General features: G+C 44.8%; 51 protein-coding genes (2 of these 51 cut by a window edge). 35 read left to right on the top strand and 16 right to left on the bottom strand.

Annotated elements, in window-relative coordinates; translation table 11 throughout:
• Window positions 1-531 carry the 3' portion of a sulfite exporter TauE/SafE family protein gene (locus BUC05_RS06380; RefSeq protein ID WP_011248901.1) on the top strand. It extends 273 nt beyond the left edge of the window, so only the last 531 of its 804 coding nucleotides appear in the window; the start codon falls outside the window, past its left edge; it ends in the stop codon at window positions 529-531.
• Between the two features lie 135 nt (window positions 532-666).
• On the opposite strand, the gene BUC05_RS06385 is transcribed toward BUC05_RS06380, so the two are convergent.
• Window positions 667-852: a hypothetical protein gene (locus BUC05_RS06385; protein ID WP_035205729.1), complete on the bottom strand. Its 186-nt coding sequence runs from the start codon at window positions 850-852 to the stop codon at window positions 667-669.
• 520 nt (window positions 853-1,372) lie between these two features.
• Between BUC05_RS06385 and BUC05_RS06390 the strand changes: the two genes are divergently transcribed.
• Genes BUC05_RS06390 through BUC05_RS06410 form a run of 5 tightly spaced genes read left to right on the top strand, consistent with a single transcriptional unit; the run spans window position 1,373 to window position 6,942 of the window.
• A complete protein-coding gene (locus tag BUC05_RS06390; RefSeq protein ID WP_011248900.1) occupies window positions 1,373-3,034 on the top strand; it encodes an ABC transporter substrate-binding protein in 1,662 nt (553 codons plus the stop codon).
• A 54-nt stretch (window positions 3,035-3,088) separates the two neighbouring features.
• Window positions 3,089-4,045: an ABC transporter permease gene (locus tag BUC05_RS06395; protein WP_011248899.1), complete on the top strand. Its 957-nt coding sequence runs from the start codon at window positions 3,089-3,091 to the stop codon at window positions 4,043-4,045.
• 13 nt (window positions 4,046-4,058) lie between these two features.
• The gene (gene opp4C, locus BUC05_RS06400; protein ID WP_011248898.1) at window positions 4,059-4,988 is read left to right on the top strand and encodes an oligopeptide ABC transporter permease; all 930 of its coding nucleotides are present in this window, start codon (window positions 4,059-4,061) and stop codon (window positions 4,986-4,988) included.
• Window positions 4,989-4,993: 5 nt separating this feature from the next.
• Window positions 4,994-5,974: an ABC transporter ATP-binding protein gene (locus BUC05_RS06405; RefSeq protein ID WP_011248897.1), complete on the top strand. Its 981-nt coding sequence runs from the start codon at window positions 4,994-4,996 to the stop codon at window positions 5,972-5,974.
• Complete coding sequence (locus BUC05_RS06410; protein WP_011248896.1) at window positions 5,971-6,942, top strand: ABC transporter ATP-binding protein; 972 nt, start codon at window positions 5,971-5,973, stop codon at window positions 6,940-6,942. Before BUC05_RS06405 ends, BUC05_RS06410 begins: the two co-directional genes overlap by 4 nt.
• Window positions 6,943-7,006: 64 nt before the next feature.
• Here the strand turns inward: BUC05_RS06410 and BUC05_RS06415 are convergent, their stop codons facing one another.
• Both BUC05_RS06415 and BUC05_RS06420 read right to left on the bottom strand, forming a co-directional pair.
• Window positions 7,007-8,818, bottom strand: a complete 1,812-nt coding sequence (locus BUC05_RS06415) for a hypothetical protein (RefSeq protein WP_011248895.1) — start codon at window positions 8,816-8,818, stop codon at window positions 7,007-7,009.
• On the bottom strand, window positions 8,815-10,920 hold the full coding sequence (locus BUC05_RS06420; protein ID WP_050749008.1) for an efflux RND transporter permease subunit: 2,106 nt from the start codon (window positions 10,918-10,920) through the stop codon (window positions 8,815-8,817). Before BUC05_RS06420 ends, BUC05_RS06415 begins: the two co-directional genes overlap by 4 nt.
• Before the next feature lie 108 nt (window positions 10,921-11,028).
• Between BUC05_RS06420 and BUC05_RS06425 the strand changes: the two genes are divergently transcribed.
• From BUC05_RS06425 to BUC05_RS06440, 4 genes are all read left to right on the top strand, one after another.
• Window positions 11,029-11,610, top strand: a complete 582-nt coding sequence (locus tag BUC05_RS06425; RefSeq protein WP_011248893.1) for a TetR/AcrR family transcriptional regulator — start codon at window positions 11,029-11,031, stop codon at window positions 11,608-11,610.
• A 161-nt stretch (window positions 11,611-11,771) separates the two neighbouring features.
• Window positions 11,772-13,565, top strand: coding sequence for a sensor histidine kinase (locus tag BUC05_RS06430; protein WP_073304366.1), 1,794 nt, complete (start codon window positions 11,772-11,774; stop codon window positions 13,563-13,565).
• The gene (locus BUC05_RS06435) at window positions 13,531-14,265 is read left to right on the top strand and encodes a LytR/AlgR family response regulator transcription factor (protein ID WP_035205736.1); all 735 of its coding nucleotides are present in this window, start codon (window positions 13,531-13,533) and stop codon (window positions 14,263-14,265) included. The genes BUC05_RS06430 and BUC05_RS06435 overlap by 35 nt, the downstream gene beginning before the upstream one ends.
• Before the next feature lie 146 nt (window positions 14,266-14,411).
• Window positions 14,412-15,869 carry a carbon starvation CstA family protein gene (locus BUC05_RS06440; RefSeq protein ID WP_011248890.1) on the top strand — a complete coding sequence of 486 codons (1,458 nt, stop codon included), beginning with the start codon at window positions 14,412-14,414 and terminating at the stop codon, window positions 15,867-15,869.
• A 76-nt stretch (window positions 15,870-15,945) separates the two neighbouring features.
• Here BUC05_RS06440 and BUC05_RS06445 read toward each other — a convergent pair whose 3' ends face one another.
• Window positions 15,946-16,407 (bottom strand): hypothetical protein, encoded by a 462-nt coding sequence (locus BUC05_RS06445; protein WP_011248889.1) that lies wholly within the window; start codon window positions 16,405-16,407, stop codon window positions 15,946-15,948.
• A 252-nt stretch (window positions 16,408-16,659) separates the two neighbouring features.
• On the opposite strand from BUC05_RS06445, the gene BUC05_RS06450 reads away from it, so the two are divergent.
• Complete coding sequence (locus BUC05_RS06450) at window positions 16,660-17,283, top strand: CGNR zinc finger domain-containing protein (protein ID WP_035205737.1); 624 nt, start codon at window positions 16,660-16,662, stop codon at window positions 17,281-17,283.
• Window positions 17,284-17,366: 83 nt separating this feature from the next.
• Window positions 17,367-17,795 (top strand): DUF1801 domain-containing protein, encoded by a 429-nt coding sequence (locus BUC05_RS06455; RefSeq protein WP_011248887.1) that lies wholly within the window; start codon window positions 17,367-17,369, stop codon window positions 17,793-17,795.
• Window positions 17,796-17,901: 106 nt separating this feature from the next.
• On the opposite strand, the gene BUC05_RS06460 is transcribed toward BUC05_RS06455, so the two are convergent.
• The 6 genes from BUC05_RS06460 to BUC05_RS06485 form a co-directional block, all read right to left on the bottom strand.
• Window positions 17,902-18,930, bottom strand: a complete 1,029-nt coding sequence (locus tag BUC05_RS06460) for a DUF4179 domain-containing protein (RefSeq protein WP_073304367.1) — start codon at window positions 18,928-18,930, stop codon at window positions 17,902-17,904.
• Window positions 18,914-19,453 carry a sigma-70 family RNA polymerase sigma factor gene (locus BUC05_RS06465; protein WP_011248885.1) on the bottom strand — a complete coding sequence of 180 codons (540 nt, stop codon included), beginning with the start codon at window positions 19,451-19,453 and terminating at the stop codon, window positions 18,914-18,916. The genes BUC05_RS06460 and BUC05_RS06465 overlap by 17 nt, the downstream gene beginning before the upstream one ends.
• A 406-nt stretch (window positions 19,454-19,859) precedes the next feature.
• Window positions 19,860-20,906: an LLM class flavin-dependent oxidoreductase gene (locus tag BUC05_RS06470; protein WP_073304368.1), complete on the bottom strand. Its 1,047-nt coding sequence runs from the start codon at window positions 20,904-20,906 to the stop codon at window positions 19,860-19,862.
• Window positions 20,907-20,936: 30 nt separating this feature from the next.
• Window positions 20,937-21,980, bottom strand: a complete 1,044-nt coding sequence (locus BUC05_RS06475) for an LLM class flavin-dependent oxidoreductase (protein ID WP_244153288.1) — start codon at window positions 21,978-21,980, stop codon at window positions 20,937-20,939.
• A 2-nt stretch (window positions 21,981-21,982) separates the two neighbouring features.
• Window positions 21,983-23,413, bottom strand: a complete 1,431-nt coding sequence (locus tag BUC05_RS06480) for a 4-hydroxyphenylacetate 3-hydroxylase family protein (RefSeq protein WP_073304370.1) — start codon at window positions 23,411-23,413, stop codon at window positions 21,983-21,985.
• The gene (locus BUC05_RS06485; RefSeq protein ID WP_073304371.1) at window positions 23,379-24,872 is read right to left on the bottom strand and encodes a 4-hydroxyphenylacetate 3-hydroxylase family protein; all 1,494 of its coding nucleotides are present in this window, start codon (window positions 24,870-24,872) and stop codon (window positions 23,379-23,381) included. The genes BUC05_RS06480 and BUC05_RS06485 overlap by 35 nt, the downstream gene beginning before the upstream one ends.
• 318 nt (window positions 24,873-25,190) lie before the next feature.
• On the opposite strand from BUC05_RS06485, the gene BUC05_RS06490 reads away from it, so the two are divergent.
• The 4 genes from BUC05_RS06490 to BUC05_RS06505 all read left to right on the top strand — a co-directional run bounded on the left by BUC05_RS06490 (window position 25,191) and on the right by BUC05_RS06505 (window position 27,848).
• Complete coding sequence (locus BUC05_RS06490) at window positions 25,191-26,033, top strand: MetQ/NlpA family ABC transporter substrate-binding protein (protein ID WP_073304372.1); 843 nt, start codon at window positions 25,191-25,193, stop codon at window positions 26,031-26,033.
• Between the two features lie 29 nt (window positions 26,034-26,062).
• Window positions 26,063-26,821, top strand: coding sequence for a methionine ABC transporter ATP-binding protein (locus BUC05_RS06495; RefSeq protein ID WP_073304374.1), 759 nt, complete (start codon window positions 26,063-26,065; stop codon window positions 26,819-26,821).
• The gene (locus BUC05_RS06500) at window positions 26,814-27,476 is read left to right on the top strand and encodes a methionine ABC transporter permease (RefSeq protein WP_073304376.1); all 663 of its coding nucleotides are present in this window, start codon (window positions 26,814-26,816) and stop codon (window positions 27,474-27,476) included. The genes BUC05_RS06495 and BUC05_RS06500 overlap by 8 nt, the downstream gene beginning before the upstream one ends.
• A 96-nt stretch (window positions 27,477-27,572) precedes the next feature.
• Window positions 27,573-27,848, top strand: coding sequence for a DUF3986 family protein (locus tag BUC05_RS06505; protein WP_073304377.1), 276 nt, complete (start codon window positions 27,573-27,575; stop codon window positions 27,846-27,848).
• A gap of 195 nt (window positions 27,849-28,043) precedes the next feature.
• Here BUC05_RS06505 and BUC05_RS06510 read toward each other — a convergent pair whose 3' ends face one another.
• From BUC05_RS06510 to allD, 3 genes are all read right to left on the bottom strand, one after another.
• Window positions 28,044-28,544 carry a GNAT family N-acetyltransferase gene (locus BUC05_RS06510; RefSeq protein WP_035205739.1) on the bottom strand — a complete coding sequence of 167 codons (501 nt, stop codon included), beginning with the start codon at window positions 28,542-28,544 and terminating at the stop codon, window positions 28,044-28,046.
• 129 nt (window positions 28,545-28,673) lie between these two features.
• Window positions 28,674-30,683 (bottom strand): methyl-accepting chemotaxis protein, encoded by a 2,010-nt coding sequence (locus BUC05_RS06515; RefSeq protein ID WP_063608899.1) that lies wholly within the window; start codon window positions 30,681-30,683, stop codon window positions 28,674-28,676.
• 348 nt (window positions 30,684-31,031) lie between these two features.
• Window positions 31,032-32,069 carry an ureidoglycolate dehydrogenase gene (gene allD / locus BUC05_RS06520; RefSeq protein WP_073304378.1) on the bottom strand — a complete coding sequence of 346 codons (1,038 nt, stop codon included), beginning with the start codon at window positions 32,067-32,069 and terminating at the stop codon, window positions 31,032-31,034.
• A gap of 109 nt (window positions 32,070-32,178) precedes the next feature.
• Here allD and BUC05_RS06525 point away from each other — a divergent pair, with 109 nt between their 5' ends.
• From BUC05_RS06525 to BUC05_RS06540, 4 genes are all read left to right on the top strand, one after another.
• Window positions 32,179-32,859: a GntR family transcriptional regulator gene (locus tag BUC05_RS06525; RefSeq protein WP_073304380.1), complete on the top strand. Its 681-nt coding sequence runs from the start codon at window positions 32,179-32,181 to the stop codon at window positions 32,857-32,859.
• 123 nt (window positions 32,860-32,982) lie between these two features.
• Window positions 32,983-33,993, top strand: a complete 1,011-nt coding sequence (locus tag BUC05_RS06530) for a TRAP transporter substrate-binding protein (protein WP_073304382.1) — start codon at window positions 32,983-32,985, stop codon at window positions 33,991-33,993.
• A complete protein-coding gene (locus BUC05_RS06535) occupies window positions 33,990-34,469 on the top strand; it encodes a TRAP transporter small permease (RefSeq protein WP_011248879.1) in 480 nt (159 codons plus the stop codon). Before BUC05_RS06530 ends, BUC05_RS06535 begins: the two co-directional genes overlap by 4 nt.
• A complete protein-coding gene (locus BUC05_RS06540) occupies window positions 34,466-35,740 on the top strand; it encodes a TRAP transporter large permease (RefSeq protein ID WP_035205744.1) in 1,275 nt (424 codons plus the stop codon). Before BUC05_RS06535 ends, BUC05_RS06540 begins: the two co-directional genes overlap by 4 nt.
• A 79-nt stretch (window positions 35,741-35,819) precedes the next feature.
• Here the strand turns inward: BUC05_RS06540 and BUC05_RS06545 are convergent, their stop codons facing one another.
• A complete protein-coding gene (locus tag BUC05_RS06545; protein ID WP_073304384.1) occupies window positions 35,820-36,911 on the bottom strand; it encodes a citrate synthase/methylcitrate synthase in 1,092 nt (363 codons plus the stop codon).
• A gap of 111 nt (window positions 36,912-37,022) precedes the next feature.
• On the opposite strand from BUC05_RS06545, the gene BUC05_RS06550 reads away from it, so the two are divergent.
• The 8 genes from BUC05_RS06550 (at window position 37,023) to lhgO (ending at window position 46,695) form a co-directional block, all read left to right on the top strand.
• Window positions 37,023-37,898 (top strand): LysR family transcriptional regulator, encoded by an 876-nt coding sequence (locus BUC05_RS06550; protein WP_011248876.1) that lies wholly within the window; start codon window positions 37,023-37,025, stop codon window positions 37,896-37,898.
• Between the two features lie 180 nt (window positions 37,899-38,078).
• Window positions 38,079-39,068 (top strand): TAXI family TRAP transporter solute-binding subunit, encoded by a 990-nt coding sequence (locus BUC05_RS06555; RefSeq protein ID WP_073304386.1) that lies wholly within the window; start codon window positions 38,079-38,081, stop codon window positions 39,066-39,068.
• Between the two features lie 50 nt (window positions 39,069-39,118).
• Window positions 39,119-41,098 carry a TRAP transporter permease gene (locus BUC05_RS06560; protein WP_011248874.1) on the top strand — a complete coding sequence of 660 codons (1,980 nt, stop codon included), beginning with the start codon at window positions 39,119-39,121 and terminating at the stop codon, window positions 41,096-41,098.
• A gap of 189 nt (window positions 41,099-41,287) precedes the next feature.
• Window positions 41,288-41,998 (top strand): FadR/GntR family transcriptional regulator, encoded by a 711-nt coding sequence (locus BUC05_RS06565; RefSeq protein WP_011248873.1) that lies wholly within the window; start codon window positions 41,288-41,290, stop codon window positions 41,996-41,998.
• 86 nt (window positions 41,999-42,084) lie between these two features.
• Window positions 42,085-42,810 (top strand): FadR/GntR family transcriptional regulator, encoded by a 726-nt coding sequence (locus BUC05_RS06570; RefSeq protein ID WP_063608905.1) that lies wholly within the window; start codon window positions 42,085-42,087, stop codon window positions 42,808-42,810.
• On the top strand, window positions 42,806-44,212 hold the full coding sequence (locus BUC05_RS06575) for an FAD-binding oxidoreductase (protein WP_073304616.1): 1,407 nt from the start codon (window positions 42,806-42,808) through the stop codon (window positions 44,210-44,212). The genes BUC05_RS06570 and BUC05_RS06575 overlap by 5 nt, the downstream gene beginning before the upstream one ends.
• Window positions 44,205-45,512 carry a (Fe-S)-binding protein gene (locus BUC05_RS06580; protein WP_073304388.1) on the top strand — a complete coding sequence of 436 codons (1,308 nt, stop codon included), beginning with the start codon at window positions 44,205-44,207 and terminating at the stop codon, window positions 45,510-45,512. Before BUC05_RS06575 ends, BUC05_RS06580 begins: the two co-directional genes overlap by 8 nt.
• Entirely contained in the window at window positions 45,505-46,695 is a 1,191-nt protein-coding gene (gene lhgO, locus BUC05_RS06585) for an L-2-hydroxyglutarate oxidase (protein ID WP_073304390.1), read from the top strand. Before BUC05_RS06580 ends, lhgO begins: the two co-directional genes overlap by 8 nt.
• Before the next feature lie 56 nt (window positions 46,696-46,751).
• On the opposite strand, the gene BUC05_RS06590 is transcribed toward lhgO, so the two are convergent.
• Window positions 46,752-48,368, bottom strand: coding sequence for a PucR family transcriptional regulator (locus tag BUC05_RS06590; RefSeq protein ID WP_073304392.1), 1,617 nt, complete (start codon window positions 48,366-48,368; stop codon window positions 46,752-46,754).
• Window positions 48,369-48,765: 397 nt separating this feature from the next.
• Here BUC05_RS06590 and codB point away from each other — a divergent pair, with 397 nt between their 5' ends.
• The 3 genes from codB (at window position 48,766) to BUC05_RS21885 (ending at window position 51,805) form a co-directional block, all read left to right on the top strand.
• Window positions 48,766-50,022, top strand: coding sequence for a cytosine permease (gene codB, locus BUC05_RS06600; protein ID WP_011248867.1), 1,257 nt, complete (start codon window positions 48,766-48,768; stop codon window positions 50,020-50,022).
• Window positions 50,022-51,284 (top strand): cytosine deaminase, encoded by a 1,263-nt coding sequence (locus BUC05_RS06605; RefSeq protein WP_073304394.1) that lies wholly within the window; start codon window positions 50,022-50,024, stop codon window positions 51,282-51,284. Before codB ends, BUC05_RS06605 begins: the two co-directional genes overlap by 1 nt.
• 386 nt (window positions 51,285-51,670) lie before the next feature.
• Entirely contained in the window at window positions 51,671-51,805 is a 135-nt protein-coding gene (locus tag BUC05_RS21885; RefSeq protein WP_257006649.1) for a hypothetical protein, read from the top strand.
• Between the two features lie 128 nt (window positions 51,806-51,933).
• Here the strand turns inward: BUC05_RS21885 and BUC05_RS06610 are convergent, their stop codons facing one another.
• Window positions 51,934-53,703: a glycoside hydrolase family 13 protein gene (locus tag BUC05_RS06610; RefSeq protein ID WP_073304396.1), complete on the bottom strand. Its 1,770-nt coding sequence runs from the start codon at window positions 53,701-53,703 to the stop codon at window positions 51,934-51,936.
• 293 nt (window positions 53,704-53,996) lie between these two features.
• On the opposite strand from BUC05_RS06610, the gene BUC05_RS06615 reads away from it, so the two are divergent.
• The 4 genes from BUC05_RS06615 to BUC05_RS06630 all read left to right on the top strand — a co-directional run.
• Window positions 53,997-55,286, top strand: coding sequence for a sugar ABC transporter substrate-binding protein (locus tag BUC05_RS06615; protein WP_073304398.1), 1,290 nt, complete (start codon window positions 53,997-53,999; stop codon window positions 55,284-55,286).
• A 59-nt stretch (window positions 55,287-55,345) separates the two neighbouring features.
• Window positions 55,346-56,638 (top strand): carbohydrate ABC transporter permease, encoded by a 1,293-nt coding sequence (locus BUC05_RS06620; RefSeq protein ID WP_011248863.1) that lies wholly within the window; start codon window positions 55,346-55,348, stop codon window positions 56,636-56,638.
• Window positions 56,638-57,480, top strand: coding sequence for a sugar ABC transporter permease (locus BUC05_RS06625; protein ID WP_073304400.1), 843 nt, complete (start codon window positions 56,638-56,640; stop codon window positions 57,478-57,480). Before BUC05_RS06620 ends, BUC05_RS06625 begins: the two co-directional genes overlap by 1 nt.
• Before the next feature lie 143 nt (window positions 57,481-57,623).
• On the top strand, window positions 57,624-57,671 hold the start of the coding sequence (locus BUC05_RS06630) for a LacI family DNA-binding transcriptional regulator (protein WP_073304402.1). 990 nt of this gene lie beyond the right edge of the window; only the first 48 of its 1,038 coding nucleotides appear in the window; the start codon lies at window positions 57,624-57,626; the stop codon falls past the right edge of the window.

A 57,671-nucleotide genomic window follows, 5' to 3' on the forward strand; every position in this document is an offset into this window, starting at 1 on the left:
TCTTTAATAGGAGGAGTTAGTGCGGTCTATATCAACAGCGATATTCTAAAGTTTGCCTTTATCGGTTTATTGTTGTACGTCATTGTAAGCAATCTATTAAAGAAAACATTTACTAACCATGTGGAGGACCAAGATTTTCGGATGCCGAGCCGGAAATCAAGGGGGCCGGTAGGGGTTGGCATCGGGTTGATTTCAACGATGTTAGGTGTCGGCGGCAGTGTGATGACGATTCCTTATTTCAGAAAGCAAGGGATGCGGATGTTGAATGCGGTCGCCCTTGCGACGCCGCTCGGCTTGCCGATTGCGATTGTGGGGGCATTCACTTTTTTAGTCACAGGTTTGCAAATAGAGGACATGCCTGGCTCCACGCTTGGGTTTATCTTTATTCCGGCTCTGTGTGGATTTACACTCGGTGGGTTTATTGGCGTACCACTGGGGCGGTCGTGGGCGCAAAAAATCCCCGATGCCGTCTATTCCAAAGTGTATTTAATCTTGCTGGTCATTGTTGTCATCATGATGATGTTAGAATAAGCGTAAACGTGCCGCCTTTAAGAAAGGATTGATTCTTAAAGGCGGTTTGTCTATATATAAAGAATGGTAGGAGCATAAAGGGGGGGAATAGGCGATACATAGGATGTTTTGCTTGAGCGCGGTTTCATTTATCGTCTAAATAACAAAAGCAATAATCACGACGACAATGACGGAAATCGGCACTATTAAAAAATAGAGCCATGTAAAGGTTTTTAAGCTTTTTTCGCTGCTGTAGGAAGAATCGGTCGATTTCATAGCGAATAACGATACAATTAAACCAATTAAACAAATCAATCCAATAATGATATAGAGCGCAATCATGTTGATCTCCTCGTTTCAGTAAACATTCCATAGTGGCTAACAATTTTACCGTACCATATTAAAGAACCGTTTGGAATAACGCCGCTGTTTTTGTTTATGTAGAACGGCTTAAACCGATCTTCTCCTTTGGCCGCTTAGTCGTTTTAGCAAGCGTCCTCCTTCAATGATTATCACGCCATTCTCTAAAGGAAATGGTCCTATCCTCTTCTCCATCGGCATAAACATAGTTTTAAGGGGGATTCCTATCTCGGTTTTACAAGGTGATCGTTCGTGTTTACACGGTGAGAAGAAGGGTGCATGAAAATTTAATTGAATTTTCTTTTTATTAGTAAGGGGGATAAGGAGGAGTAATTCTTATAAAGTTGGGTTGACTTATATGAATTATATGGTTTAATAAGTCTTAGTTTATGTTGTAAAAAATGAATGGAGTTGTGAAGGAGGAGTTAGATTGGTTTTAAGACAAAAATGGCTCTACCCTGGTTTTCTTACAGTGGCATTGTTAGGCGCTTGCAATACGGAGATGGGCGCGGATGATTCAACCCGTTCTGTAGAGGAGAACGGCGAAAACGAAGAGGAACCAACGGTTGTAGAAGATGTAAAGGTAAAAGCGGCTGATCCATCCTCCTCACCTGCATTAGCAAGCAATCGAGGGAATACGGTTGTTGTTGGTTTACAGGAGCCTGGAGGCATCTTTACGCCTCATTTTAATACAAGTGGCTATGATGGAAATGTGCAAGCTGTCATGTTTCCGCCCCTTGTTGACATAAATGAAAAGGGGGAGCCATTCGGGCGGCTTGCAGAGGATTGGGACATCTCGGAAGATGAATTAACGTATACATATTATTTACGGGATGACCTGAAATTTGATGACGGCTCTCCTCTTACTGCCAATGATGTAGCTTTTACGGTAACGCTTTTGTTTGATCCGGATTATCCAGGAACGACAGATTTGACAGAAACCAACTTGGTTGGCGGCCTCGATTATAAGGAAGGCGATGCTGACAGCATTGCGGGCATTCATGTAATTGACGATCAAACGATTGAATTTCAGCTAGAAGAACCAAATGCGCGAGCGTTGACTCTGCTTGGCGGCACTGTGCTTAGTGAAAACTATTACGGAGAGAAATACGAAAAAGGCGACTTGGATTATATGAGTGACTATCATTTAAAGCCACTTGGGGCAGGCCCTTTTAAATTTGAGGCGTACCATCCTGGAGAAGAGATTCGGTTCTCGGCCAATGAGCATTATTATAATGGCAAGCCAGAGGTCGATACATTTGTGTACCGAACGACGGAAGGGGATTCGCAACAGTTTTTCCAAACTGGGGAATTGGATTACAGCGGTTTTGTCGCTACGAAAGATAATTTTGAACTGCTGGAGTCAATGGAGTTTGCCAATATTGATCTGTATACTTCGTCGAATTACAGTTATATCGCCTTTAACCATGAGTCCGAGGTGTTTAAAGATCCGAATGTTCGGATTGCTTTTAATTTGGGGCTAGATCGGCAAGCGTACATTGACGCTCGGTTTCAAGGATACGCACAGCTAGCCAATGTCCCCGTGTCGCCTATTTCGTGGGCCTATACAGACGAAATCGAGGCGTTTCCATATGACCCTGAAGAAGCGAAGCGGCTTCTAGACGAGGCTGGATGGAAGGAAGGGCCTGACGGCATTAGAGAAAAAGACGGGCAGAAGTTAACCGTCTACTTCTTTACAACGGATGGCAGTGGCAGCAATGATATTTTTGTAACGCTCGCGCAAGAAAACTATAAAGACATTGGTGTCGATTTTCAAATTGAACAAATGGATTTTAATGCGTTGCTGGCACGTGTCGACAACGGCGATCATGATCTCGTGTCTTTCTCGACCACGATGCAGCCAGACCCGCATATCGGCGTGCAAGCCTTTCATTCAAGCCATACTGGCAATACATTTAAAGGGTACAAAAATGAGGAAGTCGATCGTTTAATTGAAGCCTCCGTAGCTGTAAGTGATCTTGATGCTAGGGCGGAAGCCTACCATGAGCTTTATGAAAAGTTAAAAGAAGATCCGCCAATCATTCTTCTCAATTACAACAAATCGCTTGCGGCAACCAATGCACGTGTAGAAGGATTTGAACCGAATGGGTTTCGAGGCATTAGCTTAAGTTTAGAAAACTTGCGGGTGGTGGACACACCTTAAAAAGAGGGGTGTCTATCCCCCTCTTTTTAACGTTTCTGACAAGGAGGGGTGGCATTGGGGAATTATTTTATCAAACGGCTATTGTACTTAATCCCAACGTTGATTGGGGCATCGATTTTGATCTTTTTTTTATACTCGATGATCCCTGGCAATTTTATTGACTCCGATCCAAATTTAACTGCTGAACGAAAAGCAGAGTTATATGCGCTGTATGGGTTTGACCAACCGACAATCGTTCGTTATTTTGTGTGGATTGGAAACCTGTTGAAAGGGGATCTAGGCTATTCGCTTCAATTCCAGCGCCCTGTCAGTGAGGTGCTTGGCCATTACATATGGAGCTCTTTTATCGTCGCCGGGGCGTCGCTCATTCTTACATGGGGCATCGCTTTAATGGTTGGCGTTGTTTCTGCGACCAAACAGTACTCTTTCTATGATGCGGCCGTTACTGTTCTTGTCTTTGCGGCGATGGCCACGCCGTCCTTTTTTCTCGGCTTGATTGTGATCAAAATTTTCGCAGTTGACTTTGGCTGGTTTCCTGCCGGTGGGATGACAACATCCGGTGTTGAGTACAGTGGATTTGCTTATATGAAAGACGTATTAGAACATATGATATTGCCGGTTCTTGTGCTCACGATGCTTGGAATTGGCGGGTTAACGCGGTACTTTCGCACCAATATGCTAGAGGTGATTAAGCAGGATTTCATTCGTACAGCCCGTGCGAAAGGGTTAAGAGAAAAAGTGGTTGTTTACAAACATGCATTAAGAAATGCGTTGCTTCCTGCGATCACATTGTTTGCGTTTGAGTTGCCAGCGCTTTTTAGCGGCGCCATTATTACAGAACAAATTTTCAACTGGCCAGGGATAGGGGCGATTTACATGCAAGCTTTTTCCGTCAGGGATTATCCGCTCTTAATGGGATTTACGATGTTTATCGCTGTCCTGACGGTGATTAGCAATTTAATCGCCGATTTGCTTTATGGAGTCGCCGATCCCCGCGTCCGTGTTAAGTAGGAAGGAGGACAGCATGGAACAGCAACCAAATATTCGCTCAGCGACTCCTTTTCCTACAGGCAGGGGCCAGAGGTCGTCGCTATGGAAAGAAGTGGGCAGGCGCTTTATTAAGAAGAAAATGGCGTTGTTTGGCTTAATAGTCCTAATCATTGTTTTTTTATTTAGCTTTGTCGGCCCGTTTTTTTCTCCTTATACGACAGTTGGGACGAATACGCAGGCGATTCATCAGGCCCCTAGCCTTTCTCATTGGGTAGGAACGGACCATTTAGGCCGCGATGTGCTGACGCGTTTAATGTTGGCTGGGCGCATTTCGCTGACAGTCGGGCTTGGCGCCATGGCACTGGCTGTGACGATTGGCGGTATTCTCGGGATTTTGGCTGGTTATTACAGAGGGATTGTCGATCAAATCATTATGAGACTAGCCGATGTGTTAATGACATTGCCTGGCTTGCCGTTGTTGTTTATTATGGCGGCTGTGATGTCGGAGTGGCGTGTGCCGGCGGAACAACGGCTCTATATCGTCATGGTCATGTTAAGCCTCGTAAATTGGCCAGGCTTGGCACGTCTCGTGCGAAGCCAAGTACTCAGCTTAAGGGAACGGGAATTCATGCAAGCGACAGACGCGCTAGGTTTAAGAGACAGACGGAAAGTGTTTAACCACTTGCTGCCGAATGTAGTGCCTTTATTAATCGTAACGGCGACGTTAAGTGTAGGCGGAGCGATCTTGAGTGAATCTGTGCTTAGTTTTTTCGGTTTAGGTGTAGTTCCACCTACGGCTTCATGGGGGAACATGATTAACACAGCGAATACGCTAATCGATTTTACAAACAGGCCTTGGCTTTGGGTTCCTCCTGGGTTAGCTATTTTCATCACAGTCATAGCTGTAAACCTCCTAGGCGACGGGCTTCGTGATGCGATTGATCCTAATATGAAAAGCAGGTGAGCGATATGGGTAAGCCAATACTGCAAGTAAGCAATTTGCGCACGTGTTTTCAAACAGACGAAGGCAGTGTAAAAGCCGTTGATGATATAAGTTTTTCAGTAAAGCAAGGAGAAACGGTTTGCCTTGTAGGTGAATCAGGCTGTGGGAAGAGTGTGACAGCGATGTCGATTATGGGATTGCTGCAAGGGCAAGCCTCTGTAACAGGGAGGATGGAGTTAGCTGGAAATGAATTAACAACGTTGTCTAAGGGCGAGATGAGGCGGTTGCGTGGCAACGAATTGGCCATGATCTTCCAAGAACCGATGACTTCGTTAAATCCTGTCTTGACGATTGGTGAACAAATGATTGAAGTTTTATTAGAACATAAACCGATCTCAAAGAAACAAGCGAGGATGAAGGCACTTGAACTCATTAAGCGAGTCGGGATTGGGCGAGAAGAGCAAGTGTTAAAATCGTATCCACATCAAATGAGCGGCGGCATGCTGCAACGAATCATGATTGCGATTGCCCTCGCTTGTGAGCCAAAAATGCTGATTGCCGATGAACCAACGACGGCACTCGATGTTACGATCCAAGCGCAAATTCTTGAATTGTTAAAACAACTGAAAGACAGTCAAGGGATGTCGATGTTGTTAATTACTCACGATTTAGGGGTTGTCGCGGAAGTTGCTGACTATGTCGTTGTGATGTATGCAGGTAAAATCATCGAACAAGGATCGGTGCACGAGATTTTCTTTAACCCGAAGCACCCTTATACGAAAGGGTTGCTCCAAGCAAAGCCTGTCATCGGGCAAAGGAAAAAGAAACTTTATACCATCCCAGGGCAAGTTCCGCCTTTAATTGATTTGAAACCGTCTTGCTACTTTGCTGATCGTTGCAGTCATTGCATGGACATATGCCTCGATCAAGCACCTTCCCTCATTAATGATGGCGATGAGGAAGGCCATCGCGTAGCTTGCTGGTTATACGAGAAGGTGGCGCAATGACAAACAAACCAGTCGTCATGGAAGTGAATCATTTAAAAAAGTACTATGAGACAAAAGCTTCTTTTTTTAATCGCCAATCAGAGCTCGTAAAAGCTGTCGATGATGTTAGTTTCGTCATACATGAAGGGGAAACGTTTGGTTTAGTCGGTGAATCAGGGAGCGGCAAGAGCACCATTGGGAAATCGATTCTTAACTTGCAGCCGTTATCTGCAGGGGAAGTCGTTTATCGGGGAAAAAATCTCCATCGTTTAAGCAAAGCAGAAATGAGAAAGGTAAGGCCCCGTATTCAGTTTGTGTTTCAAGATCCATTCAGTTCGTTAAATCCCCGTTTACGGATTGGCGATGCTTTAGCAGAACCGTTATTGGACCACGGCCTCGCGACGAAAAAAACGGTCAGGCAAAAAGTATTGGAAACGATGGAGCTTTGTGGGCTGCCGTCTTACCATGTGAATAAATTTCCACATGAATTTAGTGGCGGGCAACGCCAGCGGATTGGCATCGCCCGTGCAGTCATTATGGAGCCTGATTTTATTGTAGCCGATGAACCAGTTTCAGCATTAGACGTATCGATTCAAGCACAAATCATTAATTTGTTTAATGAGCTTCAAGAAAAGAAAAAGTTGGCCTTTTTATTCATCTCCCATGATTTAAGCGTTGTCGAACATTTATGTGCGCGTATTGGTGTGCTCTACTTAGGGACAATGATGGAGCTAGCCGACAGAGACCGGTTATACGAAAACCCATTGCATCCATACACAAAGGCATTGTTATCGGCTTTGCCTGTCCCTGACCCTACACACAAAAAAGAGAGAATTCTTTTAAAAGGCGACATCCCAAATCCAGCATCACCGCCAACTGGGTGCAAATTTCATACGAGGTGCCCTCTCGCAAAAGATCGTTGTCAGAAGGAAGTGCCCGCTTTTAGGGAAGCAGAGCAAGGGCATTTCGTTGCTTGCCATTTCGTTTAAATAGTGAACAAAGAAACACCGGCCAGCCCTTTTGTACATAAGGCTGGCCGGTGTTCGTTGTCTTTTAGTCCCCTAAGCCAAACAGCTGCAAAAAGCGTTGCCATAAGCTCACGTTTTCTTCGGTGTTGTCTTCTTCCGTTTGCGTTTCCTCCGGCAATGTTAGGCGCTCTGTTTGAAAGACGAATTGGACGTTTTCAATGACGTCGTTGTTTTCTGGCGAGACGAAGGAAACCGGTTCGAAATCGGATTTGTCATACTGGGAAAGCATGTCATCAATTTCGGCTTGCATTTGTTCTGGCACGTCTGCTGTTGCTTCCTCTAGCTCTTTTGCGCCATTGTGGATGTCCTCCATGCCAGATGACAACTCAGTCGACCCTTCTGCCGTTTCGCCAATGCCCTCGTGAATGTGGGCATACGAGTCGTTTAATTGGGAAACGCCGCCGGTATAGTCGGCCAACCCTTCGTGAAACTGGCTATATTGGCTGGCTACTTCGTCGATGCCTTCACTTAATTGGGCAAAGCCTTCGCCGATGTCAATCGTCCCCAACGCTTCCTGGAGCGAGCTGGCGAGCTCATCGATTCCAGCAGCGATGTCCTCTAAGCCCGCTTTGCTTTCTTCTAAAACAGGCTGGACGGCGTCAAGGCCTTCTTTTACAGCTGCATAGGTGCCTTTTATTTCTTGCCCCGCTTGATAGTAAGCAACTAATTGGGCGAGTGTGTCTGAGTTAGGGTTGCCTTCGTACAGCGTTTGGATGTCTTCTTCTGTTAAATCGCTCTCAGGGATGGACTCCACCGCTGCTTTCAAGGCGCCATAGGCTTCGCCGTAATGGGTGCTTAGCTCTTCTAAACCGGCCGCAGCTTCACTCATGCCTGCTGACAGTTCGTCAAAGGCGGCAAATAACGTGTCATCTAATGCAACATCTGCTTCTGGCGCGCTTGCTTCGCTTAAAGAGCTGCTCAGTTCATATAAACCGGCTTCAATCTCGCTCGAAGCTTGGACAAGCTCGTCGCCAGAAAGGGCTAATTCTTCGCTGCCCGCTTGGTAATCGCTTGAACCGTCCTCCAATTGGCTGAGGCCAACTGCAAGTTCATCCATCCCTTTCTTGATTTCGCCCATCCCTGTTGCCAGCTCGCCAATCGCGCCAGTCAACGTGCCCATTTCCTCTTCTAGTTCCCCTGTGTCAGGGGCTTCGACTGCCATAGAAGCGGGCAATGCCGATATTTCGATGCCAGTAAACTCAAATTGCTCGACATCAGCAGAGAGGTGGAAGGAGGCGCTTTCTTCAGGCATGACTGTAAAAGCTGCTTGTTTGTCTTTGCCTACATTGGCAATCGTGGCGTCTGGCGCTTCTATGTTGTGAAACACATCGCTTTGCAGGGGCACGGACAGTTGCAGCAAATAATTCTCAAAAAAGGTCGTGTCCGCTTTTTCGTTCTGTTTGACCTCGATGGCGATTTCAACCAATCCGCTTTCCCCGATCAACTCTTGCGGGTTGATGGATTGGCCGTCCAATGAGTAGGAAATGTCAAATGTCCAAGGCAGCTCCGTGTCGGCTGGCAAATTGCCTTGGTAATAAAACATGCCTGCAGGAGCAGTTACTTGCCAGCCATCCTCGGATTGCTCAATTGGGGACAAGTCGGTTAAGTTAATGACTTGTTCGTAAGCGCCAAAATCGCTGATGTCTCCTTCCGTAGCGACATCAAAGCCATTTACTACATAAATGTCCTTTAAGGAGCCGTTAGCAAGCAAGTTGGCGTAAACGACTTCGTCTTTGGCAGCCACTTCCCCGTGTCCGTTTGCCTCTGCTTGAAAAGAAATCGAAGGGATGCAGAGTACAGCGATCGTACACGCAGTTGCCATTTTTCGTAACGTCATAATGAGTCCTCCTCCTTGTAAAAGTTGGCCCGATGCGTTGTTTTCTCGATCAAGCGGTCGGCGATCAAAAGGAACGCCGGAAGGAATAATATGACCAATAGGAAGGCGAGGGCAGCCCCCCTGCCGAGCAATAATCCAATCGATGAGACAGTGGGATTGCTTGACGTAAACCATAAAATGAACCCAACACTTGATAAAATCGCCGCAGAAACAGCAATTGGAAACAATTTTTCATCAAGCGCCCGCTTCATTGCTGCAAAGGACGGCATCATCTGGCGGTGATGTTTATACGTTTCCATCAGCAAAATCGCATAATCGATCGTTGCGGCTAACTGGACGGTACTGACGATCAAATAGCCGACAAACACGAGTGGCTCGTTTGTAAAATAAGGCACCGACAGGTTGAGCCAGACAGCCGCCTGAATGGTGAGCAACAATATAATCGGTATCGAAATCGACCGGAACATAAACATAAGAACAACGGCAATCGTGGTGATCGTCACGATGTTAACGAGCTGGTTGTCTTTGCTGATTGTTTGTTTCATATCATACAGCGTCGCGCTTTCCCCTAATGTATAAAACGCATCGCCGTAATAGTTTTGCGCGATTTCACGTATCTGTTCCACGAGCGCAAATGGGAGATCCCCCTCGACGCCGGCAGATGTATAGACGGTAATGCGGCTGTAGTTTTCCGAATGGAAATCGCTCGTCAATTCATCATCGAGAAAATCAGAAGGGATCGCTGCCCCGACCATGTTGGCATAGGCAAGCACGGACTCGACAGAGGGAATCTGTTCCAACTCTTGGACAAGCTTTTCTTCTTTAGCGATGTCGTCATTAGGGACGAGCAAGACAATCGGCGTTGATTGCCCGAACGTTTCCTCGACTTGTTTCGCATCGGCGCCAGCGCGTGTCTGTTCAGGCAAGTCCCCAAGCCCATAAAGAAAGGTGGTGCTGCTTTGCGCCAAAAAACTTGGAACGAGCAGCAGGAGGACAAGGACGAGAGTGGGAATCCGCAGCTTAAGCAGCTTGGCCCCGCTGCCTTTGAAGCTCGGCACCAAGCTTCGATGCGTCGTTTTTTCGATCCATTTGTAACAAGTCAGCGTCAACGCAGGCAAAAACACGACGACTGATATAAAGCTGAACACAATTCCTTTGACGAGGTTAAACCCTAAATCGACGCCAATTCCAAAGTCCATTAGCATGAGCGACATGAATCCAAAAAATGTCGTTAAGGCACTGACAAAGATAACCGGAAACGATTTGCGCATCGCTTTTGCCATCGCTTCTTTCGGCGATTGATGTTGGTCCAGCTCGTCTGAAAAGGTATGTAAAAGGAATATGGCATAATCAAGGGAAACAGCGAGCTGTAAAATAGGCGCCACTGCTTGTGTCACGAATGAAACTTCCCCTAAAAAAATGTTCGTTCCTAAATTGATGAGGACGGAAACGCCGATCGCCGTTAGGAAAAACAATGGCTCGACCCATGACTTGGTCGATAACACCAAAATAATGATAATAATTGGAACGAGCAACGCTGCAGCATAGAGCGTCTCGGAACCAGTCATTTTCTGGGACGTAGCTGTGTTAACCGCTTCCCCTGTAACGGCGTTTTCTTCGCCAATCAATGAATAAATCGCATCTGTCGCCGCTACTTCGGCACCGCTGTCAATTGTTACCGAAAACAAGGCGTCACGGTCTTTGTAATATGTTTCAATTAAGCTTGTGTCCGCCATTTCGAGAGGAATCCGAATATCAAACACGTCATCGAGCCACGATACGTCGCTCACGCCATCAATGCTTGCTAGTTGCTCTTTATAACGAATCGCTTCTTGAATGGAGACGTCATGAATGAGCACGTTTGTATTCGGCATTGCTGAGCGAAACTCTTCCTCCATTAACGCCAAGCCTTCAGTGGAAGGAGCATCATCTGGCAAGTAATCAACCATATTGTAGTTGGTCGATACAAAAAATTGAGCTACCGCTGCGAAAAGGGCAGTGATGGCAAATAAAAGGATAATGCCTTTTTTATGCTTTATGATGGTATCGACGAACAAGCGCGTATCACCTCTTTTGTTGACAATCGTTTCAATGCATTTCATATTATAACGACACAGTGTTGGGCAAACAACACACAGTCGGTTATAATCTGTTGTGAATCCAACAGATTTCCCTTGTTTGTTGGCTAACGCAAAAAAGGTGGGAAGAAGATGTCTGAGAAGATCGACCGAAGAAAGAAATATACAAAAATGGTTTTGAAAGAAAGCTTGGTTGATTTGTTGAAAGAAAAACCAATTTCCTCTGTGACAGTCAAAGAGCTATGCGAGCTTGCTGATATTAACCGATCGACATTTTACAGCCACTATGCCGACCCGTATGACTTGCTTGCGACAATCAGTGAAGAAGTGATGCTCGATATGAACCATCATTTGAACGAGTATCATTGTGGCAAAGAAGAAGAAGCTTTGCATATGACAGAAAAGATTATGGAGTATATCGCCGACCGAAGCGATATTTGCCAAGTGCTGTTAAGTGGGCACGGCGATGTCACCTTTAAAAAGCGAATTATGGAGCTCGCAAAAACGCACATATTAGAAAAGTGGATCGACCAGTACAAATTGCGAGGAAAGCTCTCTCCTTATATCCCGTTAATGATTGTGAGCGGGGCAATTGACGCAATTGAAAGCTGGTTAGTTGGCGGCAAAAAAGAAAGCCCAGCAGAGATGGCCGTATTAATTTACCAATTTACAAACCATGGCTTAGGGGGGCTTCGGAAAGCGAGCCAAACGTAGCACCGCTTACTTGTCGGCGGGGCGAAGCCTGCCGGCTGTGTAGAAACGATTTCGTTTAATATATACAGCTCGATCGGAAGAGCTCTGTTCCTGTCCTGTTTTGCGCTTCGTTTCGGGCTACGTTAAGATAGGAAAAGCTCATGTTGAAATGAGGGGACGTTATGTTTGAACTATTGCTTTTAATGCTAGAGCGCCTTGGCCTCATTGTCATGCTTGCATTTATTGCGACGAGGATGCGCTTTTTCCGTGTCATGGTTAAATCGACTCGGTTAACGCGTAAGCAGACATGGACGGCGATTTTGTTTTTTGGCGCATTCGGCATTATTGGCACTTACTCTGGCGTCACTTTTCAAGCAGAATCGCTTGTGCTACAGCGGATCACATTTGGCATTCAAGAAGATGCCGCGATTGCGAACTTCAGGGTGATTGGCGTTGTGTTAGCCGGACTGTTTGGCGGCTATAAAGTCGGTCTTAGCGCCGGTTTAATTGCAGGCGTCCATCGGATGTTGCTTGGCGGCTTCACGGCCTTCTCATGTGGGATCGCTACGATTATCGCCGGCTTATTTGCTGCTTTTTACCGATCGAAAAATCCGAATGCGGTTAACCGGCCGCTGTCTATCTTTCTTCTCGGTGCATTGGCGGAAACCGTGCAAATGGGTTTAATTGCTTTGCTTGCAAATCCGACGGCTGCTGCGATTTCCCTTGTGCAAACGATCGGGTTGCCAATGATTGTGGCCAATGGGATTGGCTGTACGCTCTTTTTGCTCATTATCCAAAGCGTGACAAAAGAAGCACAGAAAGCAGGCGCTTTGCAAGCGCAAAAGAGCTTGCGCATTGCCGAACAAACACTGGCCCATTTTAAGCATGGGCTATCAAGCCATTCTGCTAAGGAAGTATGCGACATTTTATATAAAGAACTGAATGCCTGTGCGATTGCAATGACAAATCAGGATATGATTCTTGCCCATATTGGCGTTGCGGCTGACCACCATAAAACCAACATGAGCATTCAAACGAAATTAACGGCTGAAGTGATCGCAAAAAAGCAAATGATTATTGCTGGCGATGATGAAATCCACTGCAAAGAGCCGAATTGCCCACTTGGCGCAGCCGTCATCGCCCCTTTAATTATCCGGGCTGAAGTGGTAGGCACACTTAAATTTTATTTTCATTCAAAAAAAGAAATTACGGAATTAGAGACGGAAATGCTTTCTGGTTTAACCAATTTGCTTAGCAGCCAGCTAGAGTTGGCTGAAGCCGACCGGGCGTATCAACTTGCCAAAGAAGCAGAAATCAATGCGCTACAAGCGCAAATCAGCCCCCATTTTTTATTTAATACGTTAAATACAGTCATTTCCTTGATTCGGATCGAGCCAATGAAAGCAAGGACGATGCTCCATTCGTTAGCGCAATTTTTACGGCAAAATGTCTCGGCGACGACGACAAAGCTTCATTCTCTTGCAGAAGAGCTCCACCATATAAAGGCTTATTTATCGATTGAAGAAGTCCGCTTTGAAGGCCGGCTAACTGTCCAGTATAAGATTGATGAGCGGTTTTTGCATGTATCGATTCCGCCGCTAACGTTGCAGCCACTCGTTGAGAACGCGATGAAGCATGGTTTTAAAAATAAACGCTCTGATTGTGTGCTAATCATTTCTGTGCAAGAACAAGGGGAAGATGTCGTTCTTTCTGTTCAAGATAACGGGGCAGGGTTTGATCCTGACAAACTGAAAAAACTAGGAAATGAACTTCCTGCCACAGACAGCGGTACAGGCATTGGCCTCTACAACAGCAATAAACGATTGCAAATGATGTATGGCCCTGAAGCGTCATTGGCATTTTCAGCCCAGCCTGGTCGGGGAACACTCGTCCGTTTCCGAATTCCAAAATTGGCTAGAAAGGACAGGGAGCACCATGAACATGAAGAACAAACCGATTCGCACGTTGGTCGCTGACGATGAAAAGTATAGCCGTGAGGAATTGCTGTATTTGCTTGGTTTTTTTCCACAAATTGAAGTGGTAGGCGAAGCGGCGTCTGGCCACGAAACAGCAGCAAAAATGATGGACTTGCAACCGGACCTTTTGTTTTTAGATATTGAAATGCCGGAAATGGATGGAACAGAAATTGCAGCAATCGCCAAACAAATGAAGCAACCGCCATTCATTGTATTTGCGACAGCCTACCCGCAGTTTGCCGTAGAAGCCTTTCAGCTACAGGCAAAAGGCTATTTAATCAAGCCCATTGATGAAACACGGCTTGCCGAAACAATTGCCCAAGTGGAAGATATGCTGGCGCTCACAGCAGAACGGGAACGAACAAAGCCACCTGCAAAACTAGCCGTCGAGGGGGACGAGGCGATTCACTTTTTGGAACCAGAGTCGATCGCATACGCATACCGTGATGAGAAAAGCACCAAAGTCATCACAGCTACAGGCGCCTACGAAACACGGCTGACGTTAAAAGAACTGGAGACGCGGTTGGCTCCCTATTCGTTTTTTCGAGTCCACAAAAGCTATTTAGTAAACACTGCCTGTATTACAGAAATGAACGCCTGGTTCAATGGGGCTTACCAATTAAAGCTAAAAGGCATTGACGACCATATTCCAGTAAGCCGCAACTACGTGAAACCCCTTCGTTCGCAAATCGAACTTTAGGGCCAAGCTGCATCTTGGCTCTATTTTTTTGCATGTTAGGCCCTCTTTTTGGCGCCTTATGCCGGATTTTACACAAACACGCGCTTTTTTTGTACACTCAGCTTGTGAAACCGCATTCACGGTAGTCCGAAAAGGAGGACGATTGCATGTATACATTTTTGGGAGCGCTTGCACTATTAATAATTGGGTATTTCACTTACGGAAGATTTGTCGAAAAAGTGTTCCAGCCAAAGGCGGAAAGGACGACGCCTGCCTATACGAAACACGATGGCGTCGACTATTTGCCGATGGGCAAAAAGAAAAACGCATTGATTCAGTTGATTAGCATTGCTGGGGTAGGGCCGATTTTTGGGCCGATTATGGGTGCGCTTTACGGGCCTGTCGCCTTCATCTGGATCGTACTCGGCTGTATTTTTGCAGGTGCAGTCCATGACTATTTGACAGGGATGATTTCGATTCGAAATGGCGGCGCCCACTTGCCTGAGCTAGCGGGAAAGTTTCTAGGGAAAGCGATGAAACACGTGGTCAACGCATTCTCGATCTTGCTTTTGCTGCTCGTCGGTACCGTCTTTGTCGCCTCGCCAGCTGACTTGCTTTATGATCTGGTCAATGGTTCTGTGCCAGTTGTTGTCTTTGTTGTCCTCATCTTTTTCTATTTTCTATTGGCAACGATCCTGCCGATCAATAAAATCATTGGCAGCATTTATCCTTATATCGGTGCCTTGCTGCTGTTTAGCACGGTAGGAATTGGCTTGGCCCTTGTTTGGAACCAAGCGCCGATTCCAGAATTGTCCCTTGCCAATACCCATCCCGAGGGAGCGGCAATTTTTCCGCTGTTGTTCTTGACGATTTCTTGTGGGGCGCTATCTGGTTTCCACGCCACGCAATCGCCAATCATTTCGCGGACGACACAAAATGAAAGCCAAGGGCGCAACATTTTTTATGGGATGATGATTGCAGAGGGCATGATAGCGATGATTTGGGCAGCGGCAGCAATGAGTTTATTTGATGGCCCTGTCACGCTTAACGAATTAATCTCCACGATAGGCACAGGCGGCATTGTGTCTGAAATTTCTACAATGATGCTAGGCCCAATTGTTGGCACACTAGCGATTCTCGGCGTCATTATTTTGCCGATTACATCTGGCGATACCGCTTTTCGGAGTGCGCGAATGATTATTGCCGATTATATCAACGTGCCGCAAAAGAAAGTGATGAACCGCATTTGGATTGCCGCGCCATTGTTCATTACGTCTATCATTTTAACGACAGTAGACTTCACAATGCTGTGGCAGTACTTTAACTGGGCGAACCAATCGACCGCCGTCATCGCCCTTTGGATCGGCGCCATGTTCTTATACATTGCCCGCCGAAATTACTGGATTGCGATTTTTCCAGCCTGGTTTATGAGTGTGACGGCAGCGACCTATATCGTCAATGCGCCAATCGGCTTTAACTTGCCAATGCAAGCATCCGTTATCATCGGCGTAGGCTTTACCGTCCTTTTGACTGTTTTATTTTTTAAAGCAGCCCATAAACGCCGGAGCGAAAACCTCCCGATTGAAGAAGATATTTCCGAATGGGAAAACAAACAAAGCGCGTAACAGGAAAGCCTGCCTAATAACTGGGCGGGCTCTTTTTCTTGGTGTACCGATAACTAGGTAATACCAAACCTTCGTTCTACCCATTAACTACTTTTAACATTTGCCGAATCGCTCCTAGATGATAGGCGGAATGGGCGAGGGAAGCTACCATTTCATTGGCCTTTCGTTCATTCCATTCGGCATCGTCCACCAATTGCAAAAGAGTTACGTATTCATTTCGCAATCCTGCTTGAATATGATTCCACTGCTGTTCATCTACTGAATGAATGGTCCAACTCTTGCCCCAATCCATTTCTGGTTGTTTTCCTTTTTTTAACGTTTCATTGGTTCCCCATAGATAGTAGCGAATGTGGTCCGTGTGTGCAGCCAATGTTGTTCCATAAACGGATCGGGAAGCTAGGTCGCTCGACATCCCTTCCAGTACACCGAAAATTCCCGAATTCGGTTCAGCCTCTGTGAACCAACTTCCTTTTGCTTCCGGTCCTTCAAATGTTTCCTTTATTAACGTTTTAACCGAGTTTCTTACTATTTCGTTCATGTTTAGCCCTCCATAAATGTTTGTTGTCCATCCAATCAACTGCCAACGGAAAACCGACTATGGTCAGGTCAAAAAGTCGATTGGTAACACCTCTTTTCATGTTCTGTCCAGTATTGTTCATAGATGTGTATAACCTTCTATAATTACTTTGGTGGTTATATTATCGATTAGTTGCTTCTAACTGTCAATAGCTTTTATAATGGTTATAAGAAAAATTCAAATGTTATTTACGGTCACACAAGGAGAAGTCACATGTCTGATATAAATAAAGATGTACACGAGCACGAGTTACTTGGCGGACGTTTGTGTTTGGATTTTGCGAATACAGTAAGCTGGCACGATAGCAGTGAGAAATCACAGGAGTTGCTGACGAGTTATGAAAGATTAGTGAACTGGAGTTTGCATGCTAATATTCTTAACAAACGGCAAGCGCTTTCGCTGCTGGAAAAAGCAGAAAATCAACCTGCTAAGGCGAAAGAAGTTCTCCAACAAGCGATTGAGCTGCGGGAATCGATTTACCATGTTTTTAGTCTTGTATCGATCAATGAAATGCCAGATGATCACGATCTTTCTATTTTGAATGAGGCTTTAGGCCATGCTTACGGAAGAATGCAAATAGTACCTAGTGGGACTACATTTTCATTGGAATTTTTAAACGGTGAAGACACATTAGATGGTATGCTTCCGCCGATTGTTAAGTCTGCTATAGACGTGCTGACTTCTGAAAAAGAACGGAGCAGGGTGAAAAAGTGTGAAGGGGATCCATGTGGTTGGCTGTTTTTAGATACAAGCCGCAATCGCAGCAGACGTTGGTGTTCTATGGCAGACTGCGGGAATCGGGCCAAAGCCAAGCGATTTTATCATAATAGAAAATAATAACGCGTAAGACTCCACAAAGGAGTGCACGTTTCCTGAATACCAGAAAACGAGCAACCTATCAACAAAAAGGGTGAAGGCAAATGAAGAAGGCTAAAACAATTGAAACCAATGCTAGCGTCGCTGAATTTATTGAACGTGTTGAAAGCCCATCGAAGCGGGAGGATGCATACAAACTTCTTGCGATTTTTTCGGAAACGACAGGGTATGAAGCAAAGATGTGGGGGCCGAGCATTATTGGTTTTGGTTCATACCATTACGTGTACAAATCTGGGCATGAAGGGGATGCGCCACTCGTTGGTTTTTCACCGAGAAAAGCAAAAATCAGTTTGTATGTTGCTTGTGAGGAAACGAAAAAACAACAACTGCTTAAGAACTTCGGAAAACATACGGCTGGAAAATCGTGCGTGTATATTAATAAAGTGGCCGATATTGATATAGAAGTATTAAAGTCGCTAATTAAAGAAACAGTCCAATTTTTAAGAGCGACATATCCAGATGGCCAAAAGTAGTGAGGATTCGGTAAGTGGGCCCAATAAAGAACGTGGCAGCCCTACGCGCTGATCCATTACGCGATAGAACTGCCACATGTTCTCCAGTCTAATATTTCCTAAAGGGCTATGGAATCTCGATTTCAAATGGTTCAAACGTAATATTGTAAGGTTCGATGGCGACTTCTTCGTGCTCTTCCATGTGTTCGTCTGTTTCTCCTATGCGGTCTGGCGTGATGAGGACTGGGGTGACAACCACTTTGTTGACAGAGGGATCTAGCGGATCAAACATTTTCGTGCCTTGGACTGTCCAGACCCCATCTACAAAATCTCCACTAATATCGCCAGAATAAGAAGGGATCGTATTGCCATCTTGGTCAACAAGTTCAAATTCCAAATCGTAAATAGGCAAGGAAAGGTCTGTTGAATCGCCTTCCTGAGAAGCGGAATACGTTAAGCTTGTTGAGGTTTGGCTTAAAGACAACGACTCGACGTCAAGTTCGATTCCTTCCGATTGTTGACTAGCATGGACGGCAATTTGATTGCTATCAAGCTGGTCTACCGTTTCGGAAAAATAATACGTATCCCCGTTGCCATTCTCTAAAATGAGACCGAATTCAAATGAGTCAGAATCAACCTCTTCCGCCTCAATTTCATAAATGTGTTTTTGTTCAATCGCGCTAATTTGTTGTATTTCTTCCCTTGCTGAAAACCCTGAAGAAGGCTTGCCGTTTATGACGGGTTGTATGGTGAAATCGGAATCTTTTTCAGTAAGCGGTTCGTCCGATTTAACGGTAAATCCTAAGGAGATACGAGTTTGGTCATACAACAGCTCTTCTAATGTGACAGCTACTCCATGAATGGTCTGTGTTTCATCTAATCCCTTTGTCAATCCTTGTTCACTTGCTTGCTTAAGTCGCTCATCTTCTGAAACGCTAAAGACAGAGCCTATTACCGGAATTTGTGAAAGGCTATTGGCCAATGCAGGAGAAAAGTAAGCTGAGCCAAAAAGAAGCGCGATTGCAGCAGCTGAAGCGCCAAAGCTGTAAGCCCACGGTTTCCAACTTGCCTTTTTCGCTTTTTCTGCCTTCAAAATTCCTTGGCGAATGGCATGCTCGACTTCTTGTTTGATCTGTTTATCAAATGATGGTTCCATGCAAACGTTCGCTCCTCTCAAAATAGGCTTTCATCCGTTTTCTCCCTCGAAGCAGGTAGGATTTGATGGTTGATTGTGGTTTTTTCATAATCTCGGCCACTTCTTTGATAGGGAGGTCGTGGTAATAATGCAGAATAATGGCCGACTGGTATTTTTGATCGAGATCGAGAAGCGCGGCTGATAACGTTGAAGCATGTGCGGGTGCTTCTTGATGGCCTTCTAACTTTTTAAATAGGTCCGCGTCTTCAAAGGGGATCATTTTCTTTTGTTTTTGCAGCAGTTGGTAGCATTCACGAATGAGAATTTTTGTCACCCACGTCATGAAATATTGTGGATGGTTCAATTTGTGAATCGATAAGTATGCTTTGCAGCTAGCCTCTTGAATGGCATCAAGGGCATCATTATGTTGGTTGGTGTATTTCATGGCGGTATAGTAAAGCTTTTCATAATGAGCCATTAACAAAGATTCAAAAGCGGCTACGTTGCCGCTAATTGCTTTTCGTGCGAGCTCTTCGTCTGTCATAGGCTGTGCCTCCTTTCTACTACTTAGAGGGCGTTATGTCGTCAAAAGGTTGCACTTTCAAAAAAAAACTGACTTAGAGTCAGAAGTGAAGAGAGGGTCTAAGAGGGGCTTACGATTTTAAACAAAGATATGGCGGTTTTTCCTACTTTCATATCATGCCACCAACTCGGTTGAAAAGGTACGTCTTTTTTTGGCATCGTAGATTGTCCGCACTTATTGTGTATTAATCTCTATTCCTTTTTTATTGTCCAATTAAGTGTAACCTATTATCCACAGTGCTTGAAGAGAAGTACGGGGTGGAAGGTAAACGTGAGGCTATCAGGAGGAAATGTTGGATGGGGTAGTTAAACAGATGAAACTCAAAATAAAGGTCAGCAGTACCCTTTTACTACTGACCTTCCGATTCTTAAAACGAAACCTTTTCCTTTAACAATGGTGCAACATGCTCAAAAAACAAAGGGACTTCTTGAGATGCTTGCCTAAATGTTAGCAGCACTTTGTCAATGCCAATCGCTTCTAACTGTTGAATTTTAGCTGCGACTTCTTCATAGCTACCGATTAACCCGGTTCGGAATCCCTCGTTATTGGCAACGAAGTCGCTTAACGTTGTTGCGTTTTTCCACATTCCTTTCGTTTGTTTGCGATTTTTGAATTGGGAAATTGCCGATTGATCCGCATTTTCAATGATCATTTCATATTCTTTCAGTGCTTCTTCTCTCGTTCGGCGGGCGATCACGAAGGCATTGACGGAAAACTTTACTGCGCGTTGATGCTTGGCTGCCACCGTTGAGACATTGTGCATTTGCTCCTGTAGTTCTTCAATCGGTGCCCCGTTCATAAAATAAATATCGGATAAGCGCCCAGCCATTTCTTGTGCATCACTAGAATTACCACCTTGGTAAATGGCTGGATATGGCTTTTGAATAGGCTTAGGCGTTAAAGTGGCATGGCTGATTTGATAATAGTTTCCCTTAAATGAAAAGTCATCTTCAGTCCATAAGCCTTTTAAGACTTCCAAGTATTCAGCAGAGCGTTTATATCGCTCATCATGGTCAATCCATTGTAAGCCAAACATTTCTTGCTCTTCTTTAAACCAGCCGCTGACAAGGTTAATGTGAAAGCGCCCATTCGAAATTATATCAATCGTTGAACTAAGTTTTGCTAATGTAGCAGGATGAAAAAATCCAGGCAAGACAGCGGCGATAAAATGAATATTTTTGCTTTCGCTTGCTAGAGCGGAAATGACAGTAAGTGGATCAAGCTGTCCGCCGTCTGTGAGGTGACCACCAATATTTCCTTTAAAACGAACAGGAAAAAGAATAGAGTCGACCTGACATTGTTCAGCTATTTTTACGAGCTTTCGATTGTAGTCCATGCCTCCGTCAGCTTCTTGTTCGATATTGGCTCGAAGAAACCCTCCAGCCAAATTGGCACCCCATATCGCGTATTTCATCTCATTTCACCTCTTTATTAATTTAGCTTCCTACTCTTTGAATAGTGGCAAAACAGTATTCCCAAATATCTCTGCTTCTTCAACATGAGGGAAGCCAGACAAGATGAAGTGATCGATACCTGCATCAACGTAGTCCTGCAAGCCTTCACGAATTTGTGAGGGTGTCCCGACAAGGGCGGTGCCGGCACCTTTGCGAATGCGGCCGATTCCTGACCAGCCATACTTATCGAAGCGTTCACTTTCTTTTGTTAACTCATTCATTCTCGTTTGCGCAATCGAGTCTGTCGTTTCATAATAATGGTTCATCCGGCTTTGTATCGATTGATCAATTTTACTAATGATATTATGAGCGGCTGCCCATGCCTTTTCCTCTGTTTCACGAACAACGACATGGAGACGGACCCCGTTTTCTAGTTTTCTGCCATACGCTGAGGCTCGTTGTTTTACATCTTCAAGTTGCGCTTTCACTTGCGCAACCGGCTCACCCCATTGGAGATATATATCAGCATATTTCGCTGCTACATCTTTGGCTATGTCAGATGATCCACCAAAGTAGATAGGGATTTGCGGTAACGTTTCAATTGGTGGTGAAATCGTACCTTGTTTAACGGTGAAATGTTTACTGTCATGATCAAAGCAAGTTTCATTCCACGATTTTAAAATGACATCAAGGAATTCACCTGTACGCTTGTAACGCTCATCGTGGGCCACGAAATCTCCATCCTGACCTAATTCCTTCGCAGATCCTCCTGTGACAATATTGACGAGAACCCTATTGCCAGAAAATTCATTTAGTGTTGCAGCCATTTTAGCAGCAACTGTAGGAGAGATAAATCCTGGGCGGAAGGCAACCAATGGTTTAATTGATTTTGTGTTATGGACAATTGCCGAGCCAACCATCCATGAATCAAGAAACGGGATTCCAGTTGGGATCAGTATTCCTTCAAATCCTGCAGCCTCTGCTGTTTGCGAAACTTTTACAATATAATCAATTGTTGGCTTTCGATCTGGTTTCTTCAAGCCTAAATAATATCCATCTCCATTTGTCGGAACGTACCAATAAAAGTGGGGCATGTTCATTTTTCTCCTTTGTTAAGTGCAAGGTTTGCAAAGTCAATCAGTTGCTGTTTTCTTTGATAAGTATTGTATTGAACTGCATACGTTCTTACCGGGTCTCCTGAATAAAAACGTTCGTATAGTTCGTGTCTTGAAGCAAGCGAGCTCCCGACTAAATCCCATGTTAATTTCATTAACGCAGTCCGTTCTTTGGCGGATGTGTGCGTGCCTTTGTAGTATTTCTTGAGCAACGAACCGATTGGGCCATTTAGCTCAGCGGTTTGAGATGGGGATTGTAACAAACCACCTGCGCCAACTTGTTGAATGATTTCAAGCGCTCGTGGGTAAAAGCGAGTTCCTAGATTACGAGCGGTTGCAAGTGAATCTTGATCTGGTAAAAGAACACCGTTGTGGAATGCTGCTTTTTGCTCAGAAGCGTAAAGGAGAGCCTTGATTGATTCAAGCTGAATAATCAATTCAGCGAGCTTCTCTTTAACATGAAGGAAGGTGGTTACTCCAGCTGTTTCTGCTAGTTCATCACCTATGGCGACAAGGCTTTCGAGTTTACTGACGAGCCTCACAACGGTTTGATGTTGACTTAAAAGGGCAGATGCACGATCGGTCCGTAGTTTCCACGCTAAGTCAGGATCTTCATAGACAAGAACACGCTCCCATGGAATAAAGACGTTATCAAACACGAGCACCGCATCCATCTCATCAAATTGTGAACTAATAGGGTGGTCGGTGATATCCTGCTTTGCAAAGGATTCCCGACAAACAATTTGCAAGCCATTAGCATTTGTCGGAACGACAAAAACATTGGCAAACGCTTTTTCTTTCTCGCTGCGGCGGTGGTAAGAAAAAATCAGTAATTCATCGACATAAGGTGCAGCAGTCGCAATCATTTTCGCTCCTTTTACAAACACGCCTTGTTCCGTTTTTTTTGCCACATGTAGAATCGTTGAATTGTCAGAGCGATGTTGTTTGGAGCGGTCTATTTGTGGATCATGACCAGCGGCGGTTGATAACAGGTCGAAATCACGAGATTGACGATAGTAGTGTTCAATTTTTTTAACAAACTCTGGATGTGTAGAGGCATAGGCAGAGCGATTCGCGTACCAGCCCGTAATAAGTGAGCGCGAATATTCGGATAAGCGGCTCATGACACCAAAAGTTTCATCTGCCCAGAGTTGGTACGCTTGCCGTTTTTTTGCTAAATCTTCTTTTGAACGTGGGATGAGATAGGACAGATGAGCGGATTTCCCTTCATCCGTTTGATACATTAAACTCGCTTTAGTGGCCTGCTTTGTTTGTAGCTGGAGCAAAGAGTCAATTGTGTTAATTGTTCCTCTAAAATCAGGATGGGTAGCAATATCTGTAATGATTTCCCCATGTAACCATACATTACGGCCATCATTAAGGCGTTGTTGATATTGGAGTGGTTGACTCATGATACAACTCCTCCCTCTTTTTAATCGTTTCTTGAAAACGAGCGAGTTTCTTTTTTAATTTGGACTTATCGTAACGCTCGTATTGCTGGGCGAATGTCCGAATTGGATCACCTGTATAGAAGCGTTCATATAAGTCGTGACGAGAGCCTAATGTACTGCCAATTAACTCCCAGCCAAGTTGAAAAAGAGCTGTTTTGGCTTCTGCTTCTAGTTGGGTACTTCTATAATATTTATTAAAAAGAGGTGACAAGGCATGATTGCCTCCAATTGGGGCAGAAGGGACTTGTATAAAGCCGCCCGCACCAATTAATTTTAAAACTTCGATCGCACGTGGGTAAAAACGTGTTCCCAGGTTTCGTGCTGTTTGTAGTGGAACCGAATCTGGGAGATATACCGATTGGTCGTTTAGTTGTCCCTGGCCTTCAGCTGCTAGAAGAAGCGCCTCAATCGTATCAACTTGGGTATAAAGCTCACCAAGCTTCTCTTGAACGTGTAAATGATGGTCAGCGCCAATTGCTTGAGCAGTTGCTGTTGCCACACCAGCAACAAACTCCAACTTAGTCAATAGCCGCACGACCGTTTGGTGATGAGCGAGCTGGTTTAATTGTTGGTGTTGTTGGGCTTGAAACACACCTTCAGCAGATCCGCGAATAAGAACGCGCTCCCAAGGGATCAAGACGTCATCAAAGAGGAGGACCGCATCCATCTCATCAAAGCGACTGCTCAGTGGGTACCTTGCTTGATCTGTTTCGGCAAAGGATCTGCGGCAGACAATCTGCAAACCGGGTGCATTTAAATTTAGTATAAACATATTGTTATACTCAGTTTTGTTGGCATTTAATTTCTGATGAGGCATAATGATCACTTCATGTGCATAGGGAGCGGCAGTCGCAATCATTTTGGCTCCGCGAACAATGACCCCTCCTGCTGTTTCTTTGACGACACGGAGCAAAGCGTCCTTGTCATCAAGTTCGTCACTTTGTTTCGAACGATCAATTTGCGGATCAAGAATCGCTGTCGTTACAACTCGCCGTTGATCACGAGTCTGCTCATAAATCGCTGTTATTTTCTTACTAAAACCACAATCGAATTGTTGAAAGTAATCTCGATCAATATAGTAACCAGTCAGCAATGAGTTCGCATAATCAGATAAACGACTCATCACCCCAAATGTTTGTCTTGACCAGTTTGTATAAGCGGCTCGCTTTTGCAGTAAATCATCTAGTGAGTGCGGAATTTGAAAGGCACGGTGGACGTAATGGTTTACTGCTGGACTTGGAAAGCCTACTGTTGAGCGAATCTCTTCGTCGTCTAAGCTATTGATCAATGAAGAGACGGTGTTTATTGTTCCGGAAAAAGCTGGGTGAGTGCTTATATCTTTAACTAACTCACAATCTAACCAAACGTTCCTTCCGTCATTTAAGCTGCTAATATAGTCATTATTCGTTTCATTAACCATAAAACTCCAACCCCTTTAACAAAAAAATCCTTGCCTGAATAGATAAATTCAAGTCAAGGCTATCGGTTGTCCGGTAAGCGCTATGGTTTAATTCAAAGCTTAAGAAAAGGAGGCTCTCCATTTTTCTTATTATACTAATCATATAACACATGGCGGTCAAGTGTGAATTAATATTGAAATGGGATGAATCAACTGCTATAATCCATTTAATCCAATTGGATAACTGTATATTAAGGCGCCTACCGGATAACCGGCGGCATGAACAATCACATGTTCATGCTTTTTTTAATGCGTAAATGTGCTGAGGAGGTTATAGGGATGAACAAACGGTTCCTGTGTAAACTGGCGATAACACTAGGATTATTAGTAGGTGTAATTGGTTGTGGTGCAAATGATACGAGTATAGGGGGTGAATCGCAAGACGATTCAAAAGAAATTACGATTGGGTTCACACCTGGACCATATAGTGATCAAGTTAAAAAGGGAATTGAGCCAATACTTTCAGAAAAAGGTTATACAATCAACTACCGTGAATTTAGCGATATTGCACAACCAAACTTTGCATTAGCGGAAGGTTCACTTGATGCTAATATTTTTCAACACACGGCTTATTTTGAGAACTTCAAATCTGAAAATAACCTCGAATTGACAGAGGTCATCAAAGTACCAACCGCACCAATCGGAATCTATTCGGATAAACATCAGAGCTTGGAGGAAATTAGTGATGGATTCAAAATTGCGATGCCGAATGATCCACCTAATGTCGCGCGAGCTTTACGGGTACTTGAAGTAATTGATTGGGTGGAATTGAAAGACAATTATGACCCAATTACTGTCTCGAAAATTGATATTGTGGCTAAGAAAGTAGATTTTGAATTTGTTGAAGTAGAACAAGCACAATTACCACGAACCTTGCCAGATGTCGATTATGCGTTTATTAACGGGAACTTTGTCTTAGCATCAGGGCGGTCGCTATCAACGGCACTTCAGTTGGAGGAGCCCCCGTTTGAATATCAAAATTTAGTTGCTGTACGTACGGAAGATGTCGATAAGCAATTTGTCAAAGATTTAATCGAGGCTTATCAGTCATCAGAGTTTCAAGAAGTGATTGAAACCGACCCAAGTTTTGAAGGATTCCACCGTCCAGATTATTTTCAGTAATTCAACATTACGTTGCGAGGAGGATCGTAATGATTACATTTGAGAATATTAGTAAATCGTTTCAGTTTAAAGGAGATGTTATTGACGCAGTTAAGAATGTTGATTTACATGTGAAGGAAAAAGAAATCTACGGCATTATTGGCTTTAGTGGAGCAGGGAAGTCGACGCTGTTGCGAATTGGGAATTTGCTAGAGCAGCCGACTGAAGGAAATATGTTTATTGATGGAAAAGCATTAAATCATTTGTCTCCCAAACAACTTCGTCAAGAGCGACATAAGATCGGTTTCATTTTTCAAGGGTTTAATTTACTTGCTAATCGGACGGTTGGCGGTAATGTAAGCTTAGCACTTGAATTTGCAAAGGTTCCGAAAAAGGAAAGAGAGATGATTGTCAAAGAAGTGCTAGCCGTCGTTGATTTAACAGATAAAATTGATCGGTATCCTTCACAATTATCGGGCGGACAAAAGCAACGGGTCGCGATTGCCCGAGCGATTAGCACACGTCCAAAAGTGTTGCTCTGTGATGAGCCAACATCGGCTTTGGATCCCCAAACGACACAATCAATTCTCTCTTATTTGAAGAAGATCAATTATCTATATGGAGTTACGATTTTATTGGTTACTCATGAAATGGAGGTTATTCGTAAACTTGCTGATCGAGTTGCTGTGATGGAAAAAGGTAACATTGCTGAAGAATTACAGTTAACCGCGGGACCTGAGTTTGCTAAAACAAAGATTGGCAGAATCTTATTGCAAAGAGCGGAAAATGAGGTGAGTATTAATGCTTGAATCGCTTGAACCTTATTTACCAGAAATTTATCTTGGGATTGGCCAAACATTCCTCATGCTTGGAATTTCACTTAGTGCGGCGGTTTTACTCGGCTTGCCGTTGGGGTTAATTACGTTTCTAACTGCAAAAGATCAGTTACTTGCCCAAAAGGCGGTTAATCTAGTTTTAAACTTTGTTATTAATATCGTTCGTTCCTTTCCGTTTATCATTTTATTAGTGGCGATGATTCCATTCACACGGGCGATACTTGGCACAACCGTTGGACCGCTAGCGGCTTCAGTTCCGTTATCAATTGCCGCGATTTTCTTTCTTGCCCGTCTTGTCGAGCAATCATTGCGAGAAATTCCAAAAGGAACAATTGAAGCAGCCATTGCGATGGGAGGGCATCCTCTTCATATTATTTGGAAAGTATTGCTTGTAGAAGCGCGATCTGGTCTTTTGCTCGGATTAACGGTTACAGCGGTTTCCTTTATTTCGTATTCAGCGATTGCGGGTGTTGTTGGCGGAGGTGGAATTGGCGATTTAGCAATCCGTTATGGATATTACCGATTCCAAACAGATATTATGATTATTACTGTTATTTTACTTGTGATCCTTGTGCAATCTGTTCAATTTCTTGGAAATTATCTTGCCGCTAAAATTGATAAAAGATAAGGAAGATACCGTTCTGTAAAAACAGGAGGAAAGAATGTCTTGCACTATCATGTGCTACCATTTTATACTATTTTTTAAAAAGTCGGTGGTACTATAATGTTATTTGAAGATAATGTACATTTGCATGTAGGCTATTATGAAAATGGTTACGATTTAGAGGGGATTTTCCTAAAAGTTTATAATAAAGACATTTGGTGTTTATTCTATAATGACGAAACAAATGATATTCGCCTTCCAGATAAACTCGCCTATCCGTATATTAATGACTTTGGTAACTTGATAGGGATATACAATATTCGTGATGAGGTTTTAACAATGGAATATGGCAATGATCTATTTAAAGATTTTTTAAAGTTATTGAACATGATTTAAATAGTGTTTTTATGATAAACAAGGACTTCAGAACGGCGACAGAAGAGGGAAGTCCATAAGTTCGTAAAGTCATAAAGAATCGTAACAAGTAAGCTGACTTTAAGTCATATTGCTGGTCATAGATGCTGTCAGAAATGCGATTTAAAAAAAGAAAAAGCACCAAGTCATGAGACTTTGACTTGGTGCTTTTGCCTTTTAGTGATCAACGAGTTCTTTTTCCATAATATAGTCATCCATCACATAGCCATTGCCGATGTCGGCTATTTGTGTGCGTACTTTTTGAAAGCCTTTTTTCTCATAGACAGCGATGGAGTCTTTATTATGGCGGTTAACTGTCAGCCACATTTTTGTTAAACCGCGCTTTTGGCAGAGTGTTTCTAAAAAGGCAAATGCTTGGCTGGCATAGCCTTTTCCGCGGTGGCTTTTTTCGATGTAACATTTGCTAAGGAAGAGTTTCCCTTCTTCTTGCTTTGCGCCGATATAGCCTATTTTTTCGCCGTTAGCGATAAGAAAGTAATACTCGTATCCTTGCTTTTCGATTTGTTCAGTTATAGCTTGGACCGATTGAAATTTGTCTAGCATGTATGCAATTTGTTCATGTGAAATGATCGTTACATAATGTTGTTGCCAAATGTCTGCGCCTAAACGTGCTAACTCGCTAATATCGTTGCTTGTTTGTACTTGTTTGATGTCCACGATGATCGAACCATCCTTTGCGGAATAATGCTTGTATAGAGCTATATTACCTGATCTATTCCCTATTTGAAATAGACTTGCCTTGCCAAAAATGGCCCAGCGACATGGTTAAATCGCTGGGCTGCTTTTTTATTGCTGCTTGTCATCGATGTCAAACTGTTGCACTAACCCTTGGAGCTCTTCGGCAAATTGGGTTAAGTTTTCTACAGAAGCAGCGATTTCTTCCATTGAAGCAAGCTGTTCTTCTGTAAAGGCTGAAATGTTTTGGACGCTGGCGGACGACGTCTCTGAGATGGAAGCGAGATCGTCAAACGTGGCGACGAATGTTTCGCTTCCTTGGCCGATGCTGTTAATTAAGCTCGCGACTTCATGGACTTCCGCGGCCACGTTATCGACGAAAATTTTAATGTTGTGGAATGATTCGCCCGCAACGTTGACGACTTCAATCCCTTTTTCCACTTGTTCTTTGCTTGTTTCCATTTGTGCGACCGTTTGTTGGGCATCTTCTTGTGTTAATTGGATCATTTCACTAATCTCAACCGTAGCGGCGGCTGACTGGTCTGCCAGTTTTTTAACTTCGTTGGCGACGACGGAAAAGCCGCGGCCATCTTCGCCAGCGCGGGCAGCTTCGATCGCAGCATTGAGCGCAAGCAAATTCGTTTGGTCAGCAATGCTTTTGATCGTATCGGCCACTTTGTTAATTTCGATTGAACGTTGCCCGAGCCCCTCTACTTTTTGTGATAAGTTTCCTACTGTTTCCCTAATCTGCGTCATTTGTGAAATACTTGTGTTAATCGCCTTGTTGCCGTTTTCTACGAACTGGGCTGCCTCTTGAGCTGTTTGTTGAACACCGTCCGTTTTTTCGACTGCTTCATTGATGGAACCAGCCATTTTTTTCGCAATTCCTGCACTCTCGTTTACGCTGACAGCCTGTTTATCGACTCCGGTGGCCACTTCTTGCATCGAATTGGCAATTTGTTCGGTGGCACGTGTGTTTTCTCCGGAGATGGCCATGACTTCTTCAGCAGAAGCAGACAATTGGTGGGATTTGTCTTGAATATGGGCAATCATGGTTGCCAGGGCATTGCGCATTTTTTCAAATGACTTGCCTAATCTGCCGATTTCATCGTTTTGGTTTTTATCGACTTTAAAAGTTACGGACAAGTCCCCTTCACCCATTTTCTCGGCTGCTGTCGTGAGTCTCTGGATAGGGGAGACAATCGACCGTGTCAAAATGTAAACAAGGACGGCGCCGCCTAGTAAAGAAAGAAAAATGACGAATAAAGTCGTATTTAAAATTGGCGCTACTGCACGTTCAATCTCTGTTTCGTACATGGCAGAGACAATTTTCCAGCCTGTACGGTCATTCGTTGTATAATGAAGGTTGAGGTTTTCATCATCTGTTTCCGACTGGTAATCTAATTCGCCTTCTTCCGAGTCATGCAGCTGTAAGAAAAACTCACTCGCTTCGCTTCCTAACTCTTCATGTGGATGGGAAACATAAGCGTTATTCTGGTCAATAATAAACACGTATCCATTTTCACCGATGGAGATTGTTGATAGTAAATCGGTTATGGCGTCTAACTGCAAATTAAGGGCAGCGACGCCGTGTTCATCTGCTGTTGTTTTAGCGATTGTGACAACTGGTTCATTGGATGAATTGGAAATATAAGGGGCTGTGATAATCGTTTCCCCTGTTTGTTCCATCGCTTGCTGGTACCAAGGGCGTTCCCTTGGGTCATAGTCAGGAGGGTTCTGAAACGACGTCGGTTCGTTCATAAAATTTCCTGCTGTTGTCCCTACAAAGGTTTGCTCCACATGGTTTTTTGTTTCTTGAAACGTCTGCAACAAGGTGCGCTGCTCTTCTGTTTCTTCTTCTAAAAATGCTTCTGCGTCGCTTGCAAGGGCGACATATTCAATGTTTTCGATTTGCCCTTCTATAAATAAGTCGATTGTGCGATTAATGATTTGTAAACTTTCTTGATTTGCCTCGCTCATGCTCGAAATGATATTGCCCTTCGCACTTTGGTATGAGCTTATGCCAATAATGGCACTTGGAATGGCTAGCACAATGGCAAAGGCTGTAATGAGCTTTGCTTTTAAAGGCCAATGCTTAAGCGTCGTCCATTTGTTTTTCACGTTTTTTGCTCCCCTTCTATTGTTTTCCCCTTACGTTTAAAAATTCAACACTGTTATTATCGTCATCCGTTACCAATTTTTAAAGGGTTACAGCAGTTGCATATCGAAACAGATAACCTATTTTGGCGTGTTTAGAGCAAGTGAATTTTTATCGCATGGCTACAACAACATACTTCGTTTATGGGGATGGGGCATAAGGCAATCGGTAAATAGGCGCTGGCTATGGATAGGAGTCTTTTGTTTGCAGAGTTCGTGTTGTCCGAGGACTAAAGGAAAATAGACGTGGCATCTTCCTCTTTTAGATTCAAAAACTCCCCTAAGATAAACCTTAAGGGGAGGCGGAAATCGTTAAGAGTCTTGGCTTTTGGCACCGCTTTGCTGGCTTTCAATAAATGTCCAAACGTCTTTAGGCAAAGGAATCCCTTCTTTTTGTCTAGTTTCATAGGTGTTCGCTTCTGGATCGCCTGGGGCAAGCACTTGTGAGAACCCGTCAGCTGGCGGCACTTGGCGGAGTTCGCGAACCATTTGGTCGATTTGTGCAGAAAAAGAAACAGCAGGGGCAAATGCTTCTGTGTCAATCGCGATAAAGAAATGGCCTAAACGCCGGTACTGGTCATAATCGCCATACATTTTCGTAACGTGTGGACCGAACGCTGAGGCAGTCAATAACGCAGAAAAAATTTCAACAACCATGGCGAGCCCGTATCCTTTAGCGCCGCCAAATGGCAATAAATATGCGACTTCATTCGGATTGGTTGTCGTTTTCCCCTCTTTGTCAACGCCCCAGTTTGCGGGAATCGAGTTGCCACTTGCCTGGGCATTTAAAATTTTGCCAAATGCGGCTTCGCTTGTCGCAAAATCTAAAATAACCGGCTTTTCAGCCTCAGCAGGGAAGCCAAAAGCAATCGGGTTGGTGCCAAAGAAGGGCGCTTTCCCTCCAAAAGGGACAACGGCTTTGTCGGTTTGCGACATCGCGATCCCAATGACATTGCTGTGTGCGGCTTGTTGGACAAAGTAGGACAATGCGCCACAGTGGCTGCTGTTTTGTACAGCGACAGCGCCGATGCCGTTGTTTTTCGCAAGCTGGATGGCATGGTCCATCGCCTTTTTAGAAGCTGGGTGCCCGAGCCCATGGTCCGCGTCGTAAACAGCTGTTGACGGGGTTATTTGCTTGATCGCTGGCTGTGGGTCGGTCTTTAAGCCGCCAGCGGCAATTCGCTTTAAATAGTGTTCGACACGCATAACACCGTGTGAATCGACACCGCGCAAATTTGCATGGACAAGCACATCAGCGGCAATGTGGGCGTCTTCCTCGTTCACATTCGCGTTGATAAAGGCATTGGCAACCGCATATTGCAACTGTTTGGTTTGAATACGAATGGCCATAAAAACTCCTCCTTCATGAAAGCGTTTTACATTCTGCTGATTTCATACTACCATATTTGTATGGTAGTATGGTAGTGTATTAGTTGAAGAAGAAAGAGGAGGTGAATCCATGGATCGATTTGTCAGAAAGCGGTATTCGACAACCGATTTTGTCTATGAAACGATTAAAGAACAAATTATGACGCTCGTCCTTCCCCCGGGTTCCACGATTTCGGAAAAGGATATTGCGGAAGAACTGGAAGTAAGCCGGACGCCTGTACGTGAATCATTTTTAAGGCTATCGGAAGATGATTTGCTCGATATTCGCCCACAACGTGGCTCGTTTGTGACAAAAATTGATCTTTCCCATGTGGAAGACGCCCGTTTTCTGCGGGAACACATGGAAGTAGCTACGATTCGGTTAGCCTGTGAAGCTGCGACTGAAAAAGCATTGCTTTTATTGGATGAGAATGTCGGTAAACAAAAACAGGCAAAAGAGCGTGAAGATGAAGAGGAACTGTTTGCATTAGACCGCGAATTTCATCGTCTCATTTCAGCTGGTGCGGGGAAATTGCGGATTTGGGAAGTTGTACAAAAAATGAACACGCACTTAAATAGAGCGCTGAAGCTAAGCATCCATTCAAAACTAAATTGGCATTTATTGATCCAGCACCATGAGGAAATGGTGCAAGCAATACGCGCGAATCAAGCAGATGAGGCTGAAGCGCTTGTCCGTGACCACCTAAAATTAATTACGTATGACCAATACGAGCTAAAGGAAGCCTATCCAACTTATTTTGAAGAGGAATGACGGATGAACAAACGTGGAGTACGCTTGTGCTTGTTCGGTCTTTGAAAAAGGATAGGAGGCCGGGCAAGTCGGCATACAATTCGTAGAATGTCGGTTCAACAAGAGTAATGAGGAGGGACAACGGTGAAAAAAACAGTCGGCGTTCTTTTTGCAGCCTTGGCACTCGCCTTAAGCGGATGCACAACGACAGCGGTGAGCGGGGACGAAGGAGAAGTCACACGCTGGAAAATGACCCATATTTCCGACTCGAGCCATTTATGGCATAAAACTGCTGAGGAATTTGCCAGGCTTGTCGAAGAAAAAACGAATGGAAAGGTCATCATCGATATTTATCCGAATAGTCAGCTAGGCAATGAAGTGGACAACATTAATTCGATCCGTTTTGGCGCGACCGATTTGACGATTACCGGCGAAACATTGGAAGTGTGGACGCCAAACGCTATTTTGTTAGCGGTTCCATATGCATTTGAAGACCAAGACCATATGGAGCGTGTGATTGAGGGCGAGATCGGTAAAAAGATCGAGCAAGATATTCAGGAAGACATCGGTTTAACGCCATTGTTTTATATGCAACGGGCGCCACGGAACTTGACGTCGAATGACCCGATTTCGACTCCAGAAGAGTTGCGTGGGTTTAGCATGCGTGTGCCAAACGTGCCGCTGTTCCTTGACGCTTGGGCTGAAGCCGGGGCAAGCCCGCAAGTTATTAGTTTGAATGAAGTCTTTACTGGTTTACAGCAAGGTGTAATTGAAGGCCAAGAAAATCCAAATGATTTAATTGATAGCAATGGCTTTTATGAAGTCCAACAATATTTAAATTTGACGGAGCATGTCCGCTCCTGGATTTATGTCGTAGTCGGTACCGAGCAATTGAAAGCGTTGCCAGAATACGAGCAGGCCGCTGTGTTGGAAGCGGCAGAGGAAGCAGAGGCGTATGCCCAGAGCTTATTGGAGGAAGAAACGGAATTGGTTTTGGAGCGCCTTTTATCGCGAGGGATGACATTGAATGAAGAAGTCGACCAAGACGCTTTCCGCGAGGCGATGTTGCCTGCTTTAAAACAAAACTTAGGAAAAGAACAGTATGAGCTTTATCTGCAAATGGTAGCAGAGGGAGAGGAAGGAGGCAGCGAATGAAGGCGATTTCGATTCTTGATAAGCTATTGGCTTGGGCAACATTATTGTTATTTACGGCCCTTCTTGCTGTAGTAGTGATTCAAATTTTGGGCCGTTACCTTCCGTACAACGCTATTTGGACCGAGGAATTATCGCGATACTTGTTTGTGTACGCTATTACGACCGCTGCTCCATTAGCATTGCGCAAGAACGAGTTTATCCGTGTCGATATGGTCTTAGCGCCATTAAAAGAAAAGACAAAACGCCTTTATGAAAGCATTATTTTAGGGCTTGTCTTTGCTTTTAGTGTCGTTTTGTTCGTCGAAGGGATTCGCTTTTATCAGCTCGGCCTTGATTTTATCGCGCCAACAATGGGTTTTTCGATGAGTTATGTGTATGCTGCTGTCCCTTTATTGGCATTTTTAATCATGGTGTATTCGCTTGTTTCGATTGTGGACCGGACGAGGCCGTTGGAAAAGGAGGGGAATGAAGAATGATGTCGTTATTATTAGTCGGGTTGTTCTTATTTTTTATTATGGCAGGGATTCCAATTGCGTTTAGCCTTGGCCTGTCTTCGTTGATTTATTTGCTTATCGCCGGCATTCCTTTGACGATCATTCCCCAAACGATGCTGTCCGGGATCAATTCATTTGTGTTGCTCGCCATTCCAGCCTTTATTCTTGCTGGAAATTTAATGAACGCAGGAGGAATCACCACAAGGATCATTGATTTTGCCAATGCCGTTGTTGGCCACATCCGCGGCGGGCTGGCGTTAACGAATGTCGCTTCTTCACTTGGGTTTGCGGGCATTTCAGGTACGGCATTGTCCGACACAGCCAGCATTGGCTCAGTAATGATTCCGGCGATGAAAAAGCAAGGGTATGGCGCCGGTTTTTCCGCTGCGGTTACGTCGATTTCCTCAACTGTTGGCCCGATGCTTCCCCCATCTTTGCCAATGATCATTATTGGTACTCTCGCCAGCGTCTCGATTGGCGATTTGTTTCTTGCTGGTGCTATTCCTGGCATTCTATTGGCGATCGGCTTTTTAGTCGTTACGTATATCATTTCTGTGAAGCGTGGTTATCCAAAGGGAGAACGGCAGCCGTTTAAAACAGTCGTCACGTCATTTTTTGGCGCCTTCTGGGCGTTGTTTATGGTCTTTATCATTTTATGGGGCATTCTTGGCGGCTATTTTACGCCAACAGAAGCAGCGGTCGTTTGTGTGCTGTACGCATTGGTCGTCGGCGGTTTTGTTTATCGCGAGCTTAACTTTAAAGAAGTGCCAGGGCTGCTTGTCAGCACACTGCGATCGACGTCTTCGATTTTGTTGCTTGTTGGTTTCGCCAATCTATTTGGCTGGATTTTGGTATCGGAAGGTGTGCCTGTATTAATCGCAAATGGGATTTTGTCGATTACAGAAAACCCGATTCTTGTCATTCTCCTTATCATTCTTTTATTGCTTGTGATCGGCATGTTTATGGAAACGATTGCAGCTCTTGTCATCTTATTCCCTGTCTTATTGCCTGTCGCTACAAGCGTCGGGATGGATCCTGTCCATTTTGGCGTAGTGATGGTATTGACATTGATGATTGGTTTGTCTACTCCGCCAGTAGGCGTCTGTTTGTTTGTGGCTTCTAGCTTTGCGAAAGTGCCAATCGGCAAAACGGTTAAAGAACTGGTGCCATACTTTGCAATTGCCATCGTCGTCTTGCTGGTTGTCGCCTATATTCCTCAACTATCTTTATTCTTGCCTAGTTTGTTTGAATGACCGAAACGGCTAAGACCCTGTGCCACTTGGTACAGGGTCTTCTACTTTTTAGCAATCACTTGCTACGTCGTTGTTTCCTTTAATCCGGCTTTGGACCGTAGTACTGTTGTTGTGGCCTCATAATCCGGTTGTCTTGGCTTTGTTCGATGACATGGCTGCACCATCCGACGACGCGGCTTACACAAAATGTCGGTGTGAACCATTCGGGTTTAAGGCGAAGTGCTTCCATGATTGCAGCAGCGTAATATTCAACGTTCGCATGAAGCTGGCGGCCTGGCTTGTATTCCGCTAAAAGCTGCGTTGCTAGTTGCTCAATCGCGACTGCTTCGCTTAAAAATGTCTCTTGGTTATTGAGGCTTTTTAACACCTCACGCAATGCGTTGGCGCGAGGGTCGGTCGTTTTATAAACACGGTGGCCAAAGCCCATTAAACGCTCGCCGCGTTCGAGCTTTTCCCGCAGCAACGTTTCGCTGCTTGTGTCAGCCGTTTGGATATCACTGAACAGCTCAAGTACACCAGTGGGCGCACCGCCGTGCAGCCTTCCTTTTAACGCGCCAAGCGCTCCACAAATAGCCGAACGAAGATCCGCTTCTGTAGAGGCGATCACCCGCGCCGCAAACGTTGACGCATTCATGCCGTGTTCCGCTGTCAATATTAAATAAGCGCTTAAAGCACGAATGTGGGCGGCATGTGGCTTTTCGCCAGTAAGCATATACAAGTAATTAGCAACGTGGTTGAGCGATGGGTCTGGTTCAATCGCGTCTTTGCCGCAGCTCCTATTGGCCCACGCAGCCACAATCGTTGGAACGATCGCGACTAAGCGCATCGCTTCTTGTTGTTGCGGGGGCCAACCTTCCTTGCCAGTGTAGCTAGAAATCAAAGTTCGTAATGCGTCCATCATACTAAGGTCTTTCGGCAAAGCAGCGAGCAGCTTTTTCAAATCGTCTGGCAAAGGACGCATCGTTTTCAAGGCAGTGGAAAAATCGTCTTTTTCTGCTTCCGTTGGCCTTTGTCCGTTTAACAGCAAGTAAGCAACGTCTTCAAAGTCAGCAGATTTCGCAAGTTCTTCTGCTTGATACCCTCGGTAAAGCAGTGTTCCTTGTTCGCCATCGATTGCACTAATCGTCGTTTTTGCGACGACGACATTCTCCAACCCTTTTGCATACAACATATTTCCATCCCCCCAAAATTTATTTTCTTTATCATAGCGCCATGGTAATCTAAATGATATTAAATTATTTCTGCATTATTGATTAAGATATTTAATCAGTGGAGGGCGAAAATGAATATACACTGGATTGAAAGCTTTCTTGCCGCAGCCAAATATGAAAACTTCCGTAAAGCAGCTGCCTATTTATACGTTTCCCAACCGACTGTCACTGTCCATATTCACCAGCTTGAGAAAGCGCTAGGCGTGCCTTTGTTTAAACGGACTGGAAGGCAAGTCGTGTTGACTGCTTACGGCAAGTCATACCTTCCTTATGCACGGAACATCTATGACGCATACCATGAAGGCGTTTCCTTTATCAGCAAAAAACGGCAAGGGTATGAAAGCACGCTAAAAATCGCTGTCTCGCCGTTGGTTGCTTCCAGTTATTTGCCTTACTGGGTCAAAGCATTTGTGAAAAAACAAGCAGCAACGGAAGTGGTAGTCGACGTGGTTGAGTCAGCCGCGATCGGCCAAATGGTGGAATCAGGGCGTGCCGATGTTGGCTTATCAAGAATGCCTGTTGAACAGACAGGGAGCGAGTGTGCGCGCCTGCAAACAGAAAAGCTCCTCTTTGTCGTTCCCCATGACGGCCGTGATGCCGAGAATGGCCCACCTATTCATTATGAAGAGGCGCTAGCTGAGATGGTGCTTTTAAGCGGCAACCATCCTGTCTATTGGGAAGATGTGTTGCTTGCGTGCAGGCGGATTGTGCCTGGCCTGAAGGAAATGCACGTTTCGCAAGTGCATGTCACAAAGCGGTTTATTGAGGAAGGTCTCGGCTGTTCCATATTGCCGGAATCAGCGGTGCGGCGGGAATTGGCAGAGGGCCGCATGCTAGAAGCAGAAACGGCTGGCCTCCCTTTGCCAACCGTTTCTACTTACATGGTGACAAAATCGCCTTCAGCCGAAGCAGAAGCATTTGTGAAGCTGGTCAAATCATTGGCTTAATGTTTGAAGTTTCTCGGTGAGAGATCCTTGACGGTTCAGGGTCTCTTATATCGTCGTGCCTTTTAACATATTTTTCGTAATGTTCTATTTATCGAAATGTCTTGAATTCAATTTGTAATGTTGTATACTTGTAATACAACTTATAAAAGCGCTTTCATTGTGAGGAGGAAAAACGAAGCCATGAAAAAGCGACTGTTATTGTTTTTATTCGTATGTTCTTTCATTACGCTCGCTTCCTGTAACAACAAAGATTATCAGTATTTTTCAATTGCAACCGCTTCCACGGGTGGGACGTATTATCCAATTGGTGTGGGCATGGGGAATCTTTGGACGGAAGAACTAATGGACCAAGGGATCCGGGCAACGGGGCAGTCTTCTGCTGGATCAGTCGAAAATATTGACTTGTTACAGAAGGGAGAAGCACAACTTGCGATTTTACAAGGATTAATTGGCGATCAAGCATTCAACGGAACAGGAATCTATGAAGGCCGGGCCTATGAAGACTTGCGTTCGATCACATTTCTTTGGCCGAATGTAGAACACTTTGTTTTGCAAAACAGCCAAATCGAAACGGGAACGATTGCCGATATTGAAGGGAAAAGCTTCTCTGTAGGGCCACAGGCAAGTGGAACAGAACAGTCAACGTTGGCGATTATGCGTGGTATTGACCTGACAACGGCTGACATTCAGCCAGAATACCTTGGCTACGATGATACCATTTCGGCGATGCGTGATGGACGATTACATGGAGGTTCTTTACCGGCCGGTGTGCCTGTTACGGCGATTACAGATATGTATGCCAGTGGCGTGCGTGCCGATGTCCTTGATGTTTCCGATGAACAACTTGAATCGATTAATCAGTCTGCCAATGTGTTTTTTCGCTATATCATTCCTGCTGGCACCTATCCGAGAAAAGAGGAAGATATTCATACCATTGCACAGTCGAACTTTCTTGCCACGGATAAAGAGCAAGATGAAGAGATGGTTTACTTGTTAACGAAAACATTGTACGAAAACCTTGATTTTATGTATGAGGTTCATAGTTCAGCTCGGGAAATGTCATTAGATACCGCGTTAAATGGCGTGTCTGTCCCCCTTCATCCAGGTGCTTATAAGTATTATCAAGAACAAGGCGTCGACATCCCCGACGAATTACAGCCACCTGAATGATTGGTATCTAACCGAGCAAGATCATTTTCTTACATAAAGGAGGAGGTCATATGAGTGTGAAGCAGCCAAACGTGGATATAGACCAAAACAATGAAGAAGTCCAAGAGTCTGTTAGTATAGGCCGGGCCTTAAAAGGCAAACAGCAGAAAATCGTTGCCTTTACAGGCATTCTTTTATCGGGGTTTGCTGTTTATGTCAATAGTTTCATCAATATGCAGGAAATTTACCGCAACGTTCTCTTTCTTGCATTGCTTTTTGTTTTAGCGTTTTTGCTTTATCCAGCAACAAAAAAGGGAGCAAACAACCGGTTTACAACAGTGGATATCATTTTAACCATTGCTAGTATCGCTGGGTCTGTTTATATTTTGTTATTTTATACGACGATTCACGTGGACCGGATGTCGCAGGCGGTTACAATGGACTATATCTTTGCTGGGATCACCGTTGTTTTGCTGTTGGAGGCGGCAAGACGGACGCTCGGTCTCTTCATTCCGCTTTTAACGAGTTTAGCGATCATTTATGCGGTATTTGGTCCATACTTTCCAGGGATTTTTGGACACGCGGGGTTTTCCTTTGAGCGGCTCTTGTATCGGGTTTACATGACGACAGAAGGCATTTACGGGCTCACTCTTTCCATCGCATCTACGTATATTGTCATCTTCATTTTATTTGGAGCGTTTTTAAGTGTAAGTGGAGCGTCAAAGCTTTTTAACGATTTAGCGATTGCGATAGCAGGGCAACGGCGGGGAGGCCCTGCACAAGTTGCTGTTCTCTCTAGTGCTCTAACAGGCTCATTGAATGGAAGCGCAGTTGCCAATGTTGCGACAACAGGGGCATTTACAATTCCATTAATGAAACAAATTGGCTTAAAGCCAAGATATGCGGCAGCGGTTGAAGCGACCGCTTCCACAGGCGGGATGATGATGCCGCCGATTATGGGGGCTGCTGCCTTTATTATGGCCGGGTTTTTAGGTGTTTCCTATTCCGTTATTGTGTTAGCGGCAATTATTCCAACGTTTCTTTATTTCGTTGCCCTTGTGCTTGCAATTGACTTAGAAGCGAAAAAGCATGGCTTAAAAGGAATGAGCAAAGACTCGATTCCCCAAGTGTGGCAAGTAATGAAAGAGCGCGGTGTCTTGTTATTGCCGATTATCATTGTAATATCGACATTGTTAATGGGCTATACACCACTATTCGCTGGTTTTGCTGGAATTATATCGGTCATTATTGCTAGTTGGCTTACAAAAGATAAAGAAACAAGAGTGACATTTGCAAAAATAGGGACTGCGTTTATTGACGGAGCGAAAAGTACGATTCAAGTAGGGATTGCGTGTGCGTCGATCGGAATTATTATTGCTGTTGTGACGATGTCTGGACTTGGTTCTGCGATTGCCTACAATGTTCTTTCGATTTCTAGTGGCATGCTTTGGGTAGCGCTTTTGCTCGTCATGATTACTTGCATTGTCTTGAGTATGGGGCTTCCATCGACTGCTCTTTACATCGTTGTTGCCGTAACCGCAGCTCCAGCATTAGTTGAAGCAGGGGTAAACCCAATTGCCGCTCATTTCTTTGTCTTCTGGTTTGGGGCCTTGTCCAACATAACTCCGCCTGTGGCTTTGGCGTCCTATACTGCTGCCGGCATTGCCAGAGCAGATGCAATGAAAACATCGTGGACGTCTGTGAGGCTAGCATTGCCCGGCTTTATTATTCCGTTTATGATTGCCTACAATCCGACGATGGTAATGCAGCCTGAAAGCGGGTCCGTGCAAGTCGTAGCAGTTGCCATCACCATTATTACCTCTGTCTTAGGTGTGTTTGCATTGGCCGTTGCACTCACAAACTATTTCTCGACAGATTTAGTCGTGTTGGAGCGCCTGTTGTTTTTTGCAAGTTCCCTTCTCCTTGTGAGTTCAGGATTGCTAACGAATGCCCTTGGCGTTTTCATCATGGCCGTCACGTTAACGTTACACATTCTTCGTGTCAAAAAGAAAAAAAGTGCAACAGAGAACCAGTTAGCCCAAGGTGGGTAAACAATGGAAAAGGTGAACAGCAAGAGAAAAGATCGTTCGAGTCATAGCAAAACGTATCTCTCTCCGTTAAAATGAGCGTATACATCAGATGTGACAAGGTCTCTCAACTCTATGAGGGCCTTCAGAAAAGGGTGAACGAAGCTTGCAAGCTCCTTCCCCTTTTTCAGCAAAAAGGAGAGTGTGTTGACGGTGCGTTTACCGATTGAGCGTAAAAAGGTGTCAAGCCAAGTACTAGAACAGCTAAAAGAAATGATTAAAAACGGTGAATTTCCGGCTCATAGTAAGCTCCCGTCTGAAATGGAGCTTGCAGAACTCTTTGGTGTCAGTCGTTCCCCCATCCGTGAGGCGTTAAGTGTTTTAGAAGCAAGCGGCTTAATCGAGTCAAAACAAGGTGGCGGCAGTTGGGTCAAAGAAGTTCAATTAACGAATTTGTTAGAGCAAGTGACATTGGATATAGTCGATATCGGCCAAGTCTATGATTTGCTCGAACTCCGAAGCATTATTGAAACAGAGGCAGCAGCGTTAGCGGCTGTTCGCTATCAAAAGCAAGATATTTTGGAATTAGAGCTTGCGCTTGCTCAATTTGCAAAAACAGTGGAGGATCGAGAGGTTGTCGGAGATGAAGCCGATTACATGTTCCATCGTGTCATTATAAAAGCTTCTTACAATCCGTTTTTAGAGCAAACGATGGCAAATGTGTCAGAGCTGCTGCAGAAGGCATTGGCCTTTTCACTAAAAAAGAACCGCTTGCAACAAAAACGTGAAGAAGTGTACCGAGAACATTTAACGATTTTTAACGCCATTTATGAGCGCGATTCAGAGGCGGCAAGAAAAGCAATGAATACACACTTGCAAAACGTTCGCCGCAAACTAGGCGATAACCGGGTATTGCCTAATTGAGGGGGTAACTGCAAAGAAGAGCAGCCCTCTTCTTTTTTACAGTAGTGGACTGTCCACAGCCCAGTTGGACGATTAGGAGGAGAGGCATGAAAATTACGCCGATTCGTAAACGTAAACGTGTCTATCAGGAAATTATTGAGCAAATCAAAACCGCTGTCGCTACAGGCGAGGTACAACCTGGCGATAAGCTTCCATCTGAACGGGCACTATCAGAGATGTTATCCGTTTCCAGAACATCGGTGAAGGAAGCGTTAACGGTATTAAAAGCGTCAGGCGTGATTCACATTAAACCGGGAGTGGGCGCCTTCCTTGTTCAGGAGAGTCCACAGCGATTGCAGGTTAAGTTGGCGGATTTATTACAGGAGAAAGAAACAGCGCTTGTCGAATTGATTGAGCTTCGTCAAGCGATTGAAGGGGATGCCGCCTATTATGCAGCAAAGCGAATCACAAGCAGGCAAAAGGAAAATTTACAAACCGTATTTGAGAGGCTTGTGGCCATCGAAGAGCAAGGAACCGTCGCCGTGGAGGAAGATTACCAATTTCATTTAGCAATTATTGAAGCGGCAAACAACCCATTAATGCGTGATGTCATGAATTTAATTTCCGATAACATGCTGGGTGTCTTAGCTAAAAATCAAGAGGCGTCAGAAAGAAATGAACGCTTCCAAGGCGAAATTGCCGAGGAGCACCGCAACATTTACGAAGCGATCATAAACGGAAAACCACAGGAGGCAAGAAAAGCGATGTGGCAGCATTTTCAAGGGGTGAAGCAGCGTCACGTAAAAGAGAGGGGGAGCATGGTTGACGATTGAGCGTTTTTTAAAAGACATCAAACAAATAATAAAAGCAGAGAACCGGATTTTAACGGAAATCGCCGATCGCAGTAGTTATGGCTATGATGCGTCGTTCGGCTACCACTTACCTGATCTTGTGATCCAGCCAACTGCCGCTGAAGAAGTAGCTGCAGTCATGAAGTTAGCCAATCAGTACTTCATACCCGTCTATCCAAGGGGGCAAGGGACAAGTTTAAGCGGCGGCCCACTTCCAGTTAAAGGAGGGGTTGTGCTCGATTTATCCCAGTGGAACGACAAGCTGGAGATTGACAAAGAAGACATGGTGGCCATTGTTTCTCCTGGAGTGATCACAGCAAAAATCGATGCGGCCGCAAGGGAGATTGGTTTTATGTACCCGCCTGACCCAAGTAGTTCTCATGTATCAACCATTGGCGGAAATCTTGCTGAAAATGCAGGAGGGCCTAGAGGATTGAAGTATGGCGTCACGAAAGATTATGTTCTCGGCTTAGAAGTAGTAACACCAGAAGGAGAAATCATTCGTACAGGGGGAAGAACGGTTAAAAACGTGACCGGTTATGACTTAACAAAGCTCCTTGTCGGTTCAGAAGGGACGCTTGGGATCATCACCGAAGCAACACTCCGCCTCGTTCCTAAACCACCAGCCAGCCAAACTGCCATGGCGCTTTTTGAAGACATGGTCGATTCAGGACGGGCGATTTCTAAAGTGTTAACGGCAGGCATTGTTCCCGCCAAAATGGAGCTGATGGACCAACTGTCCATCCAGGCAGTCGAGGCATACGAACCACGTGGTTTGCCAACCGATGTGGGGGCATTGTTGTTAATCGAGCTAGATGGGCACCCTGTATCGATCGCTGAAGAGATGACAAAAGTCAAGGAACTGTGCAAAAGCGTAGGAGCGAGAACGGTTCAAGTGGCAGAGAATGAAAAAGAAGCGGCGGAATTTTGGCAGGCGCGGAAGCTCGTTTCTCCAGCGATTGTTCGAGTGAAGCCAACGAAAATTTCCGAGGATGCCACCGTCCCCCGGAGTAAAATACCAGAAATGTTTCAGCGGTTGAAGGAAATTCGCGAAACGTATCAAATCGACCTTGTCGTGTTTGGCCATGCGGGCGATGGGAATTTACACCCGAATATCATTGCTGATGCTCGTGATCACGAGGAAATGGAACGAGTCGAAAAAGTAGTGGCTGACATTTTCACAGCAGCGGTTGAACTTGGGGGAACCCTTTCAGGCGAGCATGGGATTGGGACGATGAAAGCCCCATTCATGGAAATGGAACTAGGAAAAGCTGGACTAGACATGATGAAGCGGATCAAAACAAGCTGGGATCCGAACAACATCTTAAATCCAGGAAAGATATTCCCAGAGCCTGGACAAAGGCTGGTGTTGCGCCATGACTAAACCGGAACGGCTGTTAGCCTATCAAGAGACATTTGACTGTGTGCAGTGCGGTTACTGCCTTCCATCCTGCCCAACGTACTTAAGCATGGAAAAGGAAACCCATTCCCCAAGGGGAAGGATTCATTTAGTGCAAATGGCGGCAGAGGGAAAGCTGCCGTTATCCGAGATTGAAGAGCAAATCGATCTTTGCCTCGGTTGCCGTGCCTGTGAAACAGTCTGTCCAACCAATGTACAGTATGGAAAAATACTTGATTCAGCAAAGGTTGCTTTAAAGGAAGAGCGGAAAACAACAGCCCCTTGGCATCAGAAAATGATGAAAAAAGCGATGTTTGAAACGGTGTTGCCAAATGACAGGGTCTTACATGCGATTGGAACGGGCCTTTCCCTCTACCAAAAAAGCGGAGTGGCCCGTATCGCTCGAAAAGCCAAGCTAACACGGATGTTGCCGAAGTCTCTTGCTGCATTCGAGGCAGTGACACCAGCGGTTGCTTCTCGAAGGGAAAGGAAAAACCGTCTGGTCGATGCCAAATCGGAAGGCAACACAGCGCTTCGTGTTGGTTTTTTTAAAGGCTGTTTGATGGATACGATGTTCTCCCACATTAATGATTTAACGATTCAGCTTCTCCAACGTGCTGGCTGTGAAGTCGTGGTAATTGAAGGGCAAACCTGTTGTGGCGCTTTGCAAAACCATAGCGGTGAAAGAGACGTGGCAAAGCGTTTGGCTAAGCAAAACATTGAGGCGTTTGAACAATACGACTGCGATTACATGGTGAACAGTATTGGCGGCTGCGGGGCCATGCTTGTAGAATACGATGACCTTTTAGCAGATGAGCCTGAATGGAGAGAACGGGCGTCTCGCTTTGCAGAAAAAAACGTCGACAGCAGTGTGATTTTTTCCCAGCTTTCGCTTCCATTTGTAAACAAATTGAACGGTATAGCAACATACCAACCGTCCTGCCATATGGCAAATGTTCAAAAGCGCATAGAAGAACCGGTAAAGCTGCTTCAATCGATTCCAGGGATGACGTATGTACCGATGAAGGAGAGCGAGCTTTGCTGCGGGTCGGCAGGGATCTATAATCTTGTTCATTATGAGCAATCGATGAAGATTCTTGATCGGAAAATGGAAAACGTAAAAGCCGTTCAGCCTGAAATCATCGTAACGACAAACCCTGGCTGTCATTTGCAAATGAAGCTCGGTGTAGAGCGGGAAGGACGTTCGGAACATATAAAGGTGGTTCATTTAATTGAACTGTTAGCAGAAGCGTGTGATGTAGGGGGAGGCAAAAGAAATGTATGATTTTACCATCATTGGCGGTGGGATTGTCGGGTTAGCTGTCGGGCACGCCCTATTTGGCCGTTATCCAAAGGCAAGTGTATTAATCATTGAAAAAGAGCAGGAAGTCGCCGCTCATCAAACAGGGCATAATAGTGGTGTCATCCATTCAGGGATTTATTATAAGCCTGGCAGCTTTAAAGCGAAGTTTGCAAAAGCAGGTAACCAATCAATGACGGCCTTTTGCCAAAAACATGGCCTTAAAGTAGACATTTGCGGAAAGGTCATTGTCGCTACAAATAAGAAAGAACTGCCACTGCTTGATCACCTCTACCAACGAGGGATTGACAATGGCCTCGATCTTCGAATGTTATCGAAGGAGGAATTACATGAGGCCGAACCGTATGTGAACGGCCTTGCCGCCATATCTGTACCCACAGCCGGAATCGTCAGTTACAAGGAGGTTGCCGAAAAACTCGCTAGTTTAATCGCTGAAAAAGGTGGAGAAATTCAACTAGGTACGACGGTTGAGACTATTTCCGAGAGCAATGAAGGAGCTACGATTGAAACAGATAAAGGGACGTTTCAGACGAGCTACCTCATTAATTGCGCAGGCTTGCATAGTGACCGAATCGCCAAACTTGCAGGCTACCATGTGGACATGAAGATCGTTCCCTTCCGGGGAGAGTACTATAAGCTTAGGCCAGAAAAACGGCATCTTGTGAAAAATTTAATCTATCCCGTCCCTAATCCCGATTTTCCATTCCTTGGTGTCCATTTCACCCGGATGATTGACGGAGAAGTAGATGCAGGGCCAAATGCGGTTTTAAGCTTTAAGCGGGAAGGCTATAGGAAAACCGATATCGATTGGCAAGATGTAGCGGAGGTCATTCGCTACAAAGGCTTTTGGCAGTTAGCGACTAAATACTGGAAGGAAGGGACGGAAGAAATGATTCGTTCGTTCAGCAAAAAGAAATTTGTGGAAAACCTTCAGCATTTGATTCCTGATGTCACCGAGGCCGATCTTGTTCCAGGACCGAGCGGTGTTCGGGCTCAAGCATTAACGACAGACGGAAAGCTCGTTGATGACTTTCAATTAATCCGTGGTCGAAAAAGCCTGCATGTTTGCAACGCTCCGTCCCCTGCAGCTACTGCTTCGCTTGAAATTGGCAAAGCGATCGTGGAGAAAGTTTTCCAATATAAATGATTCTATTCAAGTCTCTCGTGAAACGCAGGAGCCGATGCTATTTATTGGCTCCTACGTTAGAGCAACGCTTTCTTTTCCTGCAACAATGGGCGAATCAAGAATGCAATACGCAAACGCAACGTTTCATCAGGCTTTTTTAAATCACAGCCAAGGAGTTCCTCACATTTTTTGATGCGGTAAATGACGGTGTTGCGATGGATCGCCATGACTTTTGCGGTTTCCGCCACTTGGCAATTATGATTGATATAGATGGACAGTGTGCGGGCTAGTTCCGCTTGGTCGGGAGATTCCGGTGTTGCTAAGGTTTGCAAGGCGGTTTGGCAAAAGGCAGTAAGCTTCTCAGACGGAATCAATTGCAGCATGTCAGCCAGCTCTTGGGCGCGGTGCGTTTTGATGAAGCTTTGCAAATGTTCTCGGTAGCCAGATTGAAGGGCAGCCGTCGCTTCCTTGTATAAGCTTGCCGCTTCACTTAAGCTGCCGAAGCTGGAGATGCCAAACGATACGCCAGAGCGGAAGAGTGCCTGTATGTCTTGTTGAACGGTGTCTACTTCCGCAAGCAACTTTGCTTCTTCGTTGCTTGAACGGTCACTTTCAATAACGACAACATACACATCATTCTTCCAAAACACATGACTAGTTGGATACCGTTCGCGAAACAGCCGTACAAGGAGGCTATACAGGTCTTCATGTTGCTCAAGCGCTTCTTCGTTAGTCAGCAACTCGCTAGTGTTATCTAAGTGGGCAGCAATGAATACATAGTCCTTGTTGACAGAGAAAGGATACGATTCGTCGTGCTCCTTTTCGAGAGGGCGGCGCCCTTCGACTAAGTCGGAAAAAAAACTATTTTGGGCAATCCGGGCTTGTTGCTCTGCTGCATGAAGCTTCATCAGTTCAAACGAAAGAACGTTAGCTGCTTGTTCAATGGCAAGCGCAAACGGGCAATCGCTTTTTGACGCTGAGCCGAGCACAATTAAGTACCCTTTTCGTGCACAGGCGGTTCGAATCGGAAAGACAGCGCACGGATTCTCGTTCTCCTCCTGTAGGATGGATAGCTGCAACGTCGGCAGCTGTTTGCTTGGAATCAACTCCCGTAGGCGCCAGTATTTTTCAAAAAAGGAGTCATTCGTGACAGGATCGGAAGACGCGATCATGTCCAATTGATCATTTAACAGCAATGCGGGCACATTGAGCATAGAGGCCAATTGTACGACAACAGATGTGCCATTTCCGCCTGACACAATCACATCGGCAAAGCGGCGGTGGATCTCCAACGCTTGATGGAGCTCTGTCGTCTGCCCTGTTAAAAGAAACTGCGTCAACTGATGGACGAATTCGCTAAAATGAATCGTATCCGGTAGTTCAAACAGAGGCAGATGAAGGCGGTTGCATGCGTCGATAACAACGGCAGGGATCGCTTTCTCTAGTCGTTTAGTTTGCACCACCAGGCCAGCGCACTTTTGCTTTGATAGTTCCTGGACAAAGGCAACCAGGGAATACGGATGCCCCTTTTTAAAAGAAGCAGCAAGCAGCAATTGATGGGGTTCCATGTTAACACCTGGATCAAAGGAATGAATCATATTAGCAGAACGAAGCGGCTTATCGAGGCCACGTTTGCCTGCGAGCAGACGGGCCTTTGCAAAGGCAGGCAGTGCCAACAAGTCTTTCATTTGCATGTATATCACCTTATTAGAAATAGATGGTAGAGGCTATGTTAAGTATACGGTTCAGCGGCAGTTTGGAGGAAAAGTACGTAAAGAAATGTAACAGGAATTATGAAAATCGCTTGTTTCTGATCTCTCAAACATTCGATTCCATGGCCAACAATCTTGTTGAAACGAGGAAAAGTTAATAAATGGATTGTCAGAGAATCTGACAAAAACCATGGATCGTTTACGAACATGTGCTAATATACTCCTATTAAAAAATAAACATAGCCTTTCAGGGTTCCGCCATACATTGGGACAGGTCCGGGAAGGCGGCATCAATTGATGTTTGAACTGGGAGGAAAAGTCCGGTGAAGGCCATGACGTGGTCTTCATCGGACTTTTTTTAAGGATATGTTCAGCAGACATGGAGGGAAAATACGTGGCAGGAAAAATCGTCGAATCTGATTTCGAATGGCAGGCGGTTCCGCAAGAGCGGCGGCGTGGTTTTTGGCAAATGTTTGTGTTAATGGTAGGCTTCACATTTTTTTCGGCAAGTATGTTGGCGGGAGGCACGCTTGGGCAAGGCTTGTCTTTTAGTCGGTTTATCATTACTGTTTTAGTAGGCAATTTTATTCTTGGCGTATATACAGGGGCACTTGCCTACATCGCAGCAAAGACAGGGTTATCTACCCATTTGTTGACACGGTTTGCCTTTGGTGAAAAAGGCTCCTATTTGCCTTCCCTGCTTCTAAGCGTTACGCAAATTGGCTGGTTTGGCGTAGGGTTAATGATGCTTGCCGTGCCCGTGCAAAAAGTAACAGGTGTTGACTTATGGCTGCTTCTCCTTTTAGGCGGCGTCCTGATGACAGCGACTGCCTATTTAGGTGTAAAGGCATTGACGATGTTAAGCTTTATCGCCGTACCAGCGATCGCGGTATTAGGGACAATTTCTAGTTCCATTGCTGTCAATGATATGGGCGGCCCGGCTCAATTGTTTGCTTATCAGCCAACGGAAGGAATCGGCATCGCAGCTGCCTTATCGGTTTGTATTGGCTCCTTTATAAGTGGCGGCACGTTGACACCTGATTTTGCCCGTTATGGCTCAAGCAAAAAAGTCGCGGTGTCGACGACAGTGATTGCCTTCTTTTTAGGCAACTCGTTAATGTTTTTATTCGGTGCAGTTGGCGCAATATCCACTGGTTTTGCTGAAATTTCAGAAGTCATGTTTACACAAGGGCTGATTTGGCCGGCGATTTTTGCGCTCGGTTTAAACATTTGGACAACCAATGACAGCGCCTTGTATGCTTCAGGGCTAGGGCTTTCCAATGTCACGAAGTTTTCGAAGAAAAAGCTAGTCTTGGTTAATGGGTTAGTCGGCACGCTGCTTGCTTATTGGCTGTATACGAATTTTGTCAGCTGGCTAGATTTTTTAAATTTAACGTTGCCGCCAATAGGCGCGATTGTGCTAGTCGATTATTTTATAATCAAAAAAGGCACTTACGCTCCTTTCAAGCAAGCTTCGTTTAAAGCTGTGCGCGCAAATGCGTTAATGGCGTGGCTCATTGGCTTGGCAGGGGCGCTGTTTGTACCTGGCATCCAGCCCCTTAACGCCCTGATTTTTGCAGCACTCTCCTATATATGTTTGGAGAAAATTGTAAATAGAAAAGGAGAACAACTCTGATGATAATTAAACAGGCTGCTTTGCGCGGCAAAGATGGTTTATGGGATATTTGGCTGAAAGACGGAAAGATCGCTAAAATTGCTCAAAATATTGAAGCAGAAGGGGAACAAATCATCGAAGCAGATGGAAACCTAGTCATCCCCCCTTTTATTGAACCGCACATCCATTTAGACTCGACGCTAACAGCAGGAGATCCAAATTGGAATTTATCAGGTACGTTATTTGAAGGCATCCAGCGTTGGTCTGAACGCAAAGAAAAACTAACACACGAAGATGTCAAAGAACGGGCGACAAAAGCGCTCAAATGGCAAATTAGCCAAGGGATTCAACATGTGCGCACACATGTCGATACAACCGATCCACATTTGACGGCGCTCAAAGCACTCCTTGAAGTAAAGGAAGAAATGAAACCATTTGTTGATATCCAGCTGGTCGCTTTCCCACAAGAAGGCATTCTATCTTATCCGCAAGGGCAGGAGCTGCTGGAAGAAGCACTAAAACTGGGCGCCGATGTCGTTGGCGGGATTCCCCATTATGAATTTACAAGGGAAATGGGCGTAAAATCAGTTGAGATTGCCTTTAAACTAGCCGAGAAATATGACAAACTCCTTGATTTCCATTGCGATGAAACAGACGATGAGCAATCGCGTTTCATCGAAAACGTAGCGGCGCTTGCTTACCAAAGCGGAATGAAAGAGCGGGTCACGGCATCCCATACGACGGCGATGCATTCGTACAATGGCCCATATGTCAGCAAATTGCTTCGTGTTTGCCAGCTGGCTGAGCTCAATTTTATCGCCAACCCACTTGTCAATACGCACTTGCAAGGGCGATTTGACCACCATCCTGTCCGCCGCGGCATCACGCGAGTCAAACAACTGCATGAGGCAGGGCTAAATGTTTGTTTCGGCCATGATGACATCTTTGACCCGTGGTATCCCCTTGGCACAGGCAACATGCTGCAAGTGCTATTTATGGGACTTCATGTAAGCCATCTAACGGGGTATGAGCAAATCAGCCAGTCCCTTGATTTCATTACCGAAAATAGTGCCAAAACGTTGCACATTACAGACGAATACGGCATTGAAGAAGGAAAGCCGGCAAACGTAATCCTTGTCGATGAAAAAGATGAGTTCAACTTGATCCGTCGCCAAGCGCCTGTGCTTGCCTCCATCAGAAACGGGAAGATCATCGCCAAGACCGCCCCAGCCAAAACGACTGTCCATTTGCATGAAGAAGAGCAAGTACGGTTTTCTTTGTGAGTCACATAGCGAGATGTAACGTTAGTATGACAAAAACTTTATAATTGGTAAAAAGGGTTTATCATCCTCTGTGGAAAATATAGTAACGTCTTATATAAGATGCTTTTGACTCAGATGAGTCTTTTATAAGGCGACTATATTTAGAGAAGAGTGACTGAATTGAGGGAATTCTTAGTATCCTTGTGGTGATCTCTTTGTTAGCAAGTAGATGCACTATGTTAACCTGACATTAAGTATATGTTGGAGCGGGGCAGTCATACACGTCTACTCGTGCTCAAGCTAGAGTTCATATGCAATGGAGCTTTATTCACAAAGGGCTAGGTAGCACGTATGGCGCTGGAGAACTTGGTGTGTGGGGAAATCAAAAGAATCAGGAGGTTGGTTTGATGCAGACTAATAAACAAAGAGCATCTTTAAAAACGGGACAGAAAATTGTTTACTTTTTTGTTCTTCCTATTGTAGCCTTAGCCGTAGTCTTAGGTATTTTAGGAGCAGTCACTTTCAATTTATTTTTATTTTAAAGGAAAAAAGGCATGGCTTTCTCCGCTTGTTGACAGGGTTAAGACGGTCGACAGGCTTTTTTATATGTAGGAAGGGAGACTACGGCACGAATGGCATAACTCGTCATGAGCTATGCCATTCTGTTTTTTTACTTGTCTACTTGGCCGCGTTTGTTGGCGTCGACAGAATGAAGGAGCAAAAAGCACTCGCCTTCAACGTGGAGCTCTTCGCTTTGCAATGGGCTTTCGCAAATGACATCGACAAATGCAAGGCTCTTTAGTGAATCAGGGAGTTTGACCGTTGTTTTTTGTTTACTGCGGTTAACTGCAAATAAAAGAAGCTCTCCGCCAGCGGATGTGGAATACAACAGCACATCCTCAGTGCCAGAGTCATAAAATTTTAAGGTGTTATAGGTGCCCATTGCTTGGTGAGTTTTGCGGATCTTAATTAGTTTTTGCAGAAATTGGAATAGCTCCTGATCTTGTTGGTCTTCCTCCCACACCATGCACGCGCGGCAACCAGGGTCATTTTCTCCGGCCATGCCGATTTCATCCCCGTAATAAATACAAGGTGAGCCAGGAAAGGAAAACAGCAATAAGTAGGAAAGTTTGACTAATTTTTTGTTGCCCCCACTTACAGTTAAAATTCTTGGTGTGTCATGGCTGCCGAGCAAATTGAACTGGACTTCGTTCACCAATTTTGGGTAACTGTACAAATGTTTTGTGACTGCGTGTTGAAAAGTGGTTGCGCTTTTGCCGTGTTGGACAAAGTCAAAAATCGCGTCAGTGAGCGGGTAGTTCATGACCCCATCGAATTGGTCGCCTTGCAGCCAAGGGTAAGCGTTATGCCATATTTCACCGAGAATATACAAATCTGGTTTTAATGCTTTGACTCTGTTGCGAAACTCACGCCAGAAGGCATGGTCGACTTCATTGGCGACATCTAAACGCCAACCGTCAATGTCAAACTCCTTAATCCAATACGTAGCTACGTTCAATAAATAGTCCTTTACTGCTTCATTTGCTGTATTTAGTTTCGGCATTAAAGGCGTGAAGGCGAACGTATCGTAATTAGGTGGTTCCTCTGCTCGAACAGGAAATTGGCGGATATGAAACCAATCGCTATATTCTGATTCCTGCTGGTGTTTTAGTACATCTTGAAAAGGTGGAAAATACAGGCCTGCATGGTTGAAGACGGCATCAAGCATGACACGAATGCCGCGCTTATGGCATTCATCGACAAGCAGTTTAAGTGTCGTTTCATCTCCAAATTGGGGATCAACTTTTAAATAATCAATCGTATCGTATTTATGGTTGGAAAACGCTTTAAAGATTGGTGTTAAATAAATGCCGTTAATTCCTAGCTTCTGCAAATAATCAAGATGATCGACAATCCCTTGAAGGTCACCGCCGAAATAATTGGTGGCAGTCGGTGGTGCACTTCCCCAAGCCAATGTATTTTCAGGGTCACGAGAATGATCGCCATTGGCAAAACGTTCAGGAAAGATTTGATACCAGATCGTTTCTTTTACCCATTCAGGAGGTGTAAACAAATCGGCTTGATTCATAAAGGGAAAACAGAAATAATCGCTAATGTCTTTTGCGGGCGTATCACAAAACCCACTTTCTCCATAGTAAATCGTCTCATCTTTTGCCTTAATTTCGAACCCGTAACGAAGGCGATGGTAGGGCGGCTTCACTTCCACAAACCAATAATCATATTCTCCATCGGCCCCTGCTTGTGTCATTGTTTTTTTGGCAGTCACCCATTCGTTTCCCGCCCAATCGTAAGGATCTCCATAAATAAGCATGACCTCGTGAGCATCGTCTTTGCGCGTGCGCAGACGAATGTGGATCGTATCTTTGTCATAAGCGTAGGCATCTTCACTTTTCGGGCGATGGTAGATCGCTGCTTTCATTCAAAACAAGCTCCCTTCTTAACGAGAATCGTAAGCGTTTTCTTGATTGTTATTTTCAGCCTATGAGATGAAAGAGTGAAAGTCAAGAAAAAAGGCAAACGTTTGCAATTTAATTAAAATAAAGTGGTTGTTTTTGAAGAATGAACATAATATAATGGCGTTATAATTGAATTGTAACCGATTTCATTTCTGAACGTTTATTTGTGCAAACGATTTCACTATTGTTTGCATCCTTGCAAGGCAGAGCATCTGGCCTTGCAGAAAAAACAAAGACCTTTAAGGGGGAAAAACGAGTGAAAAAAGCGACATCTCTTTTATCGTCTGCCGTCTTCGTTGTGACGTTGAGTGGTTTGCTTACTGCGTGTGGTCCTGATCGCGATGAAGGAAATGGCTCTGCAAGTGAGGGCAGTGCAACACCTGTGAATGAGGAGCAAGACGGAGCGGCGCCAGAAAAGCCAGAAGTGTTAACGATGTGGGTCAACGATGAAGAAGTACAGTTAGATGCTTATGAACAAATCGTAGAAAAGTATGAAGAGGAGACTGGAATTTCCGTAGAGATCACACCGTTTAGTATGCTCGACCAATTGGAGTCACTTTCCTTAGATGCGGCGGCTGGCGGCGGTCCTGACCTTTTTTACCAACCGAACGATCGCCTAGGTGACATTTATTTGCAAGGATTAGCTGCTGAGCTTGATTTAACTTCAGAGCAATTAGAAGGCTATACAGAAGGAGCGATTCAAGCATTAAATTATGACGGGGTCCAGCTAGGAATACCGGCTGTCATTGAAACCTATGCTTTGTACTATAATACCGAGCTTGTTCCAGAGGCGCCTAAAACAATAGAAGAGCTAGAGCAAATTGCAGCAGATTTAACGAATGCCAGTGCGGATGAATATGGGTTTTTATTTGAAGGCACAAACTTTTATTACCTTTATCCGTTCATAGAAGCTTACGGAGGATACGTGTTCGACCAGAATAGTGAAGGCGTATATGACACATCCAACATTGGACTGGCAAATGAGGGAACGGCAGAAGGGGCGAATTTAATTCAATCTTGGTATGAAGCAGGCTACTTACCAGTAGGAATCACCGACGATATTATAAAAGGCTATTTCCGAGATGGGCAAGTAGGAGCAGTCATTTCAGGACCTTGGAATGTTTCTGAATTCTCAGAGGCGCTTGGCGACCAATTAGCCGTTGCGCCTCTCCCAACAATTGATGGAAAAAACCTGTCCTCGTATTCAGGGGTAAAAGGTTGGTTAGTGAATGAGTATAGCGAAAATCAATATTGGGCAACCGACTTAGCTCTATATATTACAAACCCAGAAAACTCCCTTACGTACTTTGAAGTAGCAGGGGAATTGCCTGCCCGTACAGACGTGGAGATCGATGATGAACTGCGGCAACCGTTTTTGCAGCAAGCAGAATATGCGGTACCAATGCCGAACATTCCAGCAATGTCATCAGTATGGGATCCAATGGGAGACGCATTTGAATTTATTTCTCAAGGTGAGGATCCACAGGAGGTTTTAGAAGAAGCAGTGCAACAAATTGCTGATAAGATTGCCCTTCAAGAAAATTAATTAAGTTGGATGGAGAGGTTGCTCTCCATCCACTTGATTTCGCAGAGGAGGAAGAAATCATGAAATTAGAAGTAAGGGAGAGGACGGCACGAAATCACCCAAAACGAGCACTCTGTTTGTCTATCATCCCTGGTTTGGGGCAACTGTATAATAGGCGTTATGGAAAAGGGTCGTTTTTTTTCATTCTCTTTGCTGCCTTTATCATCGTCTTTTATGACATCTTAAATATTGGTTATTGGGGGATCATAACATTAGGAACGTTAGAGAGGGTTGATGATTCGCGGATGCTGCTGGCTCAAGGGATCATTGCCCTTATTTTGACGGTTTTTGCTGTCGGCTTCTATTTGTTCAATTTGCGCGATGCGTATAAGGATGCAAAGCGAATTCAACAAGGCTGGCGAATTCCCTCGCTCCGTGAAAGCTTCCAGCAAGCATGGGACAAAGGCTTTCCGTATTTACTAGTTGGCCCAGGGCTGGTCTTTTTAATTTTCACTGTCGTTTTTCCGCTTTTGTTTATGGTCGGGCTTGCTTTTACAAACTATACCCTTTACAATGCCCCGCCGCGAAATTTGCTTGATTGGGTAGGGTTTGAAAATTTCGTCCAGCTTGTCACTGTACCAATTTGGCGAGAAACGTTTTTTAGCGTCTTTTCGTGGACGTTAATTTGGACATTTGTCGCTACAACATGCCAAGTTGGGCTAGGCTTATTATTGGCAATTATGGTAAACGATCCGCGAATTAAGTTTAAAAAATTCATTCGTACGATCCTTATCCTCCCATGGGCTGTGCCCGCCTTTGTGACAATTTTAATTTTTTCAGCGATGTTTAACGACAATTTTGGTGCAATTAATCGCGACATTTTCATTCCTTTGTTTGGCCACGGCTTTCCTTGGCTGACCGATCCTTTTTGGGCACGTTTTGCGCTAATTATGATTCAAACATGGCTCGGCTTTCCGTTCGTATTTGCTTTGTTCACCGGTGTTCTGCAAAGCATTTCGAGCGATTGGTATGAAGCTGCGGATATGGACGGGGCCAACCGCTGGCAAAAATTTCGTCATATTACGCTGCCACATCTTTTATTTGCCACCGCGCCGCTTCTAATCATGCAATATACAGGAAACTTTAACAACTTCTCGATCATTTACTTATTTAACCAAGGCGGACCGCCGATTCGTGGGCAAAACGCTGGCGGCACCGATATTTTGATTTCATGGGTGTACAGTCTCACATTTGAGAACTCCCAGTACAGTATGGCTGCCGCGATTTCGATAATCATTGGTTTGATTGTAGCGGGCTTTGCTTTGCTCCAGTTTAGACGAAGCCGCTCATTTAAAGAGGAGGGGAGTATCTAATGAATAAAAAGCAAAAGTCAAGGCTAGAAGTGACTGCTATTTACCTGTTTTTGCTTATTATGGGCATCATCATTCTTTACCCTCTTCTGTGGACGATCGGGCTGTCGTTTAACCCTGGGACGAGTTTACATTCTTCGAAAATGATCCCAGAACCGATTTCGTTACGCCATTACGAATGGTTGTTCTTTGATCCACGCAGCAATTATGTGCAATGGTATAAAAACACGCTCATTGTCGCCAGTATTACGTCTTTATGTGCAACATTTCTTGTCGCCTTAACGGCATATGCCTTTTCCCGTTATCGCTTTGTTGGGCGGACACATGGGCTGTATGCGTTTTTATTATTGCAAATGTTTCCTGTCATGATGGCAATGGTTGCCCTGTATATTTTATTAAATACTGTCCAATTGCTTGATACACTTCTCGGGCTTATCCTTATCTATGTAGGAACCTCGATCCCGATGAACGCGTTTCTTGTGAAAGGTTATTTTGATACCATTCCCCGGGATTTGGATGAATCGGCGAAGTTAGACGGTGCTGGCCATTTTCGTATTTTCTTCACGATCATGCTTCCCCTTGCGAAGCCGATTTTAGCGGTCGTGGCGCTCTTTAATTTCATGTCTCCGTTCATGGACTTTATTTTGCCACGAATTATTTTACGGAGCCCGGAAAATTATACGCTCGCGTTAGGATTGTTCAATTTTGTCAGTGATCAATTTGCAAACAACTTTACACGCTTTGCTGCAGGTTCTGTACTCATTGCGGTGCCAATCGCCGCTGTGTTCTTATTTTTGCAGCGTTATTTGATTACAGGCTTGTCTTCTGGCGCGACGAAAGGATAAGGAAAGCGTATACCAAACATGTTGAGCAAGTTCTACAGTAGACAAATACGAGCCGTTCATTCAATATAAAGGCAGGGAGGGCTACTGCGCTATCGTGTAGTGCCCGCTCCTGCCGTGTTTTGTTAAGAAAAGGGGGAAAACGAGTGGGTGTTACGATCAAAGATGTTGCCAGAAAAGCAAATGTGGCCCCT

It is taken from the genome of Shouchella rhizosphaerae (assembly GCF_900142675.1).
In the GTDB taxonomy this organism is placed as follows: Bacteria; Bacillota; Bacilli; order Bacillales; family Bacillaceae_D; genus Shouchella; species Shouchella rhizosphaerae.

What these genes read in the sequence shown, in the direction of transcription:
- BUC05_RS06385 (WP_035205729.1), bottom strand. Translation starts at nt 852, where the DNA reads ATGATTGCGCTCTATATCATTATTGGATTGATTTGTTTAATTGGTTTA.
- BUC05_RS06390 (WP_011248900.1), top strand. Translation starts at nt 1,373, where the DNA reads ATGGGCGCGGATGATTCAACCCGTTCTGTAGAGGAGAACGGCGAAAAC.
- opp4C (WP_011248898.1), top strand. Translation starts at nt 4,059, where the DNA reads ATGGAACAGCAACCAAATATTCGCTCAGCGACTCCTTTTCCTACAGGC.
- BUC05_RS06405 (WP_011248897.1), top strand. Translation starts at nt 4,994, where the DNA reads ATGGGTAAGCCAATACTGCAAGTAAGCAATTTGCGCACGTGTTTTCAA.
- BUC05_RS06410 (WP_011248896.1), top strand. Translation starts at nt 5,971, where the DNA reads ATGACAAACAAACCAGTCGTCATGGAAGTGAATCATTTAAAAAAGTAC.
- BUC05_RS06415 (WP_011248895.1), bottom strand. Translation starts at nt 8,818, where the DNA reads ATGACGTTACGAAAAATGGCAACTGCGTGTACGATCGCTGTACTCTGC.
- BUC05_RS06420 (WP_050749008.1), bottom strand. Translation starts at nt 10,920, where the DNA reads ATGAAATGCATTGAAACGATTGTCAACAAAAGAGGTGATACGCGCTTG.
- BUC05_RS06425 (WP_011248893.1), top strand. Translation starts at nt 11,029, where the DNA reads ATGTCTGAGAAGATCGACCGAAGAAAGAAATATACAAAAATGGTTTTG.
- BUC05_RS06430 (WP_073304366.1), top strand. Translation starts at nt 11,772, where the DNA reads ATGTTTGAACTATTGCTTTTAATGCTAGAGCGCCTTGGCCTCATTGTC.
- BUC05_RS06435 (WP_035205736.1), top strand. Translation starts at nt 13,531, where the DNA reads ATGAAGAACAAACCGATTCGCACGTTGGTCGCTGACGATGAAAAGTAT.
- BUC05_RS06440 (WP_011248890.1), top strand. Translation starts at nt 14,412, where the DNA reads ATGTATACATTTTTGGGAGCGCTTGCACTATTAATAATTGGGTATTTC.
- BUC05_RS06445 (WP_011248889.1), bottom strand. Translation starts at nt 16,407, where the DNA reads ATGAACGAAATAGTAAGAAACTCGGTTAAAACGTTAATAAAGGAAACA.
- BUC05_RS06450 (WP_035205737.1), top strand. Translation starts at nt 16,660, where the DNA reads ATGTCTGATATAAATAAAGATGTACACGAGCACGAGTTACTTGGCGGA.
- BUC05_RS06455 (WP_011248887.1), top strand. Translation starts at nt 17,367, where the DNA reads ATGAAGAAGGCTAAAACAATTGAAACCAATGCTAGCGTCGCTGAATTT.
- BUC05_RS06460 (WP_073304367.1), bottom strand. Translation starts at nt 18,930, where the DNA reads ATGGAACCATCATTTGATAAACAGATCAAACAAGAAGTCGAGCATGCC.
- BUC05_RS06465 (WP_011248885.1), bottom strand. Translation starts at nt 19,453, where the DNA reads ATGACAGACGAAGAGCTCGCACGAAAAGCAATTAGCGGCAACGTAGCC.
- BUC05_RS06470 (WP_073304368.1), bottom strand. Translation starts at nt 20,906, where the DNA reads ATGAAATACGCGATATGGGGTGCCAATTTGGCTGGAGGGTTTCTTCGA.
- BUC05_RS06475 (WP_244153288.1), bottom strand. Translation starts at nt 21,980, where the DNA reads ATGCCCCACTTTTATTGGTACGTTCCGACAAATGGAGATGGATATTAT.
- BUC05_RS06480 (WP_073304370.1), bottom strand. Translation starts at nt 23,413, where the DNA reads ATGAGTCAACCACTCCAATATCAACAACGCCTTAATGATGGCCGTAAT.
- BUC05_RS06485 (WP_073304371.1), bottom strand. Translation starts at nt 24,872, where the DNA reads ATGGTTAATGAAACGAATAATGACTATATTAGCAGCTTAAATGACGGA.
- BUC05_RS06490 (WP_073304372.1), top strand. Translation starts at nt 25,191, where the DNA reads ATGAACAAACGGTTCCTGTGTAAACTGGCGATAACACTAGGATTATTA.
- BUC05_RS06495 (WP_073304374.1), top strand. Translation starts at nt 26,063, where the DNA reads ATGATTACATTTGAGAATATTAGTAAATCGTTTCAGTTTAAAGGAGAT.
- BUC05_RS06500 (WP_073304376.1), top strand. Translation starts at nt 26,814, where the DNA reads ATGCTTGAATCGCTTGAACCTTATTTACCAGAAATTTATCTTGGGATT.
- BUC05_RS06505 (WP_073304377.1), top strand. Translation starts at nt 27,573, where the DNA reads ATGTTATTTGAAGATAATGTACATTTGCATGTAGGCTATTATGAAAAT.
- allD (WP_073304378.1), bottom strand. Translation starts at nt 32,069, where the DNA reads ATGGCCATTCGTATTCAAACCAAACAGTTGCAATATGCGGTTGCCAAT.
- BUC05_RS06525 (WP_073304380.1), top strand. Translation starts at nt 32,179, where the DNA reads ATGGATCGATTTGTCAGAAAGCGGTATTCGACAACCGATTTTGTCTAT.
- BUC05_RS06535 (WP_011248879.1), top strand. Translation starts at nt 33,990, where the DNA reads ATGAAGGCGATTTCGATTCTTGATAAGCTATTGGCTTGGGCAACATTA.
- BUC05_RS06540 (WP_035205744.1), top strand. Translation starts at nt 34,466, where the DNA reads ATGATGTCGTTATTATTAGTCGGGTTGTTCTTATTTTTTATTATGGCA.
- BUC05_RS06545 (WP_073304384.1), bottom strand. Translation starts at nt 36,911, where the DNA reads ATGTTGTATGCAAAAGGGTTGGAGAATGTCGTCGTCGCAAAAACGACG.
- BUC05_RS06550 (WP_011248876.1), top strand. Translation starts at nt 37,023, where the DNA reads ATGAATATACACTGGATTGAAAGCTTTCTTGCCGCAGCCAAATATGAA.
- BUC05_RS06555 (WP_073304386.1), top strand. Translation starts at nt 38,079, where the DNA reads ATGAAAAAGCGACTGTTATTGTTTTTATTCGTATGTTCTTTCATTACG.
- BUC05_RS06560 (WP_011248874.1), top strand. Translation starts at nt 39,119, where the DNA reads ATGAGTGTGAAGCAGCCAAACGTGGATATAGACCAAAACAATGAAGAA.
- BUC05_RS06570 (WP_063608905.1), top strand. Translation starts at nt 42,085, where the DNA reads ATGAAAATTACGCCGATTCGTAAACGTAAACGTGTCTATCAGGAAATT.
- BUC05_RS06580 (WP_073304388.1), top strand. Translation starts at nt 44,205, where the DNA reads ATGACTAAACCGGAACGGCTGTTAGCCTATCAAGAGACATTTGACTGT.
- lhgO (WP_073304390.1), top strand. Translation starts at nt 45,505, where the DNA reads ATGTATGATTTTACCATCATTGGCGGTGGGATTGTCGGGTTAGCTGTC.
- BUC05_RS06590 (WP_073304392.1), bottom strand. Translation starts at nt 48,368, where the DNA reads ATGCAAATGAAAGACTTGTTGGCACTGCCTGCCTTTGCAAAGGCCCGT.
- codB (WP_011248867.1), top strand. Translation starts at nt 48,766, where the DNA reads ATGGAGGGAAAATACGTGGCAGGAAAAATCGTCGAATCTGATTTCGAA.
- BUC05_RS06605 (WP_073304394.1), top strand. Translation starts at nt 50,022, where the DNA reads ATGATAATTAAACAGGCTGCTTTGCGCGGCAAAGATGGTTTATGGGAT.
- BUC05_RS21885 (WP_257006649.1), top strand. Translation starts at nt 51,671, where the DNA reads ATGCAGACTAATAAACAAAGAGCATCTTTAAAAACGGGACAGAAAATT.
- BUC05_RS06610 (WP_073304396.1), bottom strand. Translation starts at nt 53,703, where the DNA reads ATGAAAGCAGCGATCTACCATCGCCCGAAAAGTGAAGATGCCTACGCT.
- BUC05_RS06620 (WP_011248863.1), top strand. Translation starts at nt 55,346, where the DNA reads ATGAAATTAGAAGTAAGGGAGAGGACGGCACGAAATCACCCAAAACGA.
- BUC05_RS06625 (WP_073304400.1), top strand. Translation starts at nt 56,638, where the DNA reads ATGAATAAAAAGCAAAAGTCAAGGCTAGAAGTGACTGCTATTTACCTG.